The sequence below is a fragment of the Paenibacillus sp. GCM10027628 genome (genome assembly GCF_042676385.1).
GTDB lineage: Bacteria > Bacillota > Bacilli > Paenibacillales > NBRC-103111 > Paenibacillus_E.
Genome location: NZ_JBHTHA010000029.1, coordinates 1 through 57,250, shown reverse-complemented (window position 1 = coordinate 57,250; position 57,250 = coordinate 1). Strand labels below are relative to the sequence as shown.

Sequence of the window (57,250 nt, the reverse complement as noted above, 5' to 3'; positions counted from 1 at the left end):
CCATTTTGTATGGACAAAAAGGAGGAATTCAATATGAGCCTTATTATCACAGATCCGAATAAACGGATGGCTGAAATCGCTGAGAAGGTCGAACATGGCGAGCGCTTATCGCTCGAAGACGGGCTATTTTTATATCAATCGGACGATCTGCTAACCATTGGTCAATTAGCAAACAAAGTGAATACGCGGATGAACGGGAACAAAGTTTATTTTGTGCAAAATATGAGCTTGTATTTCACCAACGTATGTGAGGAGCACTGCGCGTTCTGCCATTTTCGCCGCGATGAGGGTGAGGAAGGCGCATATACACTTACCCCTGATCAAATGCTGGAATACGTGGCTGAGAACTACTATCCGGAGATTCGGGAATTCCATATCAGTCAAGGCCATAATCCGCATTTGCCGTTCGATTATTACGTCGATTGCATTCGCCAGCTGAAACAAGCATACCCTGATGTTACCATTAAAGCTCATACTGCGGCAGAAATTGAATTTTTCTCTCGCATTAGCGGGCTTAGCTTCCGAGATGTGCTGAAGACCCTTATGGATGCCGGCTTGTCCACACTCCCTGGAGGAGGCGCGGAGATCCTTACGGAACGCTATCGCTCTAAAATGAAAGTAGAAAAAGCATCGTCAGAGGAATGGCTCGACGTGCACCGGAACGCGCATCAACTTGGCATGAAAACCCATGCGACGATGTTGTACGGCTCGATTGAGACGTCCGAAGAGCGAATTCGCCACATGATGCTGCTGCGCGAGCTGCAAGATGAAACAGGCGGTTTCCTCGTCTTCATTCCGAATTCGATTCAACCGGCCAGCAAAAATGCCGGGCTTAAAAAGCGAGTTCCTGCGTTCGATGAATTGAAAACGATCGCGATCAGCCGCTTGATGCTGGATAACTTCCCGCATATTAAAGCCTATTTCATTAATATTGGTACGAAACTGACCCAATTGTCGTTCACCTTTGGCGCCTCAGACGCTCATGGCACGATTGTTAAAGAGCGCATCTCTCATGCGGCAGGAGCTTTATCGCCGGAAGGTCTGACGCGCGATGAACTTGTCTGGCTCATCAAAGGCGCAGGTCGTGTCCCTGTTGAACGCGATACCTTTTATAATGAAATCAAGGTTTATTAGTCATACTAACCATAGAGATAAAGAAGATCAGAAGGGATTAAGGGCGCAATGAAAAAGTTTGTCATTCTTGGAGGAGGTTATGGCGGTCTGACCATAGCCTTGAACATGCTGGAGAAAGAACTTCCTGATGATACGGTGCTGGTACTCGTGGACAGAAGCCCGTTTCAAGGGCTGAAAACTGAGTATTATGCGCTGGCATCAGGTACGATCGCGGAAACGCACATTCGTGTTGCTTATCCGGTAGACCCGCGATTAATTCTTACCTACGGCGAGGTCACACAAGTAGATCTGACCAACAAGCAGATTCTATTTGCGGACAAAGAGCCTCTTTCTTATGATTGGCTGGTCATTGGTCTCGGCTGTGTTGACAATTATCATGGCATTACTGGGGCGGAAGAACATTCTTACAGCATCCAAACGCTTACCCAAACTCGCAATACCTATCAACGGGTAAATGATATTGCACCATATGGTCAAATCTCAATTATTGGCGGTGGCCTGAGCGGTGTTGAGATGGCGGCTGAGCTGCGCGAGAGCAGACCGGATTTAAATATCCGCTTGATTGACCGCGGTCCGAGCCTGCTCTCTTCTTTCCCCAGCAACTTGCAACAGTTCGTCCGCGAATGGATGGTCGAGCATCATATTGAGCTGCGTCCGCAAGTCTGTCTTGTTCGTTTGGATGGCGGAGAGCTGTATAACCAAGAAGAAATCATCAAGACCGATGTGACCATTTGGACTGCAGGCATTCAGCCAGCGCCAGTTGTGCAAGCTCTTAATGTCCCAAAAGACAAGCAAGGTCGCATCCTGCTAAATGAATATCATCAAATTCCAGAGCATCCGGAAGTGTTCGTTGTAGGCGACTGCGCCTCGCTGCCGTTCTCCCCGAGCGCGCAGGCCGCTCAAGCTCAAGGCAAGCAAATTGCAGAAGCTATGCATGCGATTTGGAAAGGCGACACGCCGCGACTTGGCAAAATCAAGCTGCGTGGAACATTAGGCTCCCTTGGCAAAAAAAGCGGCTTCGGCATCATGGGCAAACGCACGCTGATGACAGGCAAAATCGCCCGCGCGATTAAAAGCGGCGTTTTGTGGAAGTCCAAGCGCCATTTTGGATAATCGTCATCAATCACCTAGAAGATCATACATGGCTTCAATCTCCTTAATCTTCTCGATGATTTTCGTATGGAGCTCGTCTGCATTCGCAGCAGCAACGATCTCGCCATTCAGCAATGCGTAAGGTTCCATGTAGCATTGACCGCAATTTCCGAGACAGCCGTATTCAATTACGTCATAGTCCGGATTTTGTTCCAAAGCCTTCATGACTTTATCAGTTCCATGATGCATATTGCTCGCACAAAATTCTATAATAGGTCTCATGTTAAAATTTCCCCTTGTGTTCTATAGATTCTAGTTGAAAACCATTTTCATTTAATCGGTATTGTACTATAATAAAATAAGAAAGGAGATGAATCAAATGTCCGAAAGAACAAAAGAAGCGATTTATGATGAAGTCCTTGAGGTTTTAGATAAACTACGTCCTTTTCTCCAACGCGATGGCGGTGACGTTGATCTGGTTGATGTAGAAGATGGCGTTGTTAAGCTGAAACTGATGGGTGCATGCGGCAGCTGCCCAAGCTCAACAATCACGTTGAAAGCTGGTATCGAAAGAGCATTGGTTGAAGAAGTAGAGGGCATTCAAGAAGTCGTACAGGTATTCTAATCGACTATTCCATAAAAAAGAGCTTACCACATGGTAAGCTCTTTTTGCATTTTCTGATAATTGACGGATAAAGCCTAAGGATCGTCCCGTAGTATAAATAATATTTTTAAAAGATAGTCATATGAACAAGCTCCTAGAAGAATATTTCATACATTAATTTGAATCATAATGGATAAAAATGGAATTTTTGTGGATATGGAAAGGAGTTGAACAGAGGTGTCTCATCAATTAAATGAGCGGTTATTGAAATGGTATGATTTTAATGAGTTACCCCTTGGAGTCACTTACAATATCGCTTTTCCACCTTCACCTGCTTCCCAAAATGTTATCTCAGCTATTGTCATGGAACAGATCAAATCAGATGACCGTATAAATCTGGAAGCTTCCATTCAATGGACGGTAACCTTAACCGGAACGACGACGACTGAACCGGGACCTGTTTTTCAGATCCTTGCTTTTCAGCAGGCAACCTTTCAGATTTGGCGAGACAGTATTGGCAGTTTAGGCACATTAGTTTGTCAATATTCGGATACCGGGGCTTTCGGCACTTCGGGCCTTATTCCAGGGCCTTCGACTACTGTCACCGTAGTAGCACCAAGTACTTTCACAACGGATATTACATGCACGGATTTTAACGTTCCAAAAGGGACGCATTCCTATTTTTTAACAGTTACATTACCGTCCGTAAACGCATCTGTCGCTACGGGAGGGGCAAGTATTGAAAATCTCACAGCAAGAGCCATATCTCCGACCGTTACTGGATGGAGTTTTGAGGGCTATGTCATTGATAATAATTAAGTAGACAATGGAATCGAGAAAGGAGCATGATTGAAATGGCCAAGGAAAGATTGTTAAAATGGTACAATTATAATGAATCATCGCTTGCTGCTATACAGAACATACCATTTCCTACAACAGCAGCAGCACCAATGACAATTGCATCATTTCCATTGAAACAGATCCATACAAACGACCGTATCAGCCTGGAGGCAACTATACAGTGGACTGCATCTTTAACAGGGACAGCTGCTAGCACTGGACCGGCAGCCTTCTTTTTAATATTAGGTTATCAGCAAGCTATCTTTCAATTCTGGCGCGATAGTATCGGTACCCTAGGAACTCTAGTCTATCAATTCACGACTACAGGAGGATTTATCTCCTCTGGTTTCGCTGCAACAAGTTCAGTCAACATTGTAACACCTAATTCAATTACAACAACCATTAGTGCTACAGATATTAATGTTCCAAAAGGAAAACATACGTATTACTTAACGGTTGCAATACCTGCGACAAATCCTTCAGGTGCTGTTGGGAGCGGAGTCATACCGCCTACAGCCGCCAGTTTAGTCAATCCAACCGTTGTTAATTGGCATACCGCAGGCTTTGTAATCGATGAAAATGGAACCTAGAAGTAATGAACAGCCCAGGTATCTCAGGATACATGAAATATGCCGTTTGATCCAGGTATTGTAAGCGTCGGGTCTGCAAAGCTCTTTACAATCCAGTTCTTGGAGATACAAAGGAGTCCTTAGGGACTCCTATTTAAGAGAATCACAAGATAGAACGACAAATAGCAGTCCTCAAGGACGCTTATTTTGCATTAGGATCTCATGTATCAAGCTCATCCAAGAAAATTAGGAGTCTCTAAAGACCGCTATCCGAAATGTTCAGGCTCATTTGTCTCGGATAGCAGTCTCCAAGGACGCTTATTATTTACAGATAGACAGATCACATGCTCGCAAGGAAGAGGCTCTTCCCAGTTCTTAGTTGTCAAGCACCGGCATCTTGCTTCAACTGCATAATCATGAGAAAAACCGTCAGAGAAAATCCCTGACGGTCCTTTTTCGTGTAATCCATACATTTGTTTGCGACTTATGCGAAAATTAGCTATGGTATCTGCCTGCTTCAAATCTGTAACGATGGAAAACATCGCTGTTCACTCGTTTCCATTTACTTTTACGTCTGGAACGCTGTATACCATCGTTAACGCATCGATCACGTCACTTAGGGTCGAACTCGTTTAGAAAGGTGAGCCACACGACCGCTCTTGAAACTTATACTTTATAAGACCAAAAACCTTGTCTTTCACTTTTTTCAGGAGGATCATCCTTAATTGGGCATCTGGTAATCCTCCTGCAGCTGTCCAGTCCGATAATAAGGATAATCCATGGAATCTTGAATCTTCCGTACTGTCTCAGCATCCGTCAGCAGCTCCAACACATAAAGGCCCAGATCAATTGAGGTAGCGACACCTCCTGCTGTGATAAGATTACCATCCCGTACGATGCGTGCCGTGACAACCTCCTTGCAGTAAGGCTTTAATAAATCGTAAGCCGGAGGATTCGTGGTTGCTCTTTTTCCTTCCAGAAATCCCGCTGCGCCCAAGAGAAGAGCGCCTGTACAGACGCTAACCTTATAAGGAACATCTCTGGCTACTCGAATCCAGCTTACGAATTCCTCGTTAAAACGCAGCGATCTGGTGCCTCGGCCTCCAGGAATGAATATGAGATCATAGGAGGACAGATCAGGTCTGATGTGCTGAATGTTCATCGATATGCCCAGTTCATCCGATATTTGTTCGGATAGGGCACAAAGATCCCATGTGACATCCTTGTTGAGACCAAGGAATTTCATTCGTGTAACGGCATCATAGAAGCCGACGAAATCCAAGGTTGTCATTTGATCAAACAGGATAAAAGCCATTTTCATTAGAAACACCTGCCTTATGGGATGTGGGTCAAACAAAAAAAGCATCTGATCAATGATCAAACGCTTGCCCAGGCGTACGGCTTATGAACGATGTGCTTCCCCATGGTTATGCTCCATGTTTACGCCAGTTACACATCATATACGGATTATTTTCATTCTAATGGGTAATTCCAAAATTTTCAAGAAACTGAATTAATCTTTGCGCTGCTTAAGTACCGGCAATGTTTGAATCGGATCCAAGCCCCCGGAAATGTCCATTATATTTCCCGTAATAAAATCAGATTCTGGCAAACATAGGAAGCCAATCACCCTTGCCACATCTTCGCCCGTTCCAGGGCGTCCTACCGGCGTTTCCCCGTCAGCTTCCTGACGTGCTTCCTCCATCGTACGCTCCTTGTTGCGGCCGCGAATATCTCCAGGGCAAATCATATTGACTGTAATGCCATTAGCCGCTTCTTCCTCAGCCAATGTCTTGGTGAAAGAAACAAGTCCTACCTTGGCAGCTGCATAAACAGCACGATGCGTCCATCCCCTCGCCTCAGCAGCTTTTCCAAAGCCAAAGTGGATGATACGGCCCCACCGACGCTCTCTCATCATCGGCAGAACCAGATGGTCGAGTTCCATTACACCAAGCAAATTACCGCGTGTCAAATATTCGATCTCATCCATTTGATAGTCGGCAAAAAAACGTCGTTCTCTGAAAAAAGGTCCGGCGTTGTTGACGAGAATATCAATGGGCCCAAGCCCTGCGTTCGTCTCATCCACCATCCGGACGATGTCCTCCCGCTTGGCTACATCGCCTTGCACAGCCATACTCCGAACGCCGAGCTGTTCCAATTGCTTGACCAGCAGTGACGCTTCCGCTTCACTGTTGACATAATTGACCGCGACATGGCAACCTTGATTCGCGAGCCTGATCGCCGTCATTTTCCCCAAACCTTTGGCGCTTCCTGTAATCAGAACCGTTCGGCCTCTCAAATCCATGTTCCTCTTACCCCTTTGCATCGCTTGCCGTAATGTAACTAAAAGCTACTGTTAAGGTTCGGCATACCATGTCAAATCCCTCCTGCAGATCGTTAATATTCGATCTTACATTTTCAACATGAATGTGTTCGCCCGGCACTGGCTCTTGTTGCATCAGGTCATCCAACATCTCAGCGTTAATATAATGAATTTCCATATTCCGCTGGTTGCGCAGCCGGTCGAGGGGAGCTTTATAATCCATTTTCAAATTGTAGAGCTGATGCTCAAGAGGACCGTGGATATGGTGCTCATGCATACGACGAAGCACGGTAAAATATGAAAAACGGGATTTCACGGTTTCCGTCTTCATTTCAAACAAATCGTTCATAAAGGTCCCCAACTTGTCGAGGATCGAAAATAGACGGATAAAGGCATTTTTATAAAAATAAACAAAACGATGATAGTCTTCCAGTTCGAGCGGATTCATTTCCTCCAGAAAAGCTTTGCTTATATGTTCCGCATAACGCTCGCAGCAATACTTGCTTTGCTCCAGCTCATCAAGGGCGTCGAGAAACCCTTTGCTCCAGATCGCGAGCCGATGGTGTCGCTTATAAGCTGAAGTCTGATGCGTTCGCTCATTCGCTTCTAACGACCGGATATAGCTTCTCACCGCATTAACTGCTTCAAGCAGTAAACCGCTATCCTTTCGTTTAGGCTCGTTAAACAAGATGCGCAGCATGGGTCACACCCCCTTCTGAAAAGATGACGGCTATAACGTTGCAGTCTGTTCGTTTAATGCAGTTTTCTTCACCGTTTGGGTCCGGTCCCGCTGCACCAAATACATAGCGGTTAGAACGCCGGCGCCACCTATACATTGATAAAGCGATATCGATTCATGCAAGATAAAATACCCTGCAATAGCTGCAGTAACGGGCAGTAAATAGCCATACGCGGAAGATTTGAAAGGACCGAGACGCGCAAGGCTCCAGTTGTGAATCGAGAAGCCGAGCGCCGTTGCCATAAGTGAGGTATAGATCAGGCTCATCCATCCTGTTGCTGATATGGCTGCAAAATAGGCGGCATCCGCCCGCCATAACACGAAAGGCAGCAAGGATAATGCGCCAGCCGTCATCTCCAGTGAAATCAGAAGCGGCAGCGGGTAGCGAAGGACGAGCCGGTTCATCCCGATGAGATAAATCGCCCCCATCACACTGCGCATCAGTAACAGGATATCTCCTCTCATCGTGTCCGCACCAAGATGAAAGCCATTGGCCCCGCCCGATACAATGATAATCACACTAAGCAGTGCGAGCGGAATGCCCACGAAGATGCGCCATGTCAGCTTCACTTGCCGAGCCAGCAAGGCGATAACGACGGTGATGACAGGCATAAAGCCACGCCCCAGGACTGCGCCATTCGCCGAGTTGGAGAATTGCAGCGCATATTGCAGCATCGCCTCCATGCCAACCGCGTTAAGTATGCCCAAACTGCAAACCAGCATTAGATCGCGATAGGCAATATGAAGCTTCATCGTGCGCGAGCGATAATAGAAGTAAGTATAGACCCACAGCAGGGGAATCATACTCGCAAAACGCAAGCCGTTAAAAACAAGGGGATCCCACTCCCTGCCCCCGATTTTCATCGAGGTCAGGTTGATCCCCCAAAGTACATAGACGAGAACGAAACCCAAATGCGGGAATAATTTGCTTAACCGGTCCGAACTCATGCGAAATATTCCTTCCATCGCGAATCCACAAGCTCTACGATATCTTCGCGCGGGAACAACTCATCCGGATAACCCGGCTTCATGCGGGCATCAATGACGATCGGAAGCTCATAAGAGATATGATGACGATTGACGCTCGACTGCGCATACATATCTGTCGCAGGGTTGAAGCGCGTGAATACCGTCCACAGGAATTGGGTCTGGTCGTGCGCAATGCCGCTGGCATCGTCAACAAGAATGACGAGCGGCCATTCGGTCAGGCGGTTTGCGGCATTCGCCAGCAGTCGCTGCGGCAGCTCAGGCTCCGCAGCATAAGCTGCGCCGGACACGAGCAGACAACCGCCGCAATAGACGGCGATATCGTGAATCTCCGGCAGCTCGCCGGCGGTGTATGCTCTCGGCAGCTCGCGTACGGGATCGCCCGTGCCGAGCAGGACGGCTTTGCTGCCGTGGTTGAGCTTGCCGCCTGTATAGTCAAGCGTATCATGCGATGTTTTATTGAATATGAACAGATCTCGATGCGGATCGAATCGTTCCAGTACGGTTTCTAGCAGCTGGGTGAAGTTCGCCAGAACGACCGGCTGGTCCGTCACGACAAGGAATTTGGTCAGCGACAACTGGCCTTCTCCGAGAATCCGGAACGCCGTGCCGAGCGCTTCACGGCTATAGCTTTCACGGACGACGGCAGCTGCGAGCGGGTGGAACCCGGTCTCTGCATACGTCCACAGGTCTTTGACCCCTGGCATCGCCATCGGGAACGCGGGCTCGAGCAGTCTTTGCAGGAACTCGCCGAGGAAGTAATCCTCTTGGCGGGGTTTGCCGACGATCGTCGCCGGATAGATCGCGTCTCTTCGGTGCCAGACATGATTCACGTTGAATACGGGGAAATCATGGATAAGCGAGTAATACCCGAAGTGGTCGCCGAACGGCCCTTCGGGGCGTCTCAGATGCGGCGGGACGGAGCCGCATATCGCGAACTCCGCCTCGGCCACAAGGCGGTGCCCCCCATGGGGGTTGTCCACCATGGGGAGCTTCTGCCCGAGGATGAGCGATGCGAGCATCAGCTCGGGCAAGTGCTCGGGCACCGGCGCAATCGCCGAGGCGATGAGCGCAGGCGGCCCGCCGAGGAACACGGTGACGGGCAGCGCCTGGCCCAGCTTCTCGGCTTCGTGGTAATGGAAGCCGCCGCCTTTATGGATTTGCCAGTGCATCCCCGTAGTCCGGTCATCATAAACCTGCATGCGGTACATGCCCAGGTTATGATGGCCGCCATCAGGATGCTCGGTATACACGAGCGGCAGCGTGACAAACGGGCCTCCGTCCTCCTGCCAGCTTGTCAGGACCGGCATACCGGCAAGCGGGTTGTCGCGGTTAATAGCGCCTAGAATAGGCGCTTGGCTTGGCTGTACGCGTTTTGTTCCGACCTTCAACAGGTCGAGGATGAGATCGCGCTCGCCCCACAGAGCCTTAGGCGTTGGAGGCATCAGCGTGCTGGTCGCGTTAACAACCGCTTTCATAAACTGTTCCGGCTTCGGACCGAACGCCAGGTCGACTCGGCGTGTTGTGCCGAACAAATTCGTGACGACAGGGAAAGCACTGCCTTTGACATTGGTGAATAACAGCGCAGGACCTTGATCGTCGATAACGCGGCGATGAATTTCAGCCAACTCCAGATAAGGATCGACAGGCGCAGATATTTCGATTAATTGCTTTTCACGGCGTAATATTTCAAGAAAAGCTCGTAAATTCGTGGGTACCATTTATTGTTCCACCTTTGAGTATAGGAATCTGGATCTAAATCAATGAAATAAGATGCTAGATGAAGAAAGAGCCTTCTTTTAGAAGGCTTTGCGGTCATATAAAGTCAATACGCATAAATAACATAAAAATCCAAACATACAGGCGACTATGACGGCATGGATCATTCCGGCAAACAAATAGCCCAGGTCGCTTCCCATGGACCAAGTCACCACCGCGCCGCTGAACACTTGCAGAATGACGAAGATCAGTGCCCACTTGCTCCCGGTCACCAACCGGTCGGAAGACGGATAATGCCGCTTGGCTTGGAGATACAAGAACAGAATACAGAAGAATAACAGCATCGCAGCGATCCGGTGCGTAAATACGATTCCCGTTGCTCCGCTCAGTTCCGGAATCACCTGACCGTTGCAGAGCGGCCATCCGGAGCAGCCTCCCGACGAAACCGTATGACGCACAAAAGCTCCAAGATATACGACAACGTAACTGTATATGGTCGTAATCCATACCCACGCTTTAAAGCCCGTTTGAATTTTGCGGTCTCTCGGGTACTCCCCCCATGGCGTGAAAACTAGCGCGAGCAAAAGTGCGAAAGCGAAAGCCAGCAGCGATAGACCAAAATGAAGTGCAAGGACTAGCGATGACTGCGGCCAAACAACGGCCATAGCCCCCATAACCGCTTGAATGAGAGTCATAAGCACAGTGCCGGTAATAAACCATTTGGCATCGGCACGCTTTACATAGCGGAACACAAGATAAAAGGTAACGACCAGAATCAGCGTTACGATACCGACTACTAATCGATGGCTATATTCAATAAAGGATGAAATCGTATAAGCCGGGACAAATTTCCCGTTGCACAGCGGCCAGTCGTCGCCGCACCCTCTGCCTGCTTCGGTCTTCGTGACCAGCGCGCCCATGATGAGAATGAGAAACATGCCAATCGCCGACAAATTCGCTAATCGCTGTATTAATTTTTGCATGACCGCACCTACTTTTATGTGTGACTTCTTTATAAACAAACATGTCGAAATCTGCTCTTTCCGTATCAATTATAGCTTTAAATGTTTGGCAAATCCATTCGCAATTGTTACAAAGCTCCGACACCGCAGATTGTCCGAATTCTAAGATAATATCCCCCATATAAGCAAATGAATCCATATTTTACAAAAAGAGAGCGACCCCGAAGGGTCGCTGGAGAGAGAATCTATTAAGCTGGATTATCGTTATTTGGCTAAAGCATTGGATACTTCAACGGCTCTGTCCAGGAACTGCTCGATTTCTTCGCGTGTCTTGCGAAGCTTGCTGACGAAGCGGACAAGCTCTTTGCCTTCCCGGAAGGCGATGAAGCTTGGTATGCCTAGAATGTTTAGCTGCTCGCAGAGATCCGGAACTTCATCACGGTCTAATTCAATGAAAGTGATGCGGTCCGCGTAAGCTTTTTCGATATCCGGCATAAAAGGTTCAATATAGTGGCAATCTTTGCACCATGTCGCTTTAAAAACGGCCACAGTCATCTGAGATTGCACAATTTGATCTTGAAAGTCTTGTTCATTCGATACTTTGCGCATATCCAGCACCTCACAGCATGAGAATTTACTCACTTATAGCATGCCTGCAAAACAGTGTCAAGAATTGCAGAGGAAATCATGGCGGCTCACGGGTCTATTTACATAAAAAGTAAAAAGTGATATCATATAAATATCAAATCAATATTTATTTTCTTTGAGAGGATGTTGTTGTTATGAAAGAGACGAAGCCTTGGTCATTAAACGGATTTCTTGGTTTACTTTTATTTATCGTAGGTGTAGGAATTGGCGTTTATTTGCTTATCCAACAATTCATTACTCTTGGCGTCATTCTAGTCGTAGTCGGATTCATCTTTGTTTCTACGATCACAGTGGTACAGCCAAATGAAGCGTCAGTGATTACGTTCTTCGGCAGTTATTTGGGAACGATTCGGAATAGCGGACTTTGGTTGATTGTCCCCTTTTCAAACAGAAAGAAAATTTCCCTGCGGGTACGCAACTTTAACAGTGTTAAACTGAAAGTCAACGATATCGAAGGAAACCCGATTGAAATTGCAGCAGTGGTTGTATTTAAAGTCGTCGATACGTACAAAGCCCTTTTCGAAGTCGACAATTATGATAAATTCGTTGAAATTCAAAGTGAAACCGCCCTTCGTCATGTAGCGAGCAAATATCCGTATGACCGTTATGAAGGCGAAGGCTACTCGCTTCGAGGCAATGCCGATGAAGTTGCTGCAGAGCTCAGCCTTGAACTGCAAGAGCGCCTTGCGGTTGCAGGCGTTGAGGTTATCGAATCCCGCTTGACGCATCTTGCCTACTCAACGGAAATTGCCAGCGCGATGCTCCAGCGTCAACAGGCTTCCGCCATTCTCTCCGCCCGTCAGAAAATCGTCGAAGGTGCTGTCGGCATGGTCCAAATGGCGATTGCGCAACTGGAAGCTGAGGGATTGCAGCTGGATGAAGAAAAGAAGGCGGCCATGATTAACAATTTACTTGTTGCCATCGTATCTGACCGATCAGCAAGTCCGGTGATCAATACCGGGTCGCTGTACTGACAGGACTTAACGCCATGGCTCCAAAGAAAAACTTCCCGCTCCGGCTCGATCCGAAACTTTATGAAGCGCTGGAGCGCTGGGCCGAGGACGAGTTCCGCAGCGTGAACGGACACATTGAATACTTGCTTCGTGAGGCGCTTCACCGTGCCGGCCGGCTGCCGAAGGCCGGTTCAGGGGCCGCTCATGTGATGCCGCCTCCTGATCAAGCCGAACAATAATGTTAGCTAGTGCGAAAACCATCTCAACCGGGTTCACCGGCTGGATGGTTTTTTGGTTTAGAGCACACAATATTTGGTATTAAGCACCATTTCGTTACCAGGAGGGCGACTATGGGAGGTACCGTCAATGCGGGAAAAAGAGGGATTCGCCGTTTTTTAGGCAAAATGGGGCAAATTCTGAATGCACTGATCCACCTGTTGAAGCATGAGGCTACATCCATCGTCGATTCGGCAAAAGCGGGCGATCCTGTCGTCAGCGTGCCGGTTTCTGCCGAGACGATTCGGCGACTGGAGAGGGAATGGAAGAAACAGCTGCAGCAAACCGGCGTTGTGCATGCACCTCTCTCCTGGGAAGAACAGCAGATTGTGCATCGGATCCGGGAGGCGACCCAGCGTGAGAATCGGAACAACGTGACGCGAACAAATGCTTACTGGACTTTTTACAAGGAATATCCCGAGTTGCACTGGGCTCTGCTCGCCCACATGGTTTCGCGTAATGGCGGGTGGGCCATGACCGATCTGCGCGGAGAACTTTTGCCTCGCTTATTGGACGAAGATCAGGTAGAACACACGTTTCCTTTTCTGGAGCGAGCCAATGTTCTGATCTTCCAAGATGCTTACCCGCAGTTGCTGCTTTACGGTGAATGCAAGAAACGAAATCGCAATTTATTTCATTTGCTCCCTCATTTGGGCATATCCGCTTGGATGGGGCCGGCCTGGAACGATTTTTGGACGCATAAAGAACCTGCCGCACTCACGATTTCACTGATCCTTAATGAACAAAATTATATAGAGAAACGTGTTGTTCAAAACAACCGCTTTCAACAAACCGTTCTGAATACGCCCGAGTTCAAAACGCAAGCATGGCTGCAGCTCAATCAGGTAGGCTTCCCATACGCCGAAGATAATGGCCTCACCGCCCCTCCGCGCCTTGCCGGGCTTATTCTTGAAAACTTCGCAGACCTGGACGAACGGGTCGAATTCGGAAAAAGTTTATACGCCATCCTTTTCGGTGTGCCCTCCGTTCACGAAGGCGTACTGCGTTTTGCGGAATCGACGCCTCATACCGGCTCTCGTTCCGATTATTGGCCGCATCTATTCGCGGCTATACGAAAAGCCCCCCCTGACAAAAACTATCAGGAGAGGCTGAATGGTTGCATTTTGAAGAGTGGGGCTGCGCCCTTCTATAGTCCTCCGCTTGCGCAGGCTTGGCCGGATCGGAAGCCGGCGCCCGTTGAGCCTGGAGATTGGTTCGTCGACGTACGGAAGCCGCTGCTTCATATGCGCCCGATACCGGTTCCATCCTCTTACGATCTAACTAAGGAGGCTTGCTTGGCGCTGAACAAAATCGAGCTCGCCGTTATGGCCGAGCACATGCTCAAGCTCTCCTAGGACGTCTGACCAGCCGTTCTGCTTTGGCGATGAGTTTCTGCAAGGGTGCAGGGAAATTCTTGATATCGTCTTTGGTCACAACACACGTCAACATGAGCATCAGCGGATAGAGAGCAGCTGTGCATCCGCAAACAAGTATAGCATTGATGCCTTCGTTAAGGCGATATAGCTTGAATGGCTGCACATAGCTGTGAGTCGCCCATTCGACCGCAAAGCCGACGATGGCAATGATCACCACGCTGAGCAGCAGTCCGGCGAACCGTCGTCCCAGAATGGTAAAGGCGACTACTTGTCGAATCGATCTCAAGTTCAACCAAGACATGATGACGAAGCAAAGAGCAGTAGACACTATAATGCCGTAAATGCCAAGCCACTGAGCCAAAATTAAGCTCCCAATAAGCTTCATAATGATGCCTGCTGCAACATGAACGATCAATGCTTTCATACGGCCCATGCCCATAAGAACGGCACCGGATGTTTGCATCACGATTTGGAACATCGCGCTTATTGTTAGCAGTGAAATGATAGAGGGACCGGTTGCAAGCCCGTAAGCAGAATCTTCTGACCCGAACAAGAATAAATCCAAAGGTCTTGCCCCAATTGCTATAACTAAAACAGCCGGAAGCCCTGACAGTATGGCCAACTGAAGCACGCGCGTTGTCTGGTGGCCAACTTGCTTGTAATCTTTCCTCGAGTAAGCTGCCGAAATAATCGGTACAACCGACTGGCTGAGGGCGATAGCCAAAATGATGGGGATACCGGCTAGCGATTGCGCTCGTCCGCCTAATATGCCTAATACCCCATAAGCTTCGTTAAAGCCTAATTGTCCCTCCAGTAAAGGAACGACGATCCATGTATCAATGGCATAGATCAGCGGCACCGTGATCGAAAAAATAACGATGGGAATTGAAATGCGCAGCAGACTCCAATAAATCCCCTTATAACTCATTTTATTTTGGTCTGCTTCTTCCTTGGATATCGGAGTGGAAGTCCTGTTCAATCTGTCCTGACGTTTCAGTTTAACCGCGTAATAAATCATAACGGATAACGCTGCCACTCCGCCCATCACGCCTCCGAACGAAGCGCCTGCGACAGCCCATCCCAAGCTGACTTTTAATAAAAGGTAAGCAAGGCCAATCGACGTGATCAGACGTAATATTTGTTCAACCACTTGCGAGATCCCGTTGGGCAGCATGTTTTGCCTTCCCTGAAAATACCCCCGCATAATCGCGATAAGCGGAAAAAAGAGCAGCGCTGGAGCAATCGCTCTGGTGGCTAACGTCGCATTGGGCTCACCGTGCGCGTAAAACGGCGCAAAGAAATAAATTAAAATAGCCATAACTACACCTGCGGCCAGTGCGAACCAAACCGCAGCCCGATAAATGCGTTCAGCTTCCGCACGGCGGCCCAGCGCATTATTCTCAGCAATCATTTTACTGAGAGCACTTGGAATACCGGCAGTCGCAATAACAAGCAAAATGGAATAAAAATTAAAAGCTACCGTGTAGCTCCCCATACCTTGGTCCCCCAGCATACCGACAAGCGGAATACGCTGAAAAACGCCGAGAAACCGCGCTACAAGCGCGGCCACGGTAAGGATGAGCGTCCCTTTTACTAGAGAATCTTTCGTTTCTTTCGTCAACGTCCGTTCCTTCTCTCTCTTATTTCGCTTTAATCTCTTCTAACGGCTTGTGGTTGCCGTAATAGTGACGTGCGCCATGTACAGGCGCGGCCCATTTAATTCCGTTTGAAATGACTTTAAGCACATTTTCGTTATAGTAAGTCGGATGCGTTTCATGCCCAGGGCGGAAATAGAACACTTTCCCGTTGCCGCGATGGTACGTTACTCCGCTTCGGAATACTTCTCCGCCTTCGAACCACGAGACGAAAATCAGCTCATCCGGCGCCGGAATATCGAAATGCTCCCCGTACATCTCCTCATGCTCCAGCTCAAAGTATTGGCCCAAGCCTTCTGCAATCGGATGAGCAGGATCGACGACCCAAATGCGCTCCTTCTCGTTCGCCTCTCTCCATTTCAAATCGCAGGACGTTCCCATCAGCTTTTTGAAAATTTTGGAGAAATGGCCGGAATGAAGCACGATGAGCCCCATGCCTTGCCATACTCTCTGCTGAACCCGGTCCACGATCTCGTCCGCGACCTTATCATGACCCATATGGCCCCACCAGATAAGGACGTCGGTTTGATCTAGCACCTCTTGTGTCAGACCATGTTCCGGTTGGTCAAGAGTGGCGGTTCGCACTTCGAACTGAGGTCCGGCAATGCCCTCCGCTATCGCTGTATGAATGCCTTGGGGATAAATCTCTTGCACTTCTTTGTGCGTTTGTTCGTGCAAATTCTCATTCCATACCGTAACACGTATCATGGCGGAGCGCCTCCTAAAAGTTTTAATGAATATTAGAACACCCAGATCAAGAAGATAGCGATCATGATCAACTGCAGCACGATTTTAACGGCGGTGCTGGCGAAAAATCCGAGAACGGAGCCAAACCCGACTTTGAACGCCTTATTCCACGGGGTCCCGATTATGACTTCACCAATAACCGCCCCTAAGAAAGGCCCTATAATCAAACCGAATGCCGGGATAACGAAAGGACCGGCAATCAAACCGATTGTGCTTCCGATGACGGACGCTCTGGAGCCGCCAAACTTTTTGACCCCGAGGGCGCTTACTGCATAATCGGCCACGATAATGACAAGCACGATTAACGATTGGATCAGCCAAAACCAGAAACCGAAAGATTTGAAACTGATCAGCCAGCCGTACAGGAAAAAAGCTCCATAAATCGAGAGCACGCCGGGCAGCACAGGATAAACGGCGCCGATCATGCCTACTACAAATAATAGGATAACCAAAATCCAACCTAACACAACCATCTTTTAGCAGCTCCTCCAGCGAACCGATACGGATGCTACGGCTTTAGCATATATTCGTGAATAATCTTGGCAACCCCGTGCTCCTCATTAGAGACGGTAGTGATATCTGCGATTCGTTTCACTTCCTCTTGCGCGTTTCCCATTGCAACGCCAAGGCCTGCCGCCCGAATCATCGTAATGTCATTCTCGCTGTCTCCCATTGCGATGACATCCGACATCTCGATGCCAAGCAGCTTGCACACCGCTTCTACACCGCTTGCTTTGCTAATCCCAAATGGATTTAGCTCAATATTGCACGGATGCGAATTCGTTATTTCGAGGGTACCCCAGCTTTCCACCGTTTCCCGGATTTGCTTCAGCTTCTCGAGATTTTCAGTGTAGTAGCCGAATTTCAACCAATTCTGCGCATCAATGTCCATGGATTCGCTCTCCCGGTTGAATATCCCTTCCACGGCATAAGCCCACCACCAGACGTCGTGCTTTTGTGCGATGGCGTGCAGGCTGCGTACAGTCTCGGCTGCAAGCAGTTGCCTGCTCAGCAGCTTGCCGGGCGCTTCCCACACCTCACTGCCATTCACGGCAACGATGGGAGTCGTAAGACCCAGCTCGGTCAAATATGGCATAGCGCTTTGGACGCCGCGCCCCGTAGACATGATCACGGTTTTGCCGGCTTCCAGAGCCGCGGCGATCGCTTCGCGATTCTCGGACGAAATAACCTTATCCTCGGTAAGCAATGTCCCATCCATATCGAGCGCAATCAGTTTGTACGTGTTCGATCCCACAGTCCACATCCCCCTGTTTTGTTTATCCGCGTTAACGTCATCGAGCTACTGCTTCTGTTATTACCGATGGCATCACTTTAACGCGGATTTTCCGTCTTAACCGGCTCGAACTCAGCTTCTCTGCTGCGTTAAGACGATTTTACCGCTTTAAAGTCCTGTTATTGCTTCTATTACAGCCGTTGGCATCACTTTAACGCGGTTTTTCCGGCTTAATTGACTCAGGCTTGGCTTTTCTGATACGTTAAGACGGTTTATCCGCGTTAAAGTCATAGGGTATTACACTTTCTTGCCGAACGCTAGTAAGCTGCGAGTACTTTCTTCGGCAGCTCTTCCATATATGTCATGTGCCATAGGGCAAAAATGTAGATCGTCCAGATCCTGCGCGCATAATCGCCTTGACCGTTGCGGTGCTTCTGCAGCATGCGCTCGACAGCCGCGGTGTTAATGTAATCTTCAACGCCGCTGGATTTAATTTGTTCCAACAGCATATCGCCCATCGGGCCATTCACCCACTCGCGCAGCGGTACCGGGAAACCAAGCTTCGGACGGTTCAGGATGAAGTCCGGAATGATGCCTTCCATCGCTTTGCGGAAGATGTATTTCGTTGTACCATTCGCGATACGGTACTTCGCCGGAATGCGGCGCGCGACCTCGTACAGCTCTTTGTCCAGGAAAGGCACGCGAAGCTCCAGGGAGTGCGCCATTGTCATCTTGTCAGCTTTCATCAAGATGTCGCCCGGCATCCACAGGTTCATATCGATGTACTGCATCCGGCTGACCGGGTCGAGATGGCGCGTCTTCGCATAGTAATCGCCCGCAATTTGCAGCGGATTCTTGTAGGCGCGCAGCATCTCGCTGTCGAGGCGCAGCACTTCCGCCTTCATATCTTCGGTGAAGATTTTGGCGTTGCCGATGAATCGCTCTTCGAGCGGGGTCGTGCCGCGCAGAATATAATTGCGGCCGGACACGCCGCTGGGCAGCATGCGCGCGAAGCGGTTCAGCATGCGCTTCACCGAGAGCGGCAGCCGCTCGATCGGGCTTAGCGACAGCGGCTCGCGGTAGATGCGGTAGCCGCCGAACAGCTCGTCTGCGCCTTCGCCGGACAGCACCACCGTCACGTGCTCGCGCGCAAGCTGAGCAACGTGGTAGAGGGCGATTGCCGAAGGATCGGCGACAGGCTCGTCCTGGTGCCAGATCGCCTTCGGCAGCGTGTTAAAGAAATCATCGCGCGTGATGATTTTGTCGTAATGCTCGGTGCCAAGCGCAGCCGCAGTTTGAGCGGCGATCGGCGTTTCGTTGTTAGGCCCTTCGAAGCCAACCGAGAACGTACGGATCGGTTCAATGTTCCGCATGTGCGTCGCAATCGCGGTAGAGTCGATACCGCTGGACAAGAAGCATCCCCGCTCCACATCGCTCACCATATGGTGCTGCACGGAATCTTTTAACGTTTCGCGAATTTGTTCCACATACTCGTCAAATGGACGTTCTTCCGGCTCGAACATCGGATCCCAGTACTTATGTATGGACATTTCACCTTCAAACGTTACCTTCACATAGTGTGCAGGCGGCAGTTTGTGAATGCCATGAAACATCGTATTCGGTTCAGGTACATATTGAAACGTCAAATAATTGAGCAAGCTGTCCGTGTGGATCAACCGGTTCATGCCGTCGGCAGCAAGAAGGCTCTTAATTTCCGAACCGAACAGAAACTGCCGGTCATTAACATGATAATAGAATGGCTTGATGCCGAAATGGTCTCTCGCTCCGAACAGCTGCTTCTTCTTTTTGTCCCAGATAACGAAGCCGAACATCCCGCGCAAGTGTTTGACGCATTCTTCTCCATATTCCTCATAGAGGTGAACAATAACCTCCGTATCGCTGTGCGTGCGGAATTGATGCCCGCGATCCTGCAGCATGCTACGCAACGCTTTATAGTTATAAATTTCTCCGTTGAAAATAATCCAAACGGAATCGTCTTCATTCGTTAAAGGCTGATGCCCTTCTTGGATGTCAATAATCGACAACCTGCGAAAGCCGAGTCCGATCCGGTTATCCGTCCAAAAACCGGAATCATTCGGTCCCCGATGATAAATGACATTCGTCATTTGTTCTAACATTTCAATTGTTGGTTCTCTATCTTCAAAATACATCACACCTGCAATACCACACATGGTGAAATTCACTCCTCCGCACCATCATCAATCGATCAGCCATGCTGCCGATACATTAGTATACCATACCACCCGTCGATACTGGAAATGCGATGAGTGTGCGGGATCGCTCAATTTCACAAGAATATGAAAGCTATGATGAGTCGTTTCAGCGAGGCGGATAGCCGACTTTTTTTCATCCGTTCCCACCACCTTTCCCGCGTGCACAAAAGTTGTAATAAGGCAACTTTTTATGTGAGGATGATTCCTCCCCTCGCTTCAACATATGCCTGAACGAATCGAATGGTTCGCCTTCCATATATAGAAAGAGAAAGAGCATGCCGCTAAGCATGCTCTTGTTGTATTACCACGGCCTTTTGCCGCCGCCTAATTTGGTCAGAATACCATCATTGGCCGCATCATAGGCCTGAAAAATCTTCGCGGCAATTGGAGATGCTCCATAGCGTCCATAGCCGCCTTCAGGTACAACGACTGCAACAGCCAGCTTCGGATTCTCCACTGGAGCGAAGGCGATGAACACCGCATTATCAATCGTTCCGCCGGAAACGGCTTGCGTGGATGTACCGGTTTTCCGAGCCACATTATAAGGCAGCTCATCAATTCCTTCCGCTCCACTCTTCATACCATGAATAATCGTGTTCCAATCGCTTTTGGAAAACATGGCGGAGGAATCCTCGATGACTTCAGGCTCTACTTTTTTCACAAGCTGCCCTTCGTAAGTTTGAATTTCATCCACAAACAGCGGCTTCATTCTCTTACCGTGACTAGCGAGCGTTGCCGCATATTGAGCAAGCTGCAGCGTAGTCGTCTTTTCGTTCTGTCCCCATGAAGCGTAGACCATGGCAGATTGATAGCTGTCTTTTTTCGCATTTTTGATAAAGTCGTTAGAACCAACGAACTCACCAGGCAGCCCGCTGCCCGTTTTGACGCCGATACCGAATTTTGCCAAGTATTCGGCCCATTTATCAGTAACTGCTGGATTTTCCCCGCCATACTTTTGATAGAACGGGATACCGACCATCGCCGACATATACGTATTGGAGGAGTGTTCGATCGCAGTGGAAGCGTTCAAGATTCCATAAGCGGTCTTCCCGGAGTTCGTAATCGTACTTGCACTTCCGCTTTTACCGAAGCTAAATGCCCCCGTATCATTGTATGTGTCACCGGCACCAAACAGCTTCTCAGTCAGACCAACCAGTACCGACAGAGGTTTGATCGTCGATCCCATGAATACAATGGAAGATGGGTGCTTCGGACGCTCTTTATCCGTATATTTCGGATAAGCCGTCGTAATCGAACCGTTGTAGATGTACGAGCCGATATCGTCCAAGGTGGCCTGCGAGATCCCCCCGGTCCAGTCATTGGAATTGTAATCCGGAAAGTTCGCCATCGTTACCACACGCCCTGTGTCGACTTCCATGGCAACAGCATATCCTGCCTGCGCATTGACCCCGTATTTGATGAACGCATCATTTCTTGCATAAGAGCTATGCAGAAAGTCAAGTTGATCCTTAATCGCTTTTTCCGCCGTCTTCTGGATATCTTTATTAATAGATAAATACAGATTGTTCCCTTTAATCGGCGCCGTGACCTTGGCTCTCCCGATAATTTTCATCGCTGCATTAACGGGGTATTCTTTGGAACCGTTTTTGCCACGCAAATCATCTTGATACATCCGCTCAATGCCGTCAAAGCCGACATTTTCCGAGTCCAGATATTCCTTGCTGTTGGGGTTATCTTTGTAAATTTCTTTGGCTTTTTCCGTCGAATACGGTTTGAGATATCCGAGAAGCTGGGGAGCAATCGTTGTTGGCGTTGCACTTTGGTCGTCCATCTCATAGGTCCGGATGCTCTCCTCATTTACTTCCAGCCACTTGAATTCATCCCGGCGTTCCAGGAGAACGGCAATTTCTTCCTTGGATAAGTCCGCTTTAATGCGGCGGGGAATCCAGTAATAGCTCGGGTCTTTCACTTTATTTTTGTTAATGTCGTAGCCCAAATCCATGGAAAGGACAATATCTTCGGGCGTGAGCTTTTTCGCGTCCTTTTTGCCGTATTTATCGAAAACTTCCTTTAATTTATAGGCCATGCCGATGACTTCGTCCTTGTTCTGCTGGGACGGCTCGATCCGAAAAAATAAGGATTGCACCGGAATCGTATAGGCCAGCGGCGATTTCGTTGAATCGTAAATGTTGCCGCGAATCGGAGCGATTTTCGTTGTCTGGTTCGTATTCGTATTTTCTGCCGCCTTCAGATCTTTGGCTTGAACGAATTGAAGTATCGCCAGCCGTACGATCAAAACGGAAAACAGCAAAAAGGTGATAAAGAAAAAAACATTGATCCGAAACGAGAAATGACGCTTTTTGATCATTTCATCTTTCTTCGAATCATCCATAATGGATGACTTCATCGCTTCTCAAATCCTTTCTTACGCAATGACTGGCGCATCGAACAATTCCAATAAGGAGTGTATGCCTTCTCCCGTATGATATGAATAACGGATGATTCGTACCGCATCAATTCCGACTTGGCCGGGCGCCCAAATATCGTTCGTCTCATGATCGCCAATGTAGAGAATATGCTCCGGGGCTAATTTCGCTTTATCCAATGCCAGTTTGAATATGGCCGGATCAGGCTTCTCATGGCCAACTTCTGTCGACACGATGACCGGTTCAAAATAATGCAAGATACCCTTGCTCTCGAGAATCGCTTTCAGCGTCGGAGCAAAATTGCTGACGATCCCCATTCGGAAGCCCATGCTGCGCAATCGCTCCAGACATGAGACGACATCATCAAACAGCTCGTAATATTCCGGTGCGGTATAAATGTCATAAAGCTCATGACAGCATGCGTGAATCTCATCCTCCGACCATTCTTCGTGAACACCCAGTTTATGGAGCACATATTTATATAGGTTGACCCAGAATTCGCGATCTGACTCGGGCGTGCAAGCTTCAAAGGAATCCCGCTTATTTACATAATAAAACAGACGGAATGCTTCTGTAAAAAGTTCAGCAATGTGCGCTTCATCTCTATCCATATACCGCATCTGCAAGTACTGTTTTAAAATCGTCTGAGCCGCTGGAATCGTAAGTAAGGTATCCCCTGCATCAAAGTAAATCATCTGGTATTGCTGTATCGGTCTATGCATATACAAGTTCTCCTTCGCAGGCAAAAGTGTGCCACCAATAAGTGTACCACATCTGGCAAGCAAGAAAAAAGAAGCCCTCCCTCCGTTTAACGAGGGAATAGCTTCCTGTTCGACCTATACTTGTTAGGCTCATGCTTCTTTAATATGCGTCTGGTCAAAATTCGGCGGATTGAACCAGTTGCCGCCGCTGGCTACCCAAGTGGAATCCAGCGGCACCCAGCGCTCGGACTCCTTCAGGTACACCTCGTTCCAGGCATGAGGTCCGTAGCTGCCTTGGCCGTCATAGCCAAGACCGGTCACAACCTTAACATCCAGACCTGCCGATCTGGCCATGAGTGCGTACAACCGGGAGTAATCAATACAAACGCCTTTGTGCGTATTGAACGTATCTTCCGGCGTCTGTTCCTTCCAGATCCGCTGTTCTTCATAGAGTTTCACCTTGTCCCAATCATATTGGACACGCGTACCAACCCACTTATAGAGCAGCTTGGCTTTTTCCTCATCGGTTTTTCCGTTTGCCGTTACCTCTTTAGCCGCGTCTGCAATATTGCCAGGAATTTGGGCATCCAGCACTTCGTATTTTCGCTGTAAAATATTCGAGAATTCCTGCTCGACAGCACGGGTAAATACGGGAGCTTTATTGGCAATAAAATCTCCGGTGAACGGGGAAATGACTTCTTTGGCCCCCTTCTGATACATCTCCGAAGATTGAATGTAAGGAGTTACCAAGGAGTGCGGGAACAACGTTACATAGATGAAGAGTACCGCAATGACCATTAACGCCCGCGCGACGCCGGCAACCGAACCGATCAAGCCTCCGGTGACGGAGCTAATGAAGGATTTGCTGACCGGTTCGTACGAGCCTCTTCTTGCCAGTACATATCCGATCCAAGGATCCGTTAGTAGATTGAGCACCTGCTTGATCATCAGATAACCCATCAAGAACAAGACGCCGAAACGTAAAAGCGGAAAATCGCGAATACTTGTAATTGCCGTATAGTACATTTGTTTCAGCGTCCCGATTTCCCCGGTCGGAATTTGTAAATCTCGCCCCTTCAACCATGTTTGGATCAGCGGCGAGATCAATTGAACGCCCTTCCAAGCCAGATACATGGAGATGATGGCAATAATAGCCTCCACCAGCATCGAAATGAGATGTTTGGCAGAACCTGAGCCTCCACGGTAAAATCCCTGAATAACAGAGAGGGCGAATGCGAGAACAATCACGATCGATATGAAGTTGATTGATGATAGCTGCGTCCACGTCATATCCGTCATGCTTCTTTCCTCCTAAATGAATCCACATCCCAATTTATGGATTGGCGTTTTTCTTCGCTTGTTCGATGAAAGCATTCATCGCCGCGTTCGCGCTCATCGTGAACGTTTTACCTAAAAACGTCACTTTTACTTCATCCGTTCCGGCTTTGCCTTCGACTTTCAAGCTTTTCGTCGTGATGGCGAACGAGCCATCGGGATTCGCTTTGAACTGAGCTTCCTTCGCTTCTGATGTTAAGGCGCTCACAGCCTTCTCTTTCACTTCATCGCCAACTTGCGTAACCACACTGGCTCCGATATTTTGCAGTTTATCCTTATAATTGGCCCCATATAACACCAAGGCCCCTACGATGGCGACAATTAACAACCATTTAACAACCGTTTTCACAATACCAATGACAATAAAAAGAACGATAATAGCTGCAACGATCAAATACCATCGATCTTGAGCAAATGAAATCCACTGATCCAAATAAGACGCCTCCTAAGTTAGCATTCACGTTCCTATCATACTACAGCGGCTTGCTACTCTTCATCTCTTTTTTTCCTTAATTGCGCCAGCTTTTTCTGGATTTCTTCGGTCCGGTCCAGCTGTCCGCGCGTTTTTCGAAAAGATTGCCGCAGCCGAAAAACTAGAAATACAGCGACAGCTGCTAGCAAAAGGATCACGTACGAGTCCATTTGAATGCCTCCTGACTGACGGATTTGTGTCATTTGTGCGGAAAGGTCATAACCCTTGGACGAGCGGCGTAAATCTAATGAGAGACAAGACTAACTGAGTGAGGCGGTGAGACCATGCGTACAGCGATCTGGTTATATCTCTTTATGTTTGTTGCTTTTTTTGATTTGCACGCGCAATACCCGATCTTGTCCCCGTTTGCCTTATCCTTGGGGGCAGCACCTTCGTTTATCGGCTTGATCATGGGCGTATACTCCATCACGCATTTGCCCGGCAATCTGCTCGCAGGCTATGGCGTGGACAAATACGGAAGCAAATTTTTCATCGTCTTCAGCCTGATTGTAGCAGGGATTATCCTGTTATTTCAATCCGGTGTCAAAGATCCCTGGCATTTGCTATATATCCGTTCCATAAGCGGCTTCGTTCTGGCCTTTCTATCGCCGGCATGTTTATCGCTCTTGGCCCGGATTGCCCGCGATCGTGTCCATCAGAGTAAGCTGATGACAGGCAATGGACTCGTTCACACCTTAGCTTCGGTCGTCTCGCCCGCAGCCGGCGCGTTATTGGTTGCCAAGATCGGCTTCACTACAGCATTTTACGTGCTCGGTTGGATCCTCATTATTACAGGTGTTCTAGCGATTATCGGCGTCAGAGAGCATAAAACACAGCCACTAGATACATCCATCATTTTGGATCACCATGGACATGCCTTAGAAAACGCCGGGCTGAACACGAGCGGCGATTTTTCGATTCCATGGCTATTTTTTCTCATTCCTGTCGCTCTCTCTTGCTCGCAGGGCATCCTGTTTTTTGAGCTTCCATTGATGCAGGCATCCCGCGGATCGATCCTGACCTCCGGTGTGTTCTTCACTTTAGTCAGCCTTGGGGCTCTATGCAGTATCAGCTTGTGGTTCTTGAACAATGTCTCTCCGTTTATCCGCACGGTCGTCGGCAGCTTGTCGCTCGCCCTTATTTTCTTCGGTTTAGCCATTGGGTGGCCGATCCCGCTGGCCGTCTCCCTTTTCATGATCGGAATGGCCAAAGGCGTCATTTTCCCGGCCCTTGCGGCACTTCTAGCAAGTATTACAAGCAGCAATCGATACGGCCGAGTCTTCTCTCTGCTATCGATCTCCTACTCCGTTGGCGCCTTCTTCGGCCCCATGCTCGCCGGGCAGCTGCGCGATCACATTTCGTCTTATTTCATCGCCTTTTTCATTCTCATGCTGGCGCTCTCCTTGCTTCCACTCCGAACATTTAAGGTGCCGGTAACGACATGACGTTTTTGAATTGCCATCGTTTACAAAATGAAGGGCTTCCCATGGTCTTTTCGCGAGACCATTCGGGAAATGCCCTGTTTTTATTTTTGTTGTCAATGTATGTCATTTCCCGGGAAATCGTCGAATCGTGGACGGACCTGTTAAAACTGGTTATACTACAAAAAAGCAAGGTAACGGAGGTCCATTCTATGTCCATAGTCATCATCGTTGAGGGAAAGAACGACAAAAGCCGCTTGAAACGAATCGTTCAGCCGCAAATTACGATTCTTTGCACATACGGTACGCCAAGCTCGGCAACACTCGATGATTTAAAGAAAAAAGTCGGGGACAAATACGTCTATTTATTTACGGACAACGACGCATCCGGCAAGCGGATTCGCGGTCTGCTTCGCGACACTTTCCCCGATGCCGAACAAATTTATACGCGCAAAGGATATGCCGGCGTCGAAGGAACGCCCGAGGAGTATCTTATCCAGCAATTAGAAAAAGCAGGGCTGGAGGAGTATATCATCTACCCTGATCCGGACCCTGCTTTTGAATGAACGTTTGTTGTTGTTTATTTGCCTTTGGACAACGTAACCACATCTTTGACGATATGATCTGCGTCCAGCTCCGGATTGCCCGCATCATAATAATTACGAAGCATCCCTTTAGGATCTACTAGCAAAATCGCATTGGAATGCGAGAAATTGCCGTCCTTCTCCTTGATGACCATAATGCCAAAGTCTTCGGCCAGCTTTTGCGTCTTGGATTCGTCTCCCCGCAGGAATGTCCATCCCCCCGGAATCGGCTTTGATTCAAAGCGGTTACCAAACTCTTTCAACACCTCAGGCGTGTCTCTGGTCGGATCTACCGTAATGGATACGATTTCCGCTTTCGTGCCTAGCAACCCTTTTTGTTTCAGAGAATCCTGTACTTGAGAAAGTAAGAATGATGTCGGCATACATACGTCCGGGCAAAAAGAATAGAAGAAGTACACAAGCCTTACCTTGCCGTCCATGTCTTTGGATGAAACGGTTTTACCCTCCAAATCTTGCAATTGAAAAGAAGGCGCTTGCTTCATAGCTTTTAGCCGCTCATCCTCGGCACCGCCCGTAAACCAAAGTTTATAGGCAAAAGATGCAATCATGGCGATTAAAACAGCTCCAATTGCAAGCTTAAACCAATTTTTCGCAAAAAACGTGTTCATCAATAATCCCTCGCTTTTATATGTATGAATGACCGTGGTTAAAAGAAAATCCCATGTCGCCATGGGATCGTGCATGTACAAGTTAGCCGGTTAAATCTTCGGCGTATCAATAACCATAAGAATCGATAGCAGAGTTAGATAGCTGATCGAGAATAAAAACATACGTTTTGCCCATACAATTTCAGCATCGCCCGTAGCTTTAAAGCCTTTAACACTCATGAAGACCCAAATCAAGCCAAGAATCGTAGAACCGATCAAGAAGAAATAGCCTACATAACCGAATGCCGCCATCATCACCGTAACCGGTACAAGCAAGACCACATAGCGAACCATGCTTATTTTGGTCACATAAGAACCTCTTACTACAGGAAGCAGCGGAAATCCTGCGGCGCGGTATTCCTCCATACGGCGGATGCCAAGCGCCCAGAAGTGCGGAGGCTGCCAGAGAAACAGAAAAGCGAACAGCAGAATGGCGCCCAGATCAATCGTCCCGCTAACTGCAACGTAACCGATGACCGGAGGCGTAGCGCCGGAAAAAGCACCAACGAATGTGCTCCAAACGGACGTTCTTTTGAACCACGCCGTATATAACCATACATACAGGAACAGTCCGATAAGTCCGACTAGAGTAGCTAGCGGCGAACTCGCTCCGAAATATAGAACGCTTAAACCGATGATGCCAAGAACAATTCCATACCAGAGCACGAAATTAGGCGACATTTTGCCGCTCGGGAGAGCGCGGTTCTGCGTACGCTCCATCTTCGCATCCATCTCACGGTCTAAATAGTTATTGAGCACCGTTCCCCCTGCCATTACGAGAGCCGTTCCCAACATGGTAAATAGAAGATGCAGCCAATCCACTTGCCATCGGGCCGCCACCCAATAGCCGGCAAAGGCCGTCATCGAATTTGAATAAATAATGCCTGGCTTGACCAAGCGGTAATAATCTTTCAAGGTCACAGGTTCCGCCGAAGCATCGACAGCGCTGTTTTCTAACGATTCAGATCGCTCAGCTGGCTGCACTGAACCATTGGAAGCCGAATCGTAACTTACTTGGTTACCCACATTATTGCCCTCCTGTATATCGAACTTCCGAGCAAACTAACTTTTAAACATACTCATCATATCAACCAGAGCACCGTTTGACAATGAAGCGAGACCAGTTGTCATCATTTTGTCGATTCTCTTTCCAGTATGCGTGTAAAATACCAGATCCATTCGATTCCAGCATAAATCCTTTTACGCAAAAAAATAGAGCCCGAAGGCTCCGCTTTCTCATTTTATTTATGAATCGTTAATGGCATTAAGGAAAATAAGCTGCTTCGGATTTCACGCCATGCTGCAGCAAGGGTATGCTGCAGCTCCCAAGCGTGCGTACCCATCACCGAAACGCTCAAGCCGTGCTTATAGGTCAAACTGGCCCCGGCACGGACTTTAACGCCTTTCACCTTCTCCAAACTTGCCAAAATATCCTCCAGGTGACGCTGCCGGATCCGGTCCGAGAATATATACAGGTTGCCGAGATGGGTTTCCTGCTCCCAACAGCCTGGTGCGCTCAGTTTCATTACCTCCGGCTCGATCTTTTGATTTTGAAAATAAATCAGTTCCTGGCCATACCATACCTTCATCCGGTTCTTATAACTGGCATATTGAAAAATTTCTCCCCGCTGCGTTCGGCCCGGACAAAGAACGTCCGAAAACAACAGAGCAGAACCAGGCGCTAGATGAATCTCCGTCTCAGTGCTTAACCGGGCATCCTTATACAACATCAGCGGTTCGGGCATGTATTCCAATATCGCATCCGTCTCGAGATGCAGCGATTGCCGCTGCGTACTCCCGGACTCCGACAGCGAGGGGTGAACCTTCGTGAACGACTGGTTCGTTAGAAAAACACGTGCGCCCTCCTGCAGGCGCACGTCGATTTCGTAATGATCCCCGGACATCAGTCCAGGGGAGCAGTCCATCATATAGACGCCCAGTTGCTCGGTAGGAGTGGCGTCCCGGTTCGGGAGCAGCGTTTCGTTCTCGTAGCGAAACGTTTTGGCGATTTTGAGCGGGGAGGCGTGATATTTGCGGACGAGCTGCGTCAAGCCGCTGCGGACCGCAAATTCCGCACGAATCTCCCCGGTCACGTTAGGCATGGCTGTACTCCTGCTCCACCCATGTGACGATATCGTCCAAGCCCGTGCCGCCCATCAGGTTGGAAAAAATATAAGGGCGCTCGCCGCGCATCTTCTTCGTATCCTCATCCATCACTTCCAGGCTCGCACCCACATAAGGAGCGAGATCGATCTTGTTAATGACGAGCATATCGGAACGCATAATGCCGGGTCCGCCTTTTCGCGGAATTTTCTCGCCTTGCGCGACGTCGATAATATAGATGAAGCGATCCACCAGCTCCGGGCTGAATGCCGCCGCCAAATTATCTCCGCCGCTTTCGATGAAAATAATATCAAGGTGCTCGAATCGCTTCTCCAGCTCTTCAATGGCTTCAAAGTTCATCGAGGCGTCCTCGCGAATCGCCGTGTGCGGGCATCCGCCGGTTTCTACGCCGATAATGCGTTCTTCCGGCAGCGCTTCAGAGCGGATCAGGATGCGGGCATCTTCTTTCGTATAAATATCGTTCGTTATAACCGCTATACTGTAGCGGTTATTGAGCTTCCTCGCCAATCGCTCGACGAGCGCCGTTTTCCCGGACCCTACGGGGCCTCCGATGCCGATACGCATCGGCCGACTTCGATCTACGTTTGGTTTCTCCCAGTGATGGTGATGATGACCTTGACCTTGACACATGTTGATTCCTCCTCAAAGTTCATATTCGGGTTAGGACATAAATAATCGCGAATACAACGTTTCATGCTGCATCATGGCCAGATCCGCAGCAGGCGTGTTCGTATAGGCCTCATATGGATCCTGATGCGCAACCCGCTGCCACTCGCTGCCCGTTAGGGGTACGAGTTTTGCGAGCAGTACTTGCCCTTGCGTCTGCCCCATGGACATCAGTCTCAATGCGCTATTGACGCAGGTGACAATGCAGCAGTACAAAAAGCCTTCAGCAGCTTGGTCGAGCGGCACGCCGAGATGATAGCTCACCCATCCGTGGATGAGCGCATGGGTGCAGGCGCACCGCTCGGTACTCACGGCCAGCTCGAGCGGCATCCACTCCAGCTCGGGGTACATCGAGCGGGTCAGTTGGAGGAGCCGGCGTCCCATCTTCTGGACGCCGCTTCTCGCTTCGCTCGAAGCCCGCTGCACATGCAGCATGCGGTCGAAGAGCCATAGCTGCTCCCACTCTTTCAAGGGAATGTGGGTATATGCGGCCTTGATGACCATCGCATCCGAAGATGCCCAACTATGGGCAAGCATAGAGCGGATGTATGCTTCCAACTCTTCGACGGTTCGCAACCGGCCCTGCTGTACGAGTGTCTCCAAACCGAAGGAATGCGAGAAGCCTCCTATCGGAAGCGCTGAGTCAAGCAGTTGCTGATATGCCAGCCAGTGGAACTTGAGTGTTACCGTCATAGCTGCCGCCACCTTCTAAAATAAAAAATATCGCTGCGCCATCGGGAGTTCTGTTGCCGGTTCGCAGGTGATCGCTTCCCCGTTCACTTTGACCTCGTACGTTTCCGAATTTACTTCGATCGTTGGCGTTTCGTCGTTATGAATCATGTCTTTTTTGGACACGCTGCGGCAGCCCTTCACAGGCTCGACGCGCTTGTGCAATCCAAGCGTTTCTTTGATGCCCCGCTCATAAGCCGCTTGCGAAACAAATGTGATCGAACTTTGCGTCAGCGATTTGCCGAAAGCAGCGAACATCGGACGGCCGAAAACCGGCTGCGGCGTCGGGATGGATGCATTCGGATCGCCCATTTGCGCGTAGGCGATGCTGCCGCCTTTGAGCACCAGATCCGGCTTGACGCCGAAAAACATCGGGCTCCAGATGACCAGGTCGGCGAATTTTCCAGGTTCGATCGAACCGACCAGATGCGAGATTCCATGCGTGATCGCCGGATTGATCGTATATTTGGCGATGTAACGTTTGATACGGAAATTATCGCCGTCCTCCGCATCCGGGACAAGCGGCCCGCGCTGCTTTTTCATTTTGTCGGCGGTCTGCCAGGTCCGAATAATGACTTCGCCCACACGGCCCATCGCCTGTGAGTCCGAGCTTAGCATACTGAACACGCCGAGATCGTGAAGAATATCTTCTGCGGCAATGGTCTCAGGGCGAATACGCGAGTCCGCAAAGGCGACATCCTCCGGAATGCGGCTGTCCAAGTGATGACATACCATCAGCATATCGAGATGCTCTTCGATGGTATTAATCGTGTACGGCCGTGTCGGGTTCGTCGACGAGGGTAGTACGTTCAGCTCAGCAGCTGCCCGGATTATGTCCGGCGCGTGCCCGCCGCCAGCTCCTTCCGTGTGATACGTATGAATCGTACGCCCTTTGATAGCTGCCAGCGTATCTTCCAAAAATCCCGCTTCATTTAATGTATCCGTATGAATCGCAACCTGAACGTCGTATTGTTCCGCCGCTTCCAGACAGGCATCGATCGCGGCTGGGGTTGTTCCCCAGTCCTCGTGAAGCTTGAGCCCTATGGCGCCAGCTTCGATCTGCTCGGTCAGAGGCGCCAGGAACGAAGCATTGCCTTTGCCCGTGAAGCCCAAATTCATCGGGAACGCTTCGGCCGCTTCCAGCATGCGGCGCATATGCCAAGCGCCAGGGGTACATGTCGTTGCATTCGTTCCCGTTGCCGGCCCTGTGCCGCCGCCGATCATGGTCGTTACGCCGGACGATAGCGCCGTTTCGATCTGCTGCGGACATATATAATGAATGTGGGCATCGATGCCCCCAGTCGTCACAATTTTACCTTCTCCTGCAATAACCTCCGTGCTCGCACCGACGATCAAATTCGAATGAACGCCATCCATAATATCGGGATTCCCCGCTTTGCCGATGCCGACGATATGACCGTCCTTAATGCCGATATCGCCTTTAACTATGCCCCAATGGTCGATAATGACGGCATTCGTAATAAGCGTGTCGAGTACGCCCTGATCCCGGGTCGCTCCGCTGGATTGCCCCATGCCGTCGCGAATCACTTTGCCTCCGCCAAATTTACATTCGTCACCATATACGGTATAGTCATGTTCGATTCGCGCCCACAACTCCGTATCCGCCAGACGAACGGCATCCCCAGTCGTAGGCCCAAACATGAGCGCATAGCTCTTACGATCGATTCGATTCACCGGGTTCGCCCTCCCATGCTATCCATCTTTCCCGAACATCTTCGGGCATACCTCCTTGTACGGCTTTTCCCCTGCTTAAGCCATTAAGACCATATGACAATTTCGCGCCCCCCAACTCAACCAATTGAACAGGCTTTTGCTCGCCAGGTTCAAAGCGTACGGCCGTACCTGCAGGAATGTCCAAGCGCATCCCATAAGCCTGCTGCCTCGTGAAGTCCAAAGCTCTATTCACCTCGAAGAAGTGAAAATGAGACCCGACTTGAACTGGACGATCTCCCGTATTGGTGACAACCAGTTCAATAGTCTGTCTGCCTGCATTCATTTCAATGAAGCCTTTTCCCGTTCGGTATTCTCCTGGTACCATCATCCCACCCCTTCGATGATTGATCTGTTAAAATGTTTGTTCTGTCCTTGCACGATCTGTTTTTCCGTGTTAAAGTCGTCTGCTGCGCCGGATTTCCCGAATAGAGCCCGGCTTAGCACGGTTTTTCCGCCTTAACTGGCCTGCACGCGACAATCCTGCTGCTTTAAGACGGTTTTTCCGTGTTATAGTCATCTGCTGCACAGGATTTCCCATGTAAGGCCCGGTTTAACACGGTTTTTCCGCCTTAACTGGTCCCGACTTATCACTTCAATACAGTCGCCACGGGTCTCCCCTGTGGAGCACCTCACAGAATCAGCTAATCGGCTGGTGTACGGTCACGAGCTTCGTCCCATCAGGGAAGGTGGCTTCCACCTGCACCTCATGAATCATTTGCGGCACGCCTTCCATGACCTGTTCCGCTTTCAATATCGTGGTACCGAATTCCATGAGTTGAGCCACCGTTAATCCGTCTCTGGCGCCTTCCATGATTTCTGATGTCAGCAAAGCTACGCTTTCCGGATAATTCAGTTTCACGCCTCTGGCCAGTCTTCGACGAGCTAGGTCAGCTGCCACTGTGATGAGCAGCTTTTCCTTTTCTCTCTCCGTCAAATACACATCCTCACCTCTTCAAAAACCGAATAATGGGAATCTCATATCCTCATTATATTCGGCTATCTGGCGAAAGTAAATCATTTAATGTTAGATTTATTCACACGATCACTCATAATTCCATTTATTTTTCGTAAATATTTAAAAACAAACAAAAATTCATACCATTTTTGTGCAAAATCCACAATATTTAACCTTTAATGTTATGTATATTGACACAAACCATTCTTCCACTTTATCATAAGCGATGTAATCCAAATCTTGTAAGGGAGTGGGACGTGAATGAGAGAGAAAAGAAACATCGGCAAGCTCACCGTCACGATGAGCATGGCACTCATGATGGTTATAGCCGGCTGCGCTAAATCCGAACCTTCAGCATCCACGACAACTACGCCTGTTGCAACGAAGGCCGCTGAGGCTAAAGCTGAGACGAAGGATGAAACGGTACCTGTCGGTATTCTCCACTCCTTGACCGGCACCATGTCCATTAGCGAGGTATCCGTACGGGATGCCGAATTGATGGCGATTGAAGAGATCAATGCAGCCGGGGGACTTTTGGGCAAAAAAATCAAACCCGTCGTTGAAGACGGCGCATCGGACTGGCCGACTTTTGCAGAAAAGACAAAGAAATTACTGCAAAAAGATAGCGTCGTGACGATCTTCGGGTGCTGGACGTCAGCCAGCCGCAAAGCGGTACTTCCTGTCGTGGAACAAAACAAAGGCCTGCTTTGGTATCCTGTGCAGTATGAAGGGCTCGAATCGTCGCCGAACATTTTCTATACGGGCGCGACAACGAACCAGCAAATCATCCCTGCCGTGACCTGGCTCCTGCAAAACAAAGGCAAGAAGTTCTACCTGCTCGGATCCGACTACGTCTTCCCAAGAACCGCCAACAAAATCATTAAAGAACAGCTGAAAGCCGAAGGCGGCACACTCGTAGCAGAAGAATACACGCCGCTAGGGCACACGGATTACAACACGATCATCAGCAAAATCAAAAAAGAAAAACCGGACGTTATTTTCAATACACTGAACGGTGACAGCAACGTGGCCTTCTTCAAGCAATTGAAGGATGCCGGCATCACCTCCAAAGATCTGACCACCATGTCGGTCAGCATCGCCGAAGAAGAAGTTCGAGGCATCGGCGCCTCCGTACTGGATGGCCACTACACGGCTTGGAACTACTATCAAACAACAGATATCCCTGAGAACAAAAAATTCGTAGAAGCCTACAAAGCCAAATACGGTAAAGACCGCGTAACCGATGATCCGATAGAAGCCGGCTATACTGCCGTCTACCTTTGGGCGGAAGCTGTAAAGAAAGCGGGATCCTTCGAGGTTGAGAAAGTGAAAGCCGCAGCCAAAGGCATCGAATGGAACTCGCCGGAAGGAAAAGTCACAATTGACGGCGAGAACCAGCATATTTCCAAAACAACGCGCATCGGGCAAATTCAAGCTGATGGTCAAATTAAAGAAATTTGGAATTCCGGCCAGCCGCTGAAACCCGACCCTTACCTGAAAACATACCCTTGGGGCGCTGAAGTAACCAAGAAATAAATCATTTGTCGAAGCCAAAGAAACAGGACTGCCTCACGGCAGTCCTATATGCTATGAAATCGGGGGGATGTTATGAGTCTGCTGCTCCTTCAATTATTTAACGGGTTGAGTCTGAGCTCCATCTTGCTCTTGATCGCAATCGGTCTGGCCATTACGTTTGGACTGATGAATGTAATGAACATGGCGCATGGCGAATTTATTATGATTGGCGCCTATATGGCTTACTTGGTACAGCAATGGTTTCAAAAGTTTTTGCCAGCTTCCTTATTCGGCTGGTATTTCATAGTTTCACTGGGCGTCGCCTTTGCCGTCGCCTTCTTGATCGGCTGGCTGCTCGAGGCTCTGCTCATCCGCTACATGTATGGCAGACCGCTAGACAGCTTGCTTGCTACCTGGGGCGTTAGTCTGGCCCTGCAGCAGGTCGCCCGTTCGATCTTCGGCGCACCTAATGTCGCAGTCAGAGCCCCGCAGTGGCTGGAAGGCGGTCTGCATATCACGGCCGACCTCATTCTTCCCTACAAGCGGCTTTTCATTATCGCGCTCGTCATCTTATGTATCACCGTCATTTACGTGTACTTGTACCATTCCGCAGGAGGCAGACGGATGAGAGCCGTCATGCAGAATCGCGACATGGCTGCTTGTCTCGGGATCTCAACGCGCCGGGTTGACGCTCAATCCTTTGCGTTCGGCTCCGCGATGGCCGGCATTGCCGGTTGCGCGCTCTCCTTGCTCGGTCCCATAGGTCCAACCATCGGCACCTACTACATTGTTGATGCTTTCATGGTTGTCGTACTCGGCGGTATCGGGAAGCTCATCGGCACGGTTGCAGGTGCCCTAGGCATAGGGGTTTTCAATACGGCTTTGGAGTATACAACAAGCGCCACGCTGGGCAAAGTGTTGGTCTTTACGCTCATTATCGCCTTCTTGCAATGGAAACCGATGGGACTTGTGACGATCCGTTCAAGATCCTTAGACTGAAGAAAGGATGTGGCTCTCCCATGCTTGCAGCAGGACATTCCAGAATCAAGCTTACGGCCTACAGCATTTGCTTCATCATAGTAGCGCTAGCGCCTTTGTTTCTCTCCGAGTTCAGACTATCGCTTCTCGGCAAATTTCTCGCATATGCCATCATCGCGATGGGGATTGATTTGATTTGGGGCTACACCGGCATACTCAGCCTTGGACACGGCGTCTATTTCGGACTCGGCGCTTATTGCATGGCCATGCACCTTAAATTGGCGGCAGCTCCCGATCAACTGCCTGATTTTATGTCATGGAGCGGCGTCGAAACGCTGCCCTGGTTTTGGGTCCCTTTTCACAACGCAGGCGCAGCTTTCCTGATGGCTCTCATCGTTCCGATGATTGTCGCCTTTATCTTAGGCTATTTCACATTTCGCAACCGGATAAAAGGCGCGTTCTTCTCGATCCTTTCGCAAGCGCTTGTCATTATTACCGTGACGCTGTTCGTCGGACAGCAGGGCTATACCGGAGGAACGAACGGGCTAACGAACTTTGAGACTTTCTTAGGCCTCAATCTTCGCTCGCCTTCAACGAAATTGTTGTTTTTCTACCTTACGTTAGCAGTCGTTCTGGTCGTGCTCGTTCTGTGCAGCCTGCTTGTTTCCAGCCGGATGGGCAATATCTTGACGGCTATTCGCGACGGCGAAAACAGGGTTCGCTTCATCGGCTACAACCCCGTTACCTATAAAGTATTCATTTACTGCGTTTCAGCCGGGCTAGCCGGTCTTGCCGGCGTACTCTTCGTCCTGCAGGAAGGGATTATTTCTCCCGCTCAAATGGGCATCGTCCCCTCCATCGAAATGGTGCTCTGGGTCGCCATCGGTGGCCGTTCAACCGTTGGTGGAGCCGTCCTCGGCGCATTAATTACGAATGCAGCCAAAACAACGTTCAGCGAAGCGTACCCCGAATGGTGGCCAATCATACTCGGCGCCATGTTCATCATTGTCGTCTTGCTTCTGCCTAAAGGCATTGTCGGTACGGTTGCCCAGTATGCCTCAATTTGGAAAAGACCCGATCTGCCCAAGCCGGTTTCTTCGCAAGAAGCGAGATAAAGTGGAGAGACTTTGAGCTCCGCTCAAAGATCCCTATAATGCCCCACAAAGTGAAGCAAAGCTCTGGAGCATATTCCGTCCGCATCGAGCCAGGGGCTCGATCGGCGTCTAAACTCACCAAATAAAGCGGTCATTCTTCCCCAATTGCTTCGATAAGAGTTTAGACATTACTTTGCGGGGACCCCAGTTAAGCACTAAACTAAAATGAGGAGGAATATCCCGATGCTTGGACAATTAGCCATGCAAGCCCCTGTACCTGGCAGGGAAATTCTGCGCGTGGAAGGACTCGAAGTCAGTTTTGACGGATTTAAAGCTTTGCGCAATCTGGATTTTTCTTTGCAGCACGGGGAACTAAGATTTCTTATCGGACCCAATGGCGCGGGAAAAACAACTCTGCTCGATGTCATTTGCGGCAAAGTGAAACCTTCTCAAGGCCAGGTTATATTCAAAGATTCCATCGATCTGACCAAACATCAGGAGCACCAGATCGCCCAGCTCGGCATCGGGCGAAAGTTCCAGGCGCCTTCTGTATTCTCGACGTTAACCGTCTTCGAAAATCTGGCGCTTTCCATGAAGCAGCAGCGCGGCCTGCTGAGCGCACTCTGGGCCAAAACGACGAGTGAGCAGCGGGAACGCCTGCATCACAGGCTGGAGATGATCGGCCTGCATAGCAAGGCCAAGGAGCGTGCCGGCTCGCTTTCCCACGGGGAAAAGCAGTGGCTCGAGATTGGCATGCTGCTGATGCAGGAGCCAGATCTCCTGCTGCTCGACGAACCTGCAGCCGGCATGACCGACAACGAGACGGAGAAAACCGGGGAGCTGCTGCATCAAATCAGCACGCATCAAACGATCATCGTGGTCGAACACGATATGGAATTCGTCCGTCAGTTCGCCAGAACCGTAACCGTTCTGCATGAAGGATCTTTGCTCCGCGAAGGAACGATGCAGGAGATTCAGAATGATGAGAAGGTGGCGGAAGTGTACCTCGGAAGGAGAGTGGAACGCGGTGCTTAACCTTCAAAAAGTAGAAGCCGGCTATGGCGAAAGCATGGTGATTCGCAATGTGAACCTTCGCGTGCAGCCCGGGCAGATCGTTTGCTTGATGGGACGCAACGGCGTCGGCAAATCAACGCTCATGAAGAGCATCATGGGACTGATCCGCCTCAAATCAGGCTCTGTCCATTACAACGAGCTTGATTTGACCTCTCTGCCTCCGGACCGGCGCGCCAAATCCGGCATCGGCTACGTGCCTCAAGGCCGCGATATCTTCCCGCAGTTAACAGTGGAGGAAAATCTGCTCCTCGGGCTTGAGGCCGCCGCAGATGGAAGAAAAAAGCTGCCCGAAACCCTTTTCGACACCTTCCCCGTGCTTCGGCAAATGCTCCACCGCAAAGGCGGCGATCTTAGCGGCGGCCAGCAGCAGCAATTGGCAATCGCCCGTGCCATGGCTGCAGGCCCGAAGCTTCTGCTGCTGGATGAACCTATGGAGGGGATTCAGCCTTCCATCGTGATGGAGATCGAAGCGATTATCGAATCCATCAAGCGCAATCGGGAAATCGCCGTACTGCTAGTTGAACAGAGCCTCGAGTTCGCAACCCGCATTGCTGACTATTATTATGTACTGGACCGCGGCACGATTGTTGCCGAAGGCAATGCCGAGCAGCTCAGTGAAGACCAGGTCAAGAAACATCTTACCGTATGATCGTCTCCCGACGTCAGTTACTAGGAGGGCTGTCCATGAAGTCGCATTAGCTGACGCAGGATCAGCCCTTTTTATCTTTTTTACGCAGCTTCACACAGGCGTTAACTATTTCTCTTTAACAACCAAGATACAAACTTATTAACCCCATCCTCGAACGATGTCCGCGGATCATAGCCGAGTATTTCTTTTGATTTGCTTACATCTGCATAGGTTCGATTCACGTCACCGGGCTGTAGCGGCATTTTATTTAATATGGCCTGTTTATCTACACAGACTTCTATCGTTTTCACCATTTTTGACAAGCTGACTGTATTCGACTCACCGAGATTGAACACCTCGTACTTATCAGTTCCTTGATGAACCCATTCGATGGTTTTCATAACGCCATCAATGATATCATCGATATAGGTGTAGTCTCTTTCCGTTGAACCGTCTCCGTAAAAAGGAATCGACTGCCCATCGAGAATTAGCCTCGCAAATTTATGGATCGCTAAGTCAGGTCTTTGTCTTGGCCCGTATACAGTGAAAAATCTTAAACATGCGGTATTTATCTTGTATAAGCGGTGATACGTGTAGCAAAGAAGCTCACCGGCTTTCTTCGTTGCCGCGTAAGGTGAGATCGGAGAGTCTACCGCATCTTTCTCTGAAAAAGGCACATGCGCATGATTGCCATAAACCGAAGAAGAAGAAGCAAACACAAATTTATTAATGTTGTACTGTTTGCAGACTTCAAGCAAATTTACTGTCCCGTTGATATTGACATCCGTATAGAGAACAGGATTTTCGATGGAAGGCCTTACCCCGGCGTAAGCGGCCAAATGTACAATGGTATCCACTTGATTCTGATCAAACACTTTCTTTAAAAATGCCGTATCACGAATGTCCCCTTCTTCTATTACGTATCGATCCGTATCTATTTCCGAAAGCTGCCGCATCGCATCCTTTACATTATTTCTTTTAATCTGAGGATCATAGTAGTCATTGAAACTATCTATATTAATGACCTTATGACCACTGTCCAGCAAAGCTTCACATAAATGCGACCCGATAAATCCCGCCCCTCCGGTAACTACAATCGTTCTCATCATAGCTCTCTCATCCTCAATTAAAAACATTTTTCCTATATTTTAAATATTCTTCTTTCAGCGGATGTTTGGACTTCCAGGGTTTATTCCCTCCTGTGTAATGAATAATGGCAGGTTTTATGTTTTTAAGTTTAGAGTAGGAAAGATACTGGGTCTGAAAATTCCATTTAGGGTCGATCTGGAGCCACTTATCATGAAAAATAGCGTTTAGAGGGTCTTGACTGTAAAATTTAATTTTAGAGGAATTTTTTTTAATGAATTCAATAATTTTATTTTTTACACGTTCCTCCCGCCACTTTTTTAAATTAATGACAAGGACGCCCGCATTAAAATATTTCGACTTCCGGGGCATAGAGAGAGACTTATTTCTTGAATCCTTTACCCAGTAATCCTCAACTGCGCCTAAAAAATATTGGTCAATATCCATATTCCATAACTTGGTTATATCCTCTTTCACAATCATATCGCTGTCTAAATAAATCGCTTTGTGCACCCTGGATCTTAAAAGATCCGGTATGGCTATGCGATAATAGGTTTCCTTAGTGAGATACTTTTGCGCATTGCCTACAGAAACCACTTTCATAAATTCTTCGTATATTTTGGGATCGACTTGTTTAAATCTAATCCTTGCTTTAAATTTTCTTACTGTTCTGACGAGTATAGATTTGTTCTTCTGAGAAATATCGCTGCCAATTACATATATTTTTATGGGGTTCTTTGAAACCTTATTTTCTAGCAGTGAATTGATCATGACCGCAAGATGCTCTGCGTAAGCATTGTTCGTGGCAGTAACGATGTGAATCGTATCAAGAACGGATCCATCATTCGACAAAGGTATACCTCCTAGACGCTCAGTTAAAAATATTTTTCCTATATTTAAAATACTCATCTTTTAGCGGATGTTCGGTTTTCCAGGGTTTTTTTCTTCCTGTGTAATGAATAATAGCCGGGTTTATGTTTTTAAGATCAGGGTAAGTAAGATGATAGGTCTGAAAATTCCATTTGAGGTCTATTGGAAGCCATTTATCATGAAAAATAGCATTCAGGGGATCTTGACTGCAAAATTTAATTTTTGAAGAATTATTTTTAATGAAATCAATAATTTTATTTTTTACACGCTCTTCCCGCCATTTTTTTAAGTTAATTAACAGGACGCCCGCATTAAAATATTTCGACTTCCGGGGCAAATCGAGAACCTTATTTCTTGAATCCTTTACAAAACTATCCTCAATTGCACCTAAGAAATATTGATCAATATTCAAATTCCATAACTGGGTTATATCCTCTTTAACAATCATATCGCTGTCCAAATAAATCACTTTGTGTACCTTTTCTTTAAAGAGGTCCGGTATGGCTATACGATAATAGGTTTCCTTAGTGAGATGTTTTTGCGCGCCGGCTCTAGAAACCAATTTCATAAAGTCTTCATATAGGGTCGGATCGATTGGTTTAAATCTAATCTTGGCTTTAAATTTACCTACTGTTTTTGCGAGTAAAGATTGATTCTGTTCGGAGATATCACTGCCAATCACATATATTTTTATAGGGTTCTTTGAAGCTTTATTTTCTAAAAGTGAATTTAACATGACGGCAAGATGCTCAGCATACTTATTGTTCGTGGCCGTAGCGATGTAAATCGTCTGTTTGGATGGATCATCAACCAAAGGTACACCTCCTAGACATAAAAGTTCTGTCCTACAGTAATATATTTATGGCTTTTAACCGAGGTGTTGGTTTAAATTACTATTTTTTACGCTCCATATTTTTCTTATATTTAAAATATTCTTCTTTTAGCGGATGTTCGGAGTCCCAAGGTTTATTTCTTCCCGTGTAATGAATGACAGCGGGCTTTATTTTAAGATCGGGGTAAGAGAGATATTGAGATTGAAAATTCCATTTGGGGTCTAATTGGCGCCATTTATCATGAAGAATTGCATTTAGAGCATCTTGATCGCAGTATTTGATTCTCGAAGATTTTGTTTTGATGAATTCAAAAATTTTATTTTTTATCTTTTCTGCCCGCCACTTTTTTAAGTTAAGAACAAGGACGCCAGCATTAAAATATTTCGACTTCCGGGGCATATAGAGGTCGCTGTTTCTTGCATCCTTGATCAAGCAATCTTCAACCGCACCTAAGAAATAGCCATCCATATTGATGTTCCATAACTTCGTTATATCTTCTTTAACAATAATATCACTGTCCAAATAAATAGCTTTGTGCACCTTTTCATGAAGGAGATCCGGTATGGATAAACGGTAATACGTTTCCTTAGTGACGTATTTATATGTCGCAAAGTCTTTATATGCGGCTGGGTCGATTTCTTTATATTTAATTTTCAAATTAAATTTACCTGCTGTTTTATCGAGTAATGATTTATTTGTTGCAGAGATGTCACTGCCAATAACATAGATTTGTATAGGATTCTTTGAAACCTTGTTTTCCAACAGTGAATTTAACATGACTGCAAGATGTTTGGCGTAATTATCATTCGTGGCCATAACAACGTGAATCGTTTGATCGCTGGTTTTCGTTTCTCTCTTGGGCTTATACATGTTTGAATCTAATATGGAACGATAAATTTGAAGCAAATTTTCGGTCATGATGGGAATCGTATAATATTTTTTTATATATTTCCGGCATTGCAGAGGTGTCGGAAATTTCCCTTTTTTGACCATTTCAACCATTTTATCCACAGAGTCGCAAATGAGTCCCGGCAGCCCATGCAATTGTTCGGGCAGCCCTCCTCTCCTTAACGCGACGACTGGCGTTCCGCAAGCCAACGCCTCTAACGGGACAAGAGGAAATGGGTCTTCAAAATTAGTAGGGAACAAAAGACATTGCGCATTCTTTAGCAGATTTTGTTTGTGCTGGCCTGAGGTCGGACCCACATAGGAGATTTGATGGTCTAGGTAAGGTTTAATGCGGTCTTTAAAGTACTGCTCATCTTGTACAGGTCCGGCAATAAGCAGCCTTTTTCCGGTTCGCTTTGCGATTTCTATGGCATGATGAGCCCCTTTCTCATCAAGCAGCCGCCCGAGAAATAGCAGATAGTCTTCTTTCTTCGGTTGAAACTGATAGTCTTCCACCCGAATTCCATTATTCAGGTAAAAGCCTTTTTTTAATCCTTCTCCGTTTAAAATATTCCGGCTCACATATAAGGGGATTTGCACATCCTTCCTGAAAGGATCATGCGAATGAAACAATGTCGGAGTCGGGAGGTTAGCTTTTGCAATAACCCCCATATGGTCATGGATGATATCGACATCTTTAGGCAGGGTGCGTACGACTAGATCCAAGATTTGTTTTCCCGTAATTCTTTTCGCCGGATAATGGATAACTTTACCGCTCAATTTTGATCCATAAGGAGCATATGTGATAACCTCATGACCGCGTTTCACCAGCTCTTCAACCAACCAATAAATCAAAAATTCAATGCTTCCGTTATCCTCAGGCGGGATCTTATATTTATCCCTGCAGACCTGAACTATTTTCATTACCTGCACCTCCCGGTTATCTCTTAGAAAAGAATTTTACGATCTTTTTGCATCTGTGATCCCAAGAATACTTTTCAACCTCCTCATAGGCTTTTTGACCAAGCGCTACGCTTAGTTTTTTATCTTGCATCAATCTTTTAATTGCAGAACTGAAATCCTTTATGTCATCCGGACGAACGAGAAGCGAATCGGATTCGTGTGTCAACACCTTCCTGATCGTTGGAATATCGGTTGCTACGATAGGCCTTTTGGACGCCATATACTCAAATAATTTTAGAGGTGAAGTTGTATTTATATCCATGACTTTATATTTCATATTTTGAATTTTATAGGCAAGCAATAGACAATCGGCGGCTTTGAGATACCCCGGAACATGGGAGTTAGGGATGAACCCGGTAAATTGAACATTTTTAATCCCTTTATTTAAACAATATTTTTCCCATCTGCGTTTATCTTTTTCCAAACCGCCGACCATCAGAAACTCCAAATCCTTTAGGTGCTGGAGTTTTTCGGCCGCTTGCAAGATCACTTCAATCCCTTTTTCCGGGTAGAGATGTCCACAGTAAACGGCATAATATTTTCCTTTGTCCAATCCCAAACTCTCTCTCCACTTTAATTTATCATCGGAAATATCAAAGCGTTTGAGATCGACGCCGTCTTCTAATACTAATATTTTATTTTTTGGCATTCCCCTTTTCATGTAGGCCTGTTTAATGTCGTCATGTATCGTAACCAATCCTCTAAATGAATTCAAATCGGCTACTTTATATATTTTCTGGCGTACCGGTTCATCATAATTGGTATGATGCGCCTCTAGAAAAGTAGGAATGCCTTCTTTTGCCGTAAGATACGCCAGCAAATGATTTCTGCAGTAAACAAAATCAAACTTCTTCTCTTTAGCGTACTTACAAGCTGTCTGGCAAAATGTGAGGTCATATCGTGTTTTACCGCTTAAGTAGGCTTCTTTTGATGGAGAAAAATAGTGGATACGGATACTGCTGTCAACTCCATAATGTGAATATATGTTTTTGATTTCTTTTTTTAACTTTACCGTGTTCACATTTTCTGATGTGATAACCTCCGTTTTGCAGCCGATGTGTTTGAAACCTTGAGCCATTTTCATGACATTAAAACTATGAGCCCAATACGAAGGAAGATTTTCACCTAGAAAAACGCCGATATTTAATTCTCCCATGCATACATCCCCTTTGCGGCTAGTGCTTGCCCCAGCATCAGATTTCATTCTATGTTTTTTCTTAAAAAACGTAACAGAGCAAAGGGCAAAATGACTATGAAATTGGACTGGTGCTCACTTCAGATAAAAACTTTTTGTTCTTGTACCCACTCTTTTATTTGTTTTGCCACTTTAGCGGCATCCGTTTTCGAAGTATCGACAATTGGCATGGGCGGCGAATATTTATCGGCATTTTTAATAAAACTTCTTGCTAATTTGAGATTGGATTGAATCTTCTGTTCGGTCATTCTTTTTCTTGTCCGCAGTCGGGTCTCACGAGTTTTATCATCGCAATGTAAAATCAGGTAGTAGATGTGGCTAAAATAATGAAGGTCCTCACATTTTTCAATATCCTTCGGTGAGACGATCCCGCATAAAATGGTGATTCGACCGCTTTCTGCGATATCTCGTGCTACACGAAGCCAAATATTTTGTATGAGATGGGTGGTTTCTTTATTAAAGCGGGCCTTGTCCTCATTTATAAACGGAATGATATCGTCATAATCAAACACATCATAATCCGGCATTAATCTCCGTAACTCCTTGATAACGGTTGTCTTTCCTGAACCACTGGCACCTGTAACGATATAAAGAGGCACTTTCGACATCACCAGGTCTCCTTTCTTAACAAGATTTTAATATTATATGAAATGTAGTCTCGTAGTGTTTATGTGTGTGTCCGCAAGTGGCGTTCAACTAGAGCAATTTTAAATTCTTCACCATAAAATAAATAAATCTGTGAGCCGCGCTCATAGGAACGAAGACCTTGTTTAAGGAGTTGTTGAAAGTGGAGGACTATAAATCTATTAGTGTCGCATTCAGAAAAGGGAATCATGTAGAAATTGTTAATAATCCAACTTCCTATCCGCTAATTGGAATCGGGGAGCAAGGAGCGGTTTTTAAAATTTCTTCGGATCGATGCATAAAAGTTTTTGCAAAAGAAACGGACGCCTTGCAAGAAAGCAAAGTTTTAAAAGTTGCCCAGCACCCCCCCATTGTTCCAAAACTTTATGAGGTCGGAGCAAACTATATCATTATGGAGTACATGTCGGGTCCATCTTTAGACCAATATCTGAAATCAAAAGGAAGGTTATCCGAAAAAATGACCGCACGAATTCTATTCTTGCTAAAAGAAATGAAGCAGTTGCAATTTACCCGGTTGGATGCGAGTTTACGCCACATCTTCGTAACCAAGGAACGGCAACTTAAAGTAATAGACCACGTGAACTCATTCAGAGTAAAGTCCGCGCAGCCGGAGAGACTTCTAAAAGAACTAAAAAAAATGAATCTTTTATCGTCTTTTTTAAAACAAGTAAAAAAGATAGATCCGCAATCCTATCGGGAATGGAAAGAATATAAATAGAAAACTCCCTGCTGCACTGCACCGGGAGTTTTTGTTTTTTATTTGTGTCCATGTATCCATTTGCTTATTCGTTTGGCAACTTTAGCTGCATTGGTTTTAGAAGTATCGATAACTGGCATTGTTGGGCTGTATTGATCAGCACGACGAATTAACTTTTTTGCTAAATCTATATTAGATTGAAGCTTTTTGTCCGTCATTGTGGATCTTGCTCGCAATCTTTTTTCACGAGTTTTCTCATCGCAATGTAAGACCAAGTAGTATATACGCCTAAAATAATCGAAATCCTTGCACTTTTTTATATCCTGAGGCTGTATTCTTCCGCATATGATGGCACTTCGTCCACTTTCAGCGATACCTCGTGCAACCCGAAGCCAAATATTTTTTAATTTATTTTTGTCTATTTCATCGTCTTCGTCGTCTCTCATAACCTTAATAAGAGCATCATAATCAAAAACATCATAATCCGGCATTACTCTCCGCAATTCCTTGACAACAGTTGATTTCCCTGACCCACTAGCACCTGTAACAATGTATAAGGGTACTTTTGACATAATCAATTCTCCTTTCTTAACAAGATCTTAATATACTATGAATGAAAGTTTCATATGGTTTATGTGTTTGTCCACTAAACGACACCTTAAGGGACGAAATCCTCATATAAACTAGACGTCACAAAATGTATAATGATAACATGAATACAAAGCCCCCGTTAATTTTGGAGACAAAAACTGCGTCTGGCATACCGGGCACCAAACCTTTGAAAGAAAAAGGAGGGAGGACGAATATGTCTAAAGTATTAATTATTGAAGATGATTTAAGCATCAGGGAAATGATGTCCATTTATTTGTACGAAGAAGGCTATGAAGTAAGGTGTGCGGAGAATGGCCGGCAGGGGGAAGCTCATTTTCTTGAATTTGCGCCTGATGTGATCGTGCTTGACATAATGCTCCCAGACGTTGATGGCATACAGCTTTGCAGTTTTTTCCGACATACATCCAACGTACCTATTCTCATGGTTTCTGCCAAAAGTGAGGTATCCGACCGCGTCCGCGGGTTACAAACAGGGGCAGATGATTATTTATGCAAGCCTTTTTCCATGAGAGAGCTTGCAGCAAGAATACAAGCCCTACTAAGGCGCGCACAGGCCTATCCTCCGGCCCCAACCGCTTCGGCCACTGCCGTCATGACGGAACAAGCCGTTCATTTAGATATCGAAAAGCGCTGTCTGTATGTTCATAACAAAGTCATTGAAACAACGTTCTCCGAGTTTGAAATCATGAAGTTGTTTTGGCAAAACCAAGGACGTGTGTATAGCAGAGAAGAATTGCTAAATCGCGTACGCGGGTTTGACTCCTATGTAACTGAGCGCGCCATCGACGTACATATCGCTAACCTGCGCAAAAAAATAGAAGCCGATCCGAAAGAACCCAAATATATTAAAACGGTTTGGGGTGTCGGGTACAAGTTCTTCGAGTAAGCCCCTTCGGGGGCTTTTTTTATTGCCCAAAAAATGAATCGGATCTGTCACCAAATAGGCACCTGCACAATATGATAAGTATGGAAAATGGCCTATTGGCTCCGGCTCAGATAGGTGCATGCGTAACAAAAATACTTGTGAAGAAGCTTTCCGTTTGAAAGCTCAAGGAGGACTTATTACGATGATGAATAACCCTTACAAAACAGGGATGCAAGTACCGTACGGCTATCCATACCCAACAACTTATCCAGCTCCGACTCAACCAACGTCTGCCCCAACTGGTGTCACAACTGCGCCGCCAGGAGTTTCGACATTTATACCCGGTCCAGGTCAAGGCCAACTGCCTATGGAAGAATCCTTCATCGAGAACATTCTTCGTCTGAATCTCGGTAAAATGGCAACCCTCTACATGACTTATGAAAACAATTCCGAATGGAACGCCAAAATTTTCAAAGGCAGATTGGAAGCCGCCGGCCGCGACCACATCATCATCAGCGATCCCGCAACAGGTATGCGTTACCTATTGCTCATGGTAAACCTCGACTACATCACATTCGATGAAGAACTCAATTACTATTATCCATACGCAGGTGGTAAGGGTCCTCAAGGCAGGTAATAAACTTTATGAAAATGAAAAGCCGCCAAGCTCTCCCTAAGAGCCGCGGCTTTTTGTTGTAAGAAGGTTAAGGTTCACTTTTGGGGGACTTTTATCCGGCAACCTGCGTGAAATGCCACATATGCAGCTTACGCATGCCTCCCTCGATCCACTGATCCCACAATACTTTTCCTCCCGCAGTGTCAGTCGGTTGAAAACGTTCTTGCTTTAATGATTCGTACTCTTCATATGAAATTCCATGCCATATTTCAACGAAAAGTCCCGGTTGATCAGTACCCTCAAGTAATTCCAAACGCCGCCCTTCCCGTTGACGCAATTCCCGCATATAGATGAGATAGGAATCCCGTTCTCCGGGTTTTATGGCATACTCTACAAAAACTTTGAACATTTTTAGATCTCCCTCTGATTTATTTTTTGCTCCAAAATGGTAAACTAAACTTATGCTTGCTTAGAAAGTTTTCTTCACAGAAAACTTAGCTTAGGAGGAAACCCATTGGATACTGGCACACACCTTGTTATTGGTTTAGGGTTAGCGGGACTGTCACAGATCGACCCCATCATAGCAGCCGATTCCTCGGTGACAACAGCCGTCTTCATCGGTACCGTCATCGGTTCGCAGATTCCTGATGTGGACGGGCTGCTACGCTTTAAGGGAAACGCCACGTATATTCGCAATCATCGCGGACGTTCTCACTCTTTACCAGCTTTGCTGCTTTGGACACTGCTGATCACGGGAGCTCTCGCTCTCTTTTTCCATGGACTCCCTCTCCTTCATGTTGGCATGTGGGTAGCCATCGCCGTATGCTTTCACGTTTTCACCGACTTGTTCAATACGTATGGAACGCAAGCTTTACGCCCCTTTTCAGAAAAATGGGTGTCATGGAACATTATACACATCTTTGATCCGTTTATCTTTATCAGCCATCTGGCGGCGATATTCATGTGGTCTTTCCACATCGCAAGTCCGACACTTATTTTCCCGGTGCTGTACAGTGTCATTGGGATCTATTACATTTGGCGCTCTCTGGACCATTATATATTGGAAAAAGGACTGTATCGCAAAGATCCAACGTATCAGCCGGGAGACAAATATACGCTCATCGTAACTTTCAACCTCTATGTATGGAATGTGGTTAAACGCAGAACAGACGGCTCCTTCCAGTTGGGCGAGCTGCGCAATTTGAAGTTAAAATGGATCGATACCGTTAAATGCGAAAATCATCCGGCCATTGAAGCTTCCAAAAATCATGAAGATATAAAGGCCCTGCTCTACTTTTCCTCCTTCACCTGTGCGGAAGTCAAAGAGCATCGTTGGGGCTATGAAGTCAGATGGGCCGATGTGCGATACCGTCATCGCAAGCAGTATCCTTTCGTCGGCGTTCTCTTGATGGATCATGATTATCAAACACTTGATTCTTATGTAGGATGGGTGAACGAATCCCGTTTGGAGAAAAAATTGAAGGTTGATTTATATTAAGGCATGAGAAGGCGCGTTGACTGTTAACGCGTTTTTTTATTATTCGAAAATGAGAAAAAGCTCAGAGGCATAAGCCCCTGAGCTTCTAAACAGCTATTCAGACTTCCCAATTAACGGAAATTGCTTTGGCCAGCCAGCGTTTGCTCAGCAATTTGCACCAGACGGCGAGTAATGTTACCACCGATTGCGCCTGCATCGCGAGTAGCCATATAACCCATGTAACCATCTTGCGGAATTTGGATGCCCAGTTCTTGAGCAACCTCATATTTCAATTGATCTAAAGCTTGGCCAGCTTGTGGAACTACCAATACGTTACTGCTTCGAGATTGTCCTGCAGCCATTAGGATCAGACTCCTTTCAGTCAGCTATAATCTTTGATGTATTTGCAAGCTTGCAAAGATAGTATGTGGAGGAAATGAAATTATATGCACAGCGATGAAAAAAGTTTAAAATAAAAGAATAAGCTTAAAAGAAAGAAAGCAGGTGACATTCATGAGTAAACCGCTCGCACTTCTATTCGCCGTTGTCGGTACTTTATTATTAACCGGCATCAGCTTATTCATCGCTCTTAGACAGCCTTGGATGGTTCTCGTCTGCTCCATCGTCGCTCTCGTATTTATCGGCTATGGATTTGCCGTTAAAGCCAAGCTGCGTAAAAGGGATCATCAGAAACGTTGACACCGGCTTGACTACAAGGCTATACTTTTCTCACGACTATGTAGAGAAACCACCCCAAAGAAAGTAGTTGTCCTGTACCACTACTTTTTTTCATCAAATATATTACCGAAATGAAAATATTTAATTGTTGAAATAAATTAAGAATTTGTAAATCACGAGGTGAGTTCGATGCTGAAAATCGGTATTTCCTGCTATCCGACACTTGGCGGATCCGGCGTCGTTGCAACAGAACTCGGCAAAATGCTTGCTGAAAAAGGCCATGAGGTTCATTTTATCACCGACCGGATGCCGTTTCGGCTCGGTCAATTTCATTCGAATATTTACTATCACGAAGTCGAAGTCAGTGATTATTATGTATTCCGCTACCCTCCTTACGATTTGGCGCTGGCGAATAAGTTGGCGCAGGTCGCCAAGCAAGAAAACCTGGATCTGCTGCATGTCCATTATGCCGTGCCCCATGCCATATGCGCTTATTTGGCCAAGCAAATGGTCGGCGATCATTTGAAAGTTGTTACTACGCTGCACGGAACTGACATTACCATCTTAGGTCATGATCCGTCTTTGCGCGATCTGATCCGTATGGCGATTCATGAAAGCGATGCGGTTACAGCCGTCTCGCAGGATTTAATGATGGAGACATACGAAGTGCTTGCCGTCGAAAAACCCATCGAGCTCGTCTACAACTTCGTCGATCCGCGCGATTACATCACACCTGCCAATCCGCAGCTTCGAGCTGGATTTGCACAGCCGCATGAAAAGATTCTGCTTCACATGTCCAATTTCCGCCCCGTCAAACGAATCTCTGACGTCATCGATATCTTCGCAGCTGTACATAAACAGACGCCTTCTCACCTTATCTTCGTCGGAGAAGGCCCCGAGCTTGCCAAAGCCGTAAATCAGGTGAAGGAACTCGGACTCGCGAACCGGGTTCATTATCTGGGCAAGCAAAATAACGTCGCCGAGCTTATTGGGCTTGCCGATCTTCTCCTTCTTCCCTCGGAGAAAGAGAGCTTCGGTTTAGTCGCCCTCGAGGCCATGGCCGCTGGCGTTCCAACGATCGGCTCCGACGCAGGAGGCATTCCCGAAGTCGTTCGGCACGGCATCGACGGTTTTCTTGCCCCGGTTGGAGATACGAAGCAAATGGCCGACTATGCCGTGCAGCTGCTTCGCAATCCGCAGCTGTGGAACGAGTTTTCCCTCGCCGGTATGCAGCATGCCCGCGCGCAATTTTCCGCTGCCGCCATTGTGGAGCAGTACGAAGAGATTTACTACCGTGTAGCAGGAAGCGAGAAGCTGAAGTCTTCCGTGAACTTGTAAGAGTGCGGTTTGGAACAATAAAAAAAAGGGATTGAGCAGAAACCGTCTGCATCAATCCCTTTTTTTGTCTTACAGAACGAATCCCATCCGCTTCTTCACTTCAATCAGCGTTTGGTTCGCGATTTCCGCGGCTTCTTGAGCGCCTTTTTTCAAAACATCGTGAATCTCTCCGGTGCTGCGAATTTCGCGGTATCGTTGTTGAATCGGCTCCAGGACGGCAACCAAGTGCTCCGCCAGATCCTTTTTGAATGGTCCATAGCCTTGCCCTTCGTACTTCGCCTCGATCTCGACGATGCTCATATCCGCAAAATGAGAGTATATGCTCATCAAATTACTAACTTCGCGCTTGTTCTGAGGGTCATACTTCACTTCACGGCCGGAATCCGTCACCGCGCGGCTCAGCTTCTTGCGAATGACATCCGGTTCATCAAGCATGCCGATAAAACTGCCTGGATTCGGGCTGCTCTTGCTCATCTTTTTCGAAGCATCGTCTAACGACATAATTCTCGCGCCCACTTCCGGCATGTAAGGTTCAGGCATCGTGAAATACTCGCCAAAACGGTTATTGAATCTGTTTGCCAAATCTCGTGTTAGCTCCAGATGCTGCTTCTGATCATCCCCGACTGGAATAATATCCGCATTGTACAACAAAATGTCGGCAGCCATAAGGGACGGATACGTAAACAAACCAGCCCCGACAGACTCTTTTCCTTCGGATTTGTCTTTAAACTGCGTCATTCTTTCAAGCTCGCCCATGTGAGTCAACGTTGTCATGATCCATCCCAGCTCAGCATGAGCACTTACATGCGATTGCAGGAAAATGGATGCCTTGTTCGGATCCAGCCCGGCCGCTACATATAGCGATGCCGCCATTTCCGTTTGCTCTCTAAGCGCAGCAGGTTCCTGTGGAACCGTAATCGCGTGCATATCCACGACCATGAAAAAGCATTGGTGCAAATGCTGCAGCTTCACATAATTGCGCAGTGCTCCAATATAATTACCAATCGTCAGTTGGCCGCTGGATTGCATGCCGGACAGTACTCTTTTCATTTCATATTCCTCCTCACGATTTTACCCAAAAAACAACAACAAAAAGGCCTCTCCCCGCAAGGGACGAGAGACCGTGGTACCACCCTAATTTGTCTATGAGCAGAGCTAATCTGAACTCATGAGACCTTCAGGCTCCGATAACGGGGAGCTGCCGTTTGGCATACTGGACAGAGAAGGCGATTGTAACCGGCCTAGGTTCCGGTAACCCTGCTCTGCGTTCAACCTCAAGCTCAGGGATCCATTCAACTTGGTCGTTTCACCGGTTCGCACCATCCACCGGCTCTCTGGGAAACGGAAATCAAGTTTACTTGTTCCTATCATCGCTTACTGATTTTATATCATTATACACCCTCTTTTTGTAATGTCAACCAAGCCGGTTGTCCTATCTTCCCCCCCTTCTACATAGGATAGAACCATATTGAAATTTTCGGACAAAGGGGTAATGCGACTTGGTCTCAACATTGTATCGATGGAGTCTTCCCGTCTCCACGGCCATCTGTGCACTTCTGCTTTACTTAATCGTGACAACCAAACAGCTTCCGGATATTGCTTTCATGGGCCATGAAATCAGGATCGTATTCGCTTCATTCATGGATATCTTTCTTGATGCGCTGCCGTTCATGCTGCTTGGCATCATCCTCTCCACTGTTGTGGAAAGCTTCATTCCTGAGACGTTTATCCGCCGGCTGACACCGCGCAACCCGTTCATTGGGGTGCTTTTCGCCTGTGTGCTCGGCATCATGTTCCCGCTTTGCGAATGCGGAATGATCCCTTTCGTACGCCGGCTGATGAAAAAAGGTATGCCCGTTTATATCGCGGTCATTTTCATTCTAGTCGGACCGATTCTTAACCCGATTGTTTTTGCATCGACGTACATGGCTTTCCGGAATGAACCGGCCATGGCCTATTCCCGCATGGGTCTTACTTTCAGTGTCGCACTTGTTGTCGGTTTCCTATTGACGCGTTTCTTAAAAAGTAATCCTTTGCGCCATTCATTTCAAGCTGTAGGCGGCTCCGGGCATGACCATGCGGAACATGAACACCATCATACTCATCACAGTCACAGTCATAGTCACAGTCATAGTCACAGTCACAGTCACAGTCACAGTCACAGTCACAGTCATATTCATGATCATGACCACACCCATAACCATTCGCACGGGGGACGAGTAGCCACAATGCTCAGTCATGGCACCACCGAGCTATTCGAGATGGGGAAATTTTTAATGCTGGGCGCCTTACTTACAGCACTCATTCAAACGTTCGTAGCCAAAGACAGCTTGACCGCCATCGGTCAAGGGCCCGTTATTTCCCACCTGTTCATGATGGGCTTCGCTTACTTGCTTTCCCTTTGCTCGACAACGGATGCTTTCGTCGTTTCTTCATTTGCCACGACGTTCTCATCCGGCTCATTGCTGGCCTTTCTCGTGTTCGGTCCCATGATCGACGTGAAAAGCACATTGATGCTGCTTTCCATTTTTAAAGCCCGCTTCGTTCTATCGCTCTCCCTCCTGGTTGCGATTACTGTACTGGCCGGGTCGCTGTTATTCATGCATTATTTTCTCGCTTAAAAAGTCTGCCGACTAAAAAGGAGCCTCACATATTCGCGGCGCTAATTTAAAAAAGCTTTGTTTATAGGCAGCATCCATGCTGCGCTACAAACAAAGCTTATTAAAGCTTATTGAAGAAAAATTAGATCTTTAGAATCGCGCCGGCACTCGCGTTTGTCACCAATTTGGTGTATCGAGCCAAGTAGCCAGACTGGATTTTCGGCTCGAAGCCCGTCCAGTTTTCGCGGCGTTTTGCAAATTCTTCATCGCTGATTTGCAATTCAATCTTGCGGTTGTCCATGTCGACATCGATAATGTCACCATCTTGGACGAAAGCAAGAGGTCCGCCCTCAGCCGCCTCAGGCGACATATGACCAATGGAGATACCGCGCGATGCGCCGGAGAAACGTCCGTCTGTAATCAGAGCGACTTTAGCTCCAAGACCCATACCTACGATTTGAGAAGTAGGGGCAAGCATTTCCGGCATACCAGGGCCGCCTTTCGGACCTTCATAACGGATAACAACAACATGTCCTTCTTTCACATGGCCATTCGCGATTCCATACAATGCTTCATCTTGAGAGTTGAAACAGATCGCCGGACCAACGTGACGGCCGCCTACTGATTTATCAACGGCACCGACCTTCACGATACTGCCCTCTGGAGCGAGGTTACCGAACAGTACAGCCAGTCCGCCTCTTTCACTGTGCGGGTTGCTGAGCGGTCGGATCACATCCGTGTTTTGAATTTCACAGCCGGCTACGTTTTCACGCAGTGTTTTCGCAGTTACTGTAATGCGATCGCCGTCGAAAGCGCCCGGTTTTTTCAAAAGCTCATTGATAATTGCACTAACGCCACCTGCCAAATGCACATCTTCGATGTGGTAATCAGACGCCGGGGCGATTTTCGCAAGATGAGGAACGCGCTCCGCCACTTCATTAATGCGGGAGATCGGATAGTCAACGCCGGCTTCAGCAGCGATAGCAAGTGTGTGAAGAACCGTGTTTGTCGAACCGCCCATCGCCATATCCAAAGCAAAGGCGTTGTCGATCGCTTCAATCGTTACGATATCGCGAGGCTTGATATCTTTTTCGATCAACGTCATCAATTGTTTCGCGCAATCTTTAACGAATTGTTTGCGTTCTTCGGCAACTGCAAGAATCGTACCGTTACCCGGCATGGCAAGACCGAGACCTTCAGCCAGACAGTTCATGGAGTTCGCTGTGAACATACCGGAACAGGAACCGCATGTCGGACAACCGTATTGCTCCAACTCTTCCAAGCCTTTTTCGTCGATTTTACCCGATTGGAAAGCGCCGACGCCTTCAAATACGGAGGACAAGGAGATGGATTTACCGTTTTTATCTTTACCGGCTTTCATCGGACCGCCGCTCACTAACATCGTTGGGATGTTGACGCGAAGAGCCCCCATGATCATGCCCGGTGTAATTTTATCACAGTTTGGAATACAGATAAGGCCGTCAAACCAGTGCGCATTCACCACAGTTTCCAAGGAATCAGCAATAATCTCACGGCTTGGCAGGGAATAACGCATACCGATGTGACCCATTGCGATACCGTCGTCGACACCAATTGTGTTGAACTCGAAAGGAACGCCGCCTGCTTCACGGATCGCTTCCTTCACCAGTTTACCGAACTCTTGCAAGTGAACATGGCCAGGAATAATGTCTATATAAGAGTTGCAGACCGCAATAAACGGCTTGCCGAAATCTTCCTCTTTAACGCCGGCTGCACGCAGCAAACTGCGGTGTGGAGCGCGGTCGAAACCTTTTTTGATCATGTCGCTACGCATTTTTGGATTAGCCATCTTTTGTTCCTCCTAATATTCATTTGGGCCCCCGCAAAGACTTTGGCTCGCTGCGGACGTAATATGCTTCAGAGCTTCGCAAAACATTGAATCTATCATACCACACTTTTCGCGATATTTCTCCCTTTAGTGTGTTCCCGCGTCAATGTGACAGTAAAATTTGAAAAAGAAGGCCTTTTCTGGCCTTCTGACGGGTGTTAGGCGAATCTCTCCGCTGTAATGCCCAAAAAGAAGGCTACAGCTGATTTTCTAGCCGCGGTAAAGTGTTTCCCTCGGCTGTTAGAGCCTTTTTGGACCTTTCAGGCTGGCCACTGGCAAATCCGCGGCCTGTAACGCCCAAAAGGGCCGCTACAGAGAGCTTTCCTACCCTCTGGAAAGCAATCCCTCGGCTGTTAGAGCCTTTTNAATACGTTCATTATTGTAGAAGCGAATAAAGTGGTCTACCTCCGCAAAAGCTTCCTCGAAGGTTTCAAAGCAATTGCGTAGGTAGCACTCACGCTCTATGATGCTATGGTAGGATTCAATATAGGCGTTCTTGTTTGGGGTATGGTTCGGTATCCGTTCATGCTCGATGCCAACCTGCTGACAGAACGCATAAAATGCCTTGCTAATAAACTGTGGGCCATTGTCAGTACGGATGACCAACTGGTGATCTTGCCCGTGTATATCGCGCTTTAGAAGCGCCTTCTGTACCGTGCGTAAGATGTCCTCTGTACTGCAGGCTTTTCCACGATGATGTGCGACAATGCTTCGGTCAAATACATCGATGATGCTCGCTAAGTAGAAATGCCGACGTTTGCCGGCGACGTACCCATACTTAATGTCCATTTGCCATAACTGATTGGGGCCGGTAACGATTCGATTATTAGCTACCTTTTTGGGTACAGGATTCGTCGTCTGTC

60 protein-coding genes, 1 riboswitch and 1 other annotated feature are annotated in these 57,250 nt (G+C 47.6%); of the genes, 22 read left to right on the top strand and 38 right to left on the bottom strand.

The features are described from left to right. The first annotated feature begins 33 nt into the window (after positions 1–33). Both mqnE and ACFQZT_RS20340 read left to right on the top strand, forming a co-directional pair. A complete protein-coding gene (mqnE, locus tag ACFQZT_RS20345) occupies positions 34–1,134 on the top strand; it encodes an aminofutalosine synthase MqnE (protein WP_379302676.1) in 1,101 nt (366 codons plus the stop codon). Between the two features lie 48 nt (positions 1,135–1,182). Next, the gene (locus tag ACFQZT_RS20340) at positions 1,183–2,247 is read left to right on the top strand and encodes an NAD(P)/FAD-dependent oxidoreductase (RefSeq protein ID WP_379302675.1); all 1,065 of its coding nucleotides are present in this window, start codon (positions 1,183–1,185) and stop codon (positions 2,245–2,247) included. A 6-nt stretch (positions 2,248–2,253) separates the two neighbouring features. Here the strand turns inward: ACFQZT_RS20340 and ACFQZT_RS20335 are convergent, their stop codons facing one another. Beyond that, positions 2,254–2,508, bottom strand: a complete 255-nt coding sequence (locus ACFQZT_RS20335) for a YuzB family protein (protein ID WP_379302674.1) — start codon at positions 2,506–2,508, stop codon at positions 2,254–2,256. A gap of 97 nt (positions 2,509–2,605) precedes the next feature. On the opposite strand from ACFQZT_RS20335, the gene ACFQZT_RS20330 reads away from it, so the two are divergent. The 3 genes from ACFQZT_RS20330 (at position 2,606) to ACFQZT_RS20320 (ending at position 4,260) form a co-directional block, all read left to right on the top strand. Next, entirely contained in the window at positions 2,606–2,851 is a 246-nt protein-coding gene (locus ACFQZT_RS20330) for a NifU family protein (RefSeq protein ID WP_379302673.1), read from the top strand. A 216-nt stretch (positions 2,852–3,067) separates the two neighbouring features. Further along, complete coding sequence (locus ACFQZT_RS20325; protein ID WP_379302672.1) at positions 3,068–3,649, top strand: hypothetical protein; 582 nt, start codon at positions 3,068–3,070, stop codon at positions 3,647–3,649. 35 nt (positions 3,650–3,684) lie between these two features. Further along, the gene (locus tag ACFQZT_RS20320) at positions 3,685–4,260 is read left to right on the top strand and encodes a hypothetical protein (protein ID WP_379302671.1); all 576 of its coding nucleotides are present in this window, start codon (positions 3,685–3,687) and stop codon (positions 4,258–4,260) included. Between the two features lie 700 nt (positions 4,261–4,960). On the opposite strand, the gene ACFQZT_RS20315 is transcribed toward ACFQZT_RS20320, so the two are convergent. The 7 genes from ACFQZT_RS20315 to ACFQZT_RS20285 all read right to left on the bottom strand — a co-directional run bounded on the left by ACFQZT_RS20315 (position 4,961) and on the right by ACFQZT_RS20285 (position 11,578). Then, positions 4,961–5,560, bottom strand: coding sequence for a DJ-1/PfpI family protein (locus ACFQZT_RS20315; RefSeq protein WP_379302670.1), 600 nt, complete (start codon positions 5,558–5,560; stop codon positions 4,961–4,963). Between the two features lie 59 nt (positions 5,561–5,619). After that, positions 5,620–5,702, bottom strand: a riboswitch (ZMP/ZTP riboswitch). Between the two features lie 50 nt (positions 5,703–5,752). Next, positions 5,753–6,538: an SDR family oxidoreductase gene (locus tag ACFQZT_RS20310; RefSeq protein WP_379302723.1), complete on the bottom strand. Its 786-nt coding sequence runs from the start codon at positions 6,536–6,538 to the stop codon at positions 5,753–5,755. A gap of 13 nt (positions 6,539–6,551) precedes the next feature. Beyond that, positions 6,552–7,262, bottom strand: a complete 711-nt coding sequence (locus ACFQZT_RS20305) for a Cthe_2314 family HEPN domain-containing protein (protein ID WP_379302669.1) — start codon at positions 7,260–7,262, stop codon at positions 6,552–6,554. Between the two features lie 30 nt (positions 7,263–7,292). After that, the gene (locus ACFQZT_RS20300) at positions 7,293–8,249 is read right to left on the bottom strand and encodes a DMT family transporter (RefSeq protein ID WP_379302668.1); all 957 of its coding nucleotides are present in this window, start codon (positions 8,247–8,249) and stop codon (positions 7,293–7,295) included. Continuing rightward, positions 8,246–10,009, bottom strand: a complete 1,764-nt coding sequence (locus tag ACFQZT_RS20295) for a UbiD family decarboxylase (protein WP_379302667.1) — start codon at positions 10,007–10,009, stop codon at positions 8,246–8,248. The genes ACFQZT_RS20300 and ACFQZT_RS20295 overlap by 4 nt, the downstream gene beginning before the upstream one ends. A 78-nt stretch (positions 10,010–10,087) precedes the next feature. Next, positions 10,088–10,990 carry a COX15/CtaA family protein gene (locus ACFQZT_RS20290; RefSeq protein ID WP_379302666.1) on the bottom strand — a complete coding sequence of 301 codons (903 nt, stop codon included), beginning with the start codon at positions 10,988–10,990 and terminating at the stop codon, positions 10,088–10,090. Between the two features lie 243 nt (positions 10,991–11,233). Further along, positions 11,234–11,578: a thioredoxin family protein gene (locus ACFQZT_RS20285; protein WP_379302665.1), complete on the bottom strand. Its 345-nt coding sequence runs from the start codon at positions 11,576–11,578 to the stop codon at positions 11,234–11,236. Positions 11,579–11,751: 173 nt separating this feature from the next. On the opposite strand from ACFQZT_RS20285, the gene ACFQZT_RS20280 reads away from it, so the two are divergent. From ACFQZT_RS20280 to ACFQZT_RS20270, 3 genes are all read left to right on the top strand, one after another. Continuing rightward, entirely contained in the window at positions 11,752–12,591 is an 840-nt protein-coding gene (locus tag ACFQZT_RS20280; protein ID WP_379302664.1) for an SPFH domain-containing protein, read from the top strand. A gap of 14 nt (positions 12,592–12,605) precedes the next feature. Beyond that, entirely contained in the window at positions 12,606–12,809 is a 204-nt protein-coding gene (locus tag ACFQZT_RS20275) for a type II toxin-antitoxin system antitoxin (RefSeq protein WP_379302663.1), read from the top strand. A gap of 111 nt (positions 12,810–12,920) precedes the next feature. Next, positions 12,921–14,201: a DUF2515 domain-containing protein gene (locus tag ACFQZT_RS20270; RefSeq protein WP_379302662.1), complete on the top strand. Its 1,281-nt coding sequence runs from the start codon at positions 12,921–12,923 to the stop codon at positions 14,199–14,201. Here the strand turns inward: ACFQZT_RS20270 and ACFQZT_RS20265 are convergent. The 10 genes from ACFQZT_RS20265 to ACFQZT_RS20220 form a co-directional block, all read right to left on the bottom strand. Continuing rightward, a complete protein-coding gene (locus ACFQZT_RS20265) occupies positions 14,188–15,843 on the bottom strand; it encodes a putative polysaccharide biosynthesis protein (RefSeq protein WP_379302661.1) in 1,656 nt (551 codons plus the stop codon). The two genes, ACFQZT_RS20270 and ACFQZT_RS20265, sit on opposite strands and share 14 nt — an antisense overlap. Before the next feature lie 19 nt (positions 15,844–15,862). Beyond that, positions 15,863–16,585, bottom strand: a complete 723-nt coding sequence (locus ACFQZT_RS20260) for a ThuA domain-containing protein (RefSeq protein ID WP_379302660.1) — start codon at positions 16,583–16,585, stop codon at positions 15,863–15,865. Positions 16,586–16,617: 32 nt separating this feature from the next. Next, positions 16,618–17,097, bottom strand: a complete 480-nt coding sequence (locus ACFQZT_RS20255; RefSeq protein ID WP_379302659.1) for a DUF456 domain-containing protein — start codon at positions 17,095–17,097, stop codon at positions 16,618–16,620. Between the two features lie 35 nt (positions 17,098–17,132). Further along, positions 17,133–17,879, bottom strand: coding sequence for a Cof-type HAD-IIB family hydrolase (locus ACFQZT_RS20250; protein ID WP_379302658.1), 747 nt, complete (start codon positions 17,877–17,879; stop codon positions 17,133–17,135). A 296-nt stretch (positions 17,880–18,175) separates the two neighbouring features. After that, on the bottom strand, positions 18,176–20,050 hold the full coding sequence (gene asnB, locus ACFQZT_RS20245) for an asparagine synthase (glutamine-hydrolyzing) (protein ID WP_379302657.1): 1,875 nt from the start codon (positions 20,048–20,050) through the stop codon (positions 18,176–18,178). Positions 20,051–20,393: 343 nt separating this feature from the next. After that, a complete protein-coding gene (locus ACFQZT_RS20240) occupies positions 20,394–22,460 on the bottom strand; it encodes a peptidoglycan D,D-transpeptidase FtsI family protein (protein WP_379302656.1) in 2,067 nt (688 codons plus the stop codon). A gap of 18 nt (positions 22,461–22,478) precedes the next feature. Further along, positions 22,479–23,201 carry an HAD-IA family hydrolase gene (locus tag ACFQZT_RS20235; protein ID WP_379302655.1) on the bottom strand — a complete coding sequence of 241 codons (723 nt, stop codon included), beginning with the start codon at positions 23,199–23,201 and terminating at the stop codon, positions 22,479–22,481. A gap of 129 nt (positions 23,202–23,330) precedes the next feature. Continuing rightward, a complete protein-coding gene (locus ACFQZT_RS20230) occupies positions 23,331–24,479 on the bottom strand; it encodes a transglutaminase domain-containing protein (RefSeq protein ID WP_379302654.1) in 1,149 nt (382 codons plus the stop codon). 34 nt (positions 24,480–24,513) lie between these two features. Next, complete coding sequence (locus ACFQZT_RS20225) at positions 24,514–24,948, bottom strand: hypothetical protein (protein WP_379302653.1); 435 nt, start codon at positions 24,946–24,948, stop codon at positions 24,514–24,516. Positions 24,949–25,001: 53 nt separating this feature from the next. Further along, complete coding sequence (locus ACFQZT_RS20220; protein ID WP_379302652.1) at positions 25,002–25,157, bottom strand: hypothetical protein; 156 nt, start codon at positions 25,155–25,157, stop codon at positions 25,002–25,004. A gap of 114 nt (positions 25,158–25,271) precedes the next feature. Between ACFQZT_RS20220 and ACFQZT_RS20215 the strand changes: the two genes are divergently transcribed. Continuing rightward, positions 25,272–26,432 (top strand): MFS transporter, encoded by a 1,161-nt coding sequence (locus tag ACFQZT_RS20215; RefSeq protein ID WP_379302651.1) that lies wholly within the window; start codon positions 25,272–25,274, stop codon positions 26,430–26,432. Positions 26,433–26,620: 188 nt separating this feature from the next. Beyond that, the gene (locus ACFQZT_RS20210; RefSeq protein ID WP_379302650.1) at positions 26,621–26,974 is read left to right on the top strand and encodes a toprim domain-containing protein; all 354 of its coding nucleotides are present in this window, start codon (positions 26,621–26,623) and stop codon (positions 26,972–26,974) included. 14 nt (positions 26,975–26,988) lie between these two features. Here the strand turns inward: ACFQZT_RS20210 and ACFQZT_RS20205 are convergent, their stop codons facing one another. The 8 genes from ACFQZT_RS20205 to ACFQZT_RS20170 form a co-directional block, all read right to left on the bottom strand. Further along, positions 26,989–27,621 (bottom strand): SCO family protein, encoded by a 633-nt coding sequence (locus tag ACFQZT_RS20205; protein ID WP_379302649.1) that lies wholly within the window; start codon positions 27,619–27,621, stop codon positions 26,989–26,991. Positions 27,622–27,711: 90 nt separating this feature from the next. Then, on the bottom strand, positions 27,712–28,686 hold the full coding sequence (cyoE, locus tag ACFQZT_RS20200) for a heme o synthase (protein WP_379302648.1): 975 nt from the start codon (positions 28,684–28,686) through the stop codon (positions 27,712–27,714). Positions 28,687–28,901: 215 nt separating this feature from the next. Further along, the gene (locus tag ACFQZT_RS20195) at positions 28,902–29,762 is read right to left on the bottom strand and encodes an urease accessory protein UreD (RefSeq protein ID WP_379302647.1); all 861 of its coding nucleotides are present in this window, start codon (positions 29,760–29,762) and stop codon (positions 28,902–28,904) included. Next, entirely contained in the window at positions 29,755–30,414 is a 660-nt protein-coding gene (ureG, locus tag ACFQZT_RS20190; protein ID WP_379302646.1) for an urease accessory protein UreG, read from the bottom strand. The genes ACFQZT_RS20195 and ureG overlap by 8 nt, the downstream gene beginning before the upstream one ends. A gap of 30 nt (positions 30,415–30,444) precedes the next feature. Next, the gene (locus ACFQZT_RS20185) at positions 30,445–31,143 is read right to left on the bottom strand and encodes an urease accessory protein UreF (protein WP_379302645.1); all 699 of its coding nucleotides are present in this window, start codon (positions 31,141–31,143) and stop codon (positions 30,445–30,447) included. A 15-nt stretch (positions 31,144–31,158) separates the two neighbouring features. After that, a complete protein-coding gene (ureC, locus tag ACFQZT_RS20180; protein ID WP_379302722.1) occupies positions 31,159–32,841 on the bottom strand; it encodes an urease subunit alpha in 1,683 nt (560 codons plus the stop codon). Between the two features lie 13 nt (positions 32,842–32,854). Then, on the bottom strand, positions 32,855–33,238 hold the full coding sequence (locus ACFQZT_RS20175; protein WP_379302721.1) for an urease subunit beta: 384 nt from the start codon (positions 33,236–33,238) through the stop codon (positions 32,855–32,857). A gap of 312 nt (positions 33,239–33,550) precedes the next feature. Next, entirely contained in the window at positions 33,551–33,853 is a 303-nt protein-coding gene (locus ACFQZT_RS20170; protein WP_379302644.1) for an urease subunit gamma, read from the bottom strand. A gap of 276 nt (positions 33,854–34,129) precedes the next feature. On the opposite strand from ACFQZT_RS20170, the gene urtA reads away from it, so the two are divergent. From urtA to urtE, 5 genes are all read left to right on the top strand, one after another. Beyond that, a complete protein-coding gene (urtA, locus tag ACFQZT_RS20165) occupies positions 34,130–35,404 on the top strand; it encodes an urea ABC transporter substrate-binding protein (RefSeq protein WP_379302643.1) in 1,275 nt (424 codons plus the stop codon). 72 nt (positions 35,405–35,476) lie between these two features. Then, on the top strand, positions 35,477–36,382 hold the full coding sequence (gene urtB, locus ACFQZT_RS20160; protein WP_379302642.1) for an urea ABC transporter permease subunit UrtB: 906 nt from the start codon (positions 35,477–35,479) through the stop codon (positions 36,380–36,382). A gap of 20 nt (positions 36,383–36,402) precedes the next feature. After that, positions 36,403–37,476: an urea ABC transporter permease subunit UrtC gene (gene urtC, locus ACFQZT_RS20155; protein ID WP_379302641.1), complete on the top strand. Its 1,074-nt coding sequence runs from the start codon at positions 36,403–36,405 to the stop codon at positions 37,474–37,476. 222 nt (positions 37,477–37,698) lie between these two features. Continuing rightward, positions 37,699–38,490 (top strand): urea ABC transporter ATP-binding protein UrtD, encoded by a 792-nt coding sequence (gene urtD / locus ACFQZT_RS20150; protein WP_379302640.1) that lies wholly within the window; start codon positions 37,699–37,701, stop codon positions 38,488–38,490. Then, a complete protein-coding gene (gene urtE, locus ACFQZT_RS20145) occupies positions 38,483–39,178 on the top strand; it encodes an urea ABC transporter ATP-binding subunit UrtE (RefSeq protein WP_379302639.1) in 696 nt (231 codons plus the stop codon). Before urtD ends, urtE begins: the two co-directional genes overlap by 8 nt. Before the next feature lie 101 nt (positions 39,179–39,279). Here the strand turns inward: urtE and ACFQZT_RS20140 are convergent, their stop codons facing one another. The 6 genes from ACFQZT_RS20140 to ACFQZT_RS20115 all read right to left on the bottom strand — a co-directional run bounded on the left by ACFQZT_RS20140 (position 39,280) and on the right by ACFQZT_RS20115 (position 45,600). Further along, positions 39,280–40,266 (bottom strand): GDP-mannose 4,6-dehydratase, encoded by a 987-nt coding sequence (locus ACFQZT_RS20140; RefSeq protein WP_379302638.1) that lies wholly within the window; start codon positions 40,264–40,266, stop codon positions 39,280–39,282. A 13-nt stretch (positions 40,267–40,279) separates the two neighbouring features. After that, positions 40,280–41,095: a glycosyltransferase family 8 protein gene (locus ACFQZT_RS20135; RefSeq protein ID WP_379302637.1), complete on the bottom strand. Its 816-nt coding sequence runs from the start codon at positions 41,093–41,095 to the stop codon at positions 40,280–40,282. A gap of 19 nt (positions 41,096–41,114) precedes the next feature. Further along, positions 41,115–41,927 (bottom strand): glycosyltransferase family 8 protein, encoded by an 813-nt coding sequence (locus ACFQZT_RS20130; protein WP_379302636.1) that lies wholly within the window; start codon positions 41,925–41,927, stop codon positions 41,115–41,117. A gap of 79 nt (positions 41,928–42,006) precedes the next feature. Then, on the bottom strand, positions 42,007–43,758 hold the full coding sequence (locus ACFQZT_RS20125) for a glycosyltransferase (protein WP_379302635.1): 1,752 nt from the start codon (positions 43,756–43,758) through the stop codon (positions 42,007–42,009). Positions 43,759–43,774: 16 nt separating this feature from the next. Beyond that, positions 43,775–44,953 carry a glycosyltransferase family 4 protein gene (locus tag ACFQZT_RS20120; protein WP_379302634.1) on the bottom strand — a complete coding sequence of 393 codons (1,179 nt, stop codon included), beginning with the start codon at positions 44,951–44,953 and terminating at the stop codon, positions 43,775–43,777. A 119-nt stretch (positions 44,954–45,072) separates the two neighbouring features. Next, positions 45,073–45,600, bottom strand: a complete 528-nt coding sequence (locus ACFQZT_RS20115) for an AAA family ATPase (RefSeq protein ID WP_379302633.1) — start codon at positions 45,598–45,600, stop codon at positions 45,073–45,075. Between the two features lie 179 nt (positions 45,601–45,779). Here ACFQZT_RS20115 and ACFQZT_RS20110 point away from each other — a divergent pair, with 179 nt between their 5' ends. Further along, positions 45,780–46,355, top strand: coding sequence for a protein kinase (locus ACFQZT_RS20110; RefSeq protein WP_379302632.1), 576 nt, complete (start codon positions 45,780–45,782; stop codon positions 46,353–46,355). A 38-nt stretch (positions 46,356–46,393) separates the two neighbouring features. Here the strand turns inward: ACFQZT_RS20110 and ACFQZT_RS20105 are convergent, their stop codons facing one another. Beyond that, positions 46,394–46,906, bottom strand: coding sequence for an AAA family ATPase (locus ACFQZT_RS20105; protein ID WP_379302631.1), 513 nt, complete (start codon positions 46,904–46,906; stop codon positions 46,394–46,396). A gap of 233 nt (positions 46,907–47,139) precedes the next feature. Between ACFQZT_RS20105 and ACFQZT_RS20100 the strand changes: the two genes are divergently transcribed. Then, complete coding sequence (locus tag ACFQZT_RS20100) at positions 47,140–47,832, top strand: response regulator transcription factor (RefSeq protein WP_379302630.1); 693 nt, start codon at positions 47,140–47,142, stop codon at positions 47,830–47,832. Between the two features lie 181 nt (positions 47,833–48,013). After that, positions 48,014–48,448: a spore coat protein GerQ gene (gene gerQ, locus ACFQZT_RS20095; protein WP_379302629.1), complete on the top strand. Its 435-nt coding sequence runs from the start codon at positions 48,014–48,016 to the stop codon at positions 48,446–48,448. Positions 48,449–48,539: 91 nt separating this feature from the next. On the opposite strand, the gene ACFQZT_RS20090 is transcribed toward gerQ, so the two are convergent. Then, complete coding sequence (locus ACFQZT_RS20090; RefSeq protein ID WP_379302628.1) at positions 48,540–48,836, bottom strand: hypothetical protein; 297 nt, start codon at positions 48,834–48,836, stop codon at positions 48,540–48,542. A 105-nt stretch (positions 48,837–48,941) separates the two neighbouring features. On the opposite strand from ACFQZT_RS20090, the gene ACFQZT_RS20085 reads away from it, so the two are divergent. Continuing rightward, positions 48,942–49,925, top strand: coding sequence for a metal-dependent hydrolase (locus tag ACFQZT_RS20085; RefSeq protein ID WP_379302627.1), 984 nt, complete (start codon positions 48,942–48,944; stop codon positions 49,923–49,925). 110 nt (positions 49,926–50,035) lie between these two features. On the opposite strand, the gene ACFQZT_RS20080 is transcribed toward ACFQZT_RS20085, so the two are convergent. Next, complete coding sequence (locus tag ACFQZT_RS20080; RefSeq protein ID WP_379302626.1) at positions 50,036–50,266, bottom strand: alpha/beta-type small acid-soluble spore protein; 231 nt, start codon at positions 50,264–50,266, stop codon at positions 50,036–50,038. A 151-nt stretch (positions 50,267–50,417) separates the two neighbouring features. Between ACFQZT_RS20080 and ACFQZT_RS20075 the strand changes: the two genes are divergently transcribed. Next, positions 50,418–50,603 carry a DUF5325 family protein gene (locus tag ACFQZT_RS20075; protein WP_379302625.1) on the top strand — a complete coding sequence of 62 codons (186 nt, stop codon included), beginning with the start codon at positions 50,418–50,420 and terminating at the stop codon, positions 50,601–50,603. A 159-nt stretch (positions 50,604–50,762) separates the two neighbouring features. After that, the gene (bshA, locus tag ACFQZT_RS20070) at positions 50,763–51,920 is read left to right on the top strand and encodes an N-acetyl-alpha-D-glucosaminyl L-malate synthase BshA (protein ID WP_379302624.1); all 1,158 of its coding nucleotides are present in this window, start codon (positions 50,763–50,765) and stop codon (positions 51,918–51,920) included. Positions 51,921–51,989: 69 nt separating this feature from the next. On the opposite strand, the gene trpS is transcribed toward bshA, so the two are convergent. Next, a complete protein-coding gene (trpS, locus tag ACFQZT_RS20065; protein WP_379302623.1) occupies positions 51,990–52,970 on the bottom strand; it encodes a tryptophan--tRNA ligase in 981 nt (326 codons plus the stop codon). Positions 52,971–53,026: 56 nt separating this feature from the next. Then, positions 53,027–53,300, bottom strand: a binding site (T-box leader). Positions 53,301–53,419: 119 nt separating this feature from the next. Between trpS and ACFQZT_RS20060 the strand changes: the two genes are divergently transcribed. Next, positions 53,420–54,541, top strand: coding sequence for a permease (locus ACFQZT_RS20060; RefSeq protein WP_379302622.1), 1,122 nt, complete (start codon positions 53,420–53,422; stop codon positions 54,539–54,541). 121 nt (positions 54,542–54,662) lie between these two features. On the opposite strand, the gene ilvD is transcribed toward ACFQZT_RS20060, so the two are convergent. Together ilvD and ACFQZT_RS20050 are read right to left on the bottom strand one after the other, a co-directional pair. Further along, positions 54,663–56,348, bottom strand: a complete 1,686-nt coding sequence (gene ilvD / locus ACFQZT_RS20055) for a dihydroxy-acid dehydratase (RefSeq protein WP_379302621.1) — start codon at positions 56,346–56,348, stop codon at positions 54,663–54,665. A 363-nt stretch (positions 56,349–56,711) separates the two neighbouring features. Then, positions 56,712–57,176 (bottom strand): transposase, encoded by a 465-nt coding sequence (locus ACFQZT_RS20050; RefSeq protein ID WP_460872189.1) that lies wholly within the window; start codon positions 57,174–57,176, stop codon positions 56,712–56,714. Positions 57,177–57,250 lie beyond the last annotated feature (74 nt).

What these genes read in the sequence shown, in the direction of transcription:
- ACFQZT_RS20105 (WP_379302631.1), bottom strand. Translation starts at nt 46,906, where the DNA reads ATGTCAAAAGTACCCTTATACATTGTTACAGGTGCTAGTGGGTCAGGG.
- ACFQZT_RS20195 (WP_379302647.1), bottom strand. Translation starts at nt 29,762, where the DNA reads ATGCCTAACGTGACCGGGGAGATTCGTGCGGAATTTGCGGTCCGCAGC.
- urtC (WP_379302641.1), top strand. Translation starts at nt 36,403, where the DNA reads ATGCTTGCAGCAGGACATTCCAGAATCAAGCTTACGGCCTACAGCATT.
- ureG (WP_379302646.1), bottom strand. Translation starts at nt 30,414, where the DNA reads ATGTGTCAAGGTCAAGGTCATCATCACCATCACTGGGAGAAACCAAAC.
- ACFQZT_RS20125 (WP_379302635.1), bottom strand. Translation starts at nt 43,758, where the DNA reads ATGAAAATAGTTCAGGTCTGCAGGGATAAATATAAGATCCCGCCTGAG.
- ACFQZT_RS20115 (WP_379302633.1), bottom strand. Translation starts at nt 45,600, where the DNA reads ATGTCGAAAGTGCCTCTTTATATCGTTACAGGTGCCAGTGGTTCAGGA.
- ACFQZT_RS20315 (WP_379302670.1), bottom strand. Translation starts at nt 5,560, where the DNA reads ATGAAAATGGCTTTTATCCTGTTTGATCAAATGACAACCTTGGATTTC.
- ACFQZT_RS20270 (WP_379302662.1), top strand. Translation starts at nt 12,921, where the DNA reads ATGGGAGGTACCGTCAATGCGGGAAAAAGAGGGATTCGCCGTTTTTTA.
- asnB (WP_379302657.1), bottom strand. Translation starts at nt 20,050, where the DNA reads ATGTGTGGTATTGCAGGTGTGATGTATTTTGAAGATAGAGAACCAACA.
- ACFQZT_RS20075 (WP_379302625.1), top strand. Translation starts at nt 50,418, where the DNA reads ATGAGTAAACCGCTCGCACTTCTATTCGCCGTTGTCGGTACTTTATTA.
- ACFQZT_RS20300 (WP_379302668.1), bottom strand. Translation starts at nt 8,249, where the DNA reads ATGAGTTCGGACCGGTTAAGCAAATTATTCCCGCATTTGGGTTTCGTT.
- ACFQZT_RS20080 (WP_379302626.1), bottom strand. Translation starts at nt 50,266, where the DNA reads ATGGCTGCAGGACAATCTCGAAGCAGTAACGTATTGGTAGTTCCACAA.
- ACFQZT_RS20090 (WP_379302628.1), bottom strand. Translation starts at nt 48,836, where the DNA reads ATGTTCAAAGTTTTTGTAGAGTATGCCATAAAACCCGGAGAACGGGAT.
- trpS (WP_379302623.1), bottom strand. Translation starts at nt 52,970, where the DNA reads ATGAAAAGAGTACTGTCCGGCATGCAATCCAGCGGCCAACTGACGATT.
- ACFQZT_RS20255 (WP_379302659.1), bottom strand. Translation starts at nt 17,097, where the DNA reads ATGGTTGTGTTAGGTTGGATTTTGGTTATCCTATTATTTGTAGTAGGC.
- ACFQZT_RS20305 (WP_379302669.1), bottom strand. Translation starts at nt 7,262, where the DNA reads ATGCTGCGCATCTTGTTTAACGAGCCTAAACGAAAGGATAGCGGTTTA.
- ACFQZT_RS20275 (WP_379302663.1), top strand. Translation starts at nt 12,606, where the DNA reads ATGGCTCCAAAGAAAAACTTCCCGCTCCGGCTCGATCCGAAACTTTAT.
- urtB (WP_379302642.1), top strand. Translation starts at nt 35,477, where the DNA reads ATGAGTCTGCTGCTCCTTCAATTATTTAACGGGTTGAGTCTGAGCTCC.
- ACFQZT_RS20100 (WP_379302630.1), top strand. Translation starts at nt 47,140, where the DNA reads ATGTCTAAAGTATTAATTATTGAAGATGATTTAAGCATCAGGGAAATG.
- ACFQZT_RS20235 (WP_379302655.1), bottom strand. Translation starts at nt 23,201, where the DNA reads ATGCATAGACCGATACAGCAATACCAGATGATTTACTTTGATGCAGGG.
- ACFQZT_RS20120 (WP_379302634.1), bottom strand. Translation starts at nt 44,953, where the DNA reads ATGGGAGAATTAAATATCGGCGTTTTTCTAGGTGAAAATCTTCCTTCG.
- ACFQZT_RS20320 (WP_379302671.1), top strand. Translation starts at nt 3,685, where the DNA reads ATGGCCAAGGAAAGATTGTTAAAATGGTACAATTATAATGAATCATCG.
- ACFQZT_RS20240 (WP_379302656.1), bottom strand. Translation starts at nt 22,460, where the DNA reads ATGAAGTCATCCATTATGGATGATTCGAAGAAAGATGAAATGATCAAA.
- ureC (WP_379302722.1), bottom strand. Translation starts at nt 32,841, where the DNA reads ATGTTTGGGCCTACGACTGGGGATGCCGTTCGTCTGGCGGATACGGAG.
- ACFQZT_RS20215 (WP_379302651.1), top strand. Translation starts at nt 25,272, where the DNA reads ATGCGTACAGCGATCTGGTTATATCTCTTTATGTTTGTTGCTTTTTTT.
- ACFQZT_RS20335 (WP_379302674.1), bottom strand. Translation starts at nt 2,508, where the DNA reads ATGAGACCTATTATAGAATTTTGTGCGAGCAATATGCATCATGGAACT.
- ACFQZT_RS20280 (WP_379302664.1), top strand. Translation starts at nt 11,752, where the DNA reads ATGAAAGAGACGAAGCCTTGGTCATTAAACGGATTTCTTGGTTTACTT.
- ACFQZT_RS20175 (WP_379302721.1), bottom strand. Translation starts at nt 33,238, where the DNA reads ATGGTACCAGGAGAATACCGAACGGGAAAAGGCTTCATTGAAATGAAT.
- ilvD (WP_379302621.1), bottom strand. Translation starts at nt 56,348, where the DNA reads ATGGCTAATCCAAAAATGCGTAGCGACATGATCAAAAAAGGTTTCGAC.
- mqnE (WP_379302676.1), top strand. Translation starts at nt 34, where the DNA reads ATGAGCCTTATTATCACAGATCCGAATAAACGGATGGCTGAAATCGCT.
- ACFQZT_RS20210 (WP_379302650.1), top strand. Translation starts at nt 26,621, where the DNA reads ATGTCCATAGTCATCATCGTTGAGGGAAAGAACGACAAAAGCCGCTTG.
- ACFQZT_RS20185 (WP_379302645.1), bottom strand. Translation starts at nt 31,143, where the DNA reads ATGACGGTAACACTCAAGTTCCACTGGCTGGCATATCAGCAACTGCTT.
- gerQ (WP_379302629.1), top strand. Translation starts at nt 48,014, where the DNA reads ATGATGAATAACCCTTACAAAACAGGGATGCAAGTACCGTACGGCTAT.
- ACFQZT_RS20340 (WP_379302675.1), top strand. Translation starts at nt 1,183, where the DNA reads ATGAAAAAGTTTGTCATTCTTGGAGGAGGTTATGGCGGTCTGACCATA.
- ACFQZT_RS20220 (WP_379302652.1), bottom strand. Translation starts at nt 25,157, where the DNA reads ATGGACTCGTACGTGATCCTTTTGCTAGCAGCTGTCGCTGTATTTCTA.
- ACFQZT_RS20290 (WP_379302666.1), bottom strand. Translation starts at nt 10,990, where the DNA reads ATGCAAAAATTAATACAGCGATTAGCGAATTTGTCGGCGATTGGCATG.
- ACFQZT_RS20330 (WP_379302673.1), top strand. Translation starts at nt 2,606, where the DNA reads ATGTCCGAAAGAACAAAAGAAGCGATTTATGATGAAGTCCTTGAGGTT.
- urtD (WP_379302640.1), top strand. Translation starts at nt 37,699, where the DNA reads ATGCTTGGACAATTAGCCATGCAAGCCCCTGTACCTGGCAGGGAAATT.
- ACFQZT_RS20205 (WP_379302649.1), bottom strand. Translation starts at nt 27,621, where the DNA reads ATGAACACGTTTTTTGCGAAAAATTGGTTTAAGCTTGCAATTGGAGCT.
- ACFQZT_RS20230 (WP_379302654.1), bottom strand. Translation starts at nt 24,479, where the DNA reads ATGACGGATATGACGTGGACGCAGCTATCATCAATCAACTTCATATCG.
- ACFQZT_RS20285 (WP_379302665.1), bottom strand. Translation starts at nt 11,578, where the DNA reads ATGCGCAAAGTATCGAATGAACAAGACTTTCAAGATCAAATTGTGCAA.
- ACFQZT_RS20260 (WP_379302660.1), bottom strand. Translation starts at nt 16,585, where the DNA reads ATGATACGTGTTACGGTATGGAATGAGAATTTGCACGAACAAACGCAC.
- ACFQZT_RS20140 (WP_379302638.1), bottom strand. Translation starts at nt 40,266, where the DNA reads ATGATGAGAACGATTGTAGTTACCGGAGGGGCGGGATTTATCGGGTCG.
- ACFQZT_RS20295 (WP_379302667.1), bottom strand. Translation starts at nt 10,009, where the DNA reads ATGGTACCCACGAATTTACGAGCTTTTCTTGAAATATTACGCCGTGAA.
- urtA (WP_379302643.1), top strand. Translation starts at nt 34,130, where the DNA reads ATGAGAGAGAAAAGAAACATCGGCAAGCTCACCGTCACGATGAGCATG.